At 40.3% G+C, this 57,671-nt stretch carries 50 protein-coding genes, 1 tRNA gene and 3 pseudogenes (1 of these 54 running past the window's edge); 15 read left to right on the forward strand and 39 right to left on the reverse strand.

Translation table 11 applies throughout. From position 1 onward, the window contains the following. Positions 1–153 precede the first annotated feature (153 nt). Complete coding sequence (locus tag O3798_RS02740; protein ID WP_371463110.1) at positions 154–1,035, reverse strand: DMT family transporter; 882 nt, start codon at positions 1,033–1,035, stop codon at positions 154–156. A gap of 164 nt (positions 1,036–1,199) precedes the next feature. On the opposite strand from O3798_RS02740, the gene O3798_RS02745 reads away from it, so the two are divergent. Continuing rightward, a complete protein-coding gene (locus O3798_RS02745) occupies positions 1,200–1,739 on the forward strand; it encodes a TetR/AcrR family transcriptional regulator (RefSeq protein WP_048783802.1) in 540 nt (179 codons plus the stop codon). A 74-nt stretch (positions 1,740–1,813) separates the two neighbouring features. Here O3798_RS02745 and O3798_RS02750 read toward each other — a convergent pair whose 3' ends face one another. The 9 genes and pseudogenes from O3798_RS02750 to coaA form a co-directional block, all read right to left on the reverse strand. Then, positions 1,814–2,950, reverse strand: a complete 1,137-nt coding sequence (locus tag O3798_RS02750; RefSeq protein WP_371463112.1) for an acyl-CoA dehydrogenase family protein — start codon at positions 2,948–2,950, stop codon at positions 1,814–1,816. A 91-nt stretch (positions 2,951–3,041) separates the two neighbouring features. Further along, positions 3,042–3,968 carry a DUF4268 domain-containing protein gene (locus O3798_RS02755; RefSeq protein ID WP_371463114.1) on the reverse strand — a complete coding sequence of 309 codons (927 nt, stop codon included), beginning with the start codon at positions 3,966–3,968 and terminating at the stop codon, positions 3,042–3,044. A gap of 141 nt (positions 3,969–4,109) precedes the next feature. Next, positions 4,110–4,402: pseudogene (locus O3798_RS02760) on the reverse strand (DUF2871 family protein). Between the two features lie 130 nt (positions 4,403–4,532). Continuing rightward, on the reverse strand, positions 4,533–6,740 hold the full coding sequence (locus tag O3798_RS02765; protein ID WP_371463116.1) for an AAA family ATPase: 2,208 nt from the start codon (positions 6,738–6,740) through the stop codon (positions 4,533–4,535). 409 nt (positions 6,741–7,149) lie between these two features. Further along, the gene (gene guaA / locus O3798_RS02770) at positions 7,150–8,703 is read right to left on the reverse strand and encodes a glutamine-hydrolyzing GMP synthase (RefSeq protein WP_371463118.1); all 1,554 of its coding nucleotides are present in this window, start codon (positions 8,701–8,703) and stop codon (positions 7,150–7,152) included. Between the two features lie 335 nt (positions 8,704–9,038). Further along, positions 9,039–11,834: a DNA methyltransferase gene (locus tag O3798_RS02775; RefSeq protein ID WP_371463119.1), complete on the reverse strand. Its 2,796-nt coding sequence runs from the start codon at positions 11,832–11,834 to the stop codon at positions 9,039–9,041. A gap of 196 nt (positions 11,835–12,030) precedes the next feature. Beyond that, a complete protein-coding gene (locus tag O3798_RS02780) occupies positions 12,031–12,894 on the reverse strand; it encodes an MBL fold metallo-hydrolase (RefSeq protein ID WP_371463121.1) in 864 nt (287 codons plus the stop codon). Between the two features lie 39 nt (positions 12,895–12,933). After that, entirely contained in the window at positions 12,934–13,437 is a 504-nt protein-coding gene (locus tag O3798_RS02785; RefSeq protein WP_371463122.1) for an isoprenylcysteine carboxylmethyltransferase family protein, read from the reverse strand. A 417-nt stretch (positions 13,438–13,854) separates the two neighbouring features. After that, positions 13,855–14,778 carry a type I pantothenate kinase gene (gene coaA / locus O3798_RS02790; RefSeq protein ID WP_371463124.1) on the reverse strand — a complete coding sequence of 308 codons (924 nt, stop codon included), beginning with the start codon at positions 14,776–14,778 and terminating at the stop codon, positions 13,855–13,857. Positions 14,779–14,948: 170 nt separating this feature from the next. Between coaA and mvk the strand changes: the two genes are divergently transcribed. From mvk to fni, 4 genes are read left to right on the forward strand one after another with little or no spacing between them, the layout of a single operon-like run. Beyond that, positions 14,949–15,923 carry a mevalonate kinase gene (mvk, locus tag O3798_RS02795; RefSeq protein WP_371463126.1) on the forward strand — a complete coding sequence of 325 codons (975 nt, stop codon included), beginning with the start codon at positions 14,949–14,951 and terminating at the stop codon, positions 15,921–15,923. Then, positions 15,920–16,942 (forward strand): diphosphomevalonate decarboxylase, encoded by a 1,023-nt coding sequence (mvaD, locus tag O3798_RS02800; RefSeq protein WP_371463127.1) that lies wholly within the window; start codon positions 15,920–15,922, stop codon positions 16,940–16,942. The genes mvk and mvaD overlap by 4 nt, the downstream gene beginning before the upstream one ends. Next, entirely contained in the window at positions 16,920–18,029 is a 1,110-nt protein-coding gene (locus O3798_RS02805) for a phosphomevalonate kinase (protein ID WP_371463129.1), read from the forward strand. Before mvaD ends, O3798_RS02805 begins: the two co-directional genes overlap by 23 nt. A gap of 9 nt (positions 18,030–18,038) precedes the next feature. Beyond that, positions 18,039–19,103, forward strand: a complete 1,065-nt coding sequence (gene fni, locus O3798_RS02810) for a type 2 isopentenyl-diphosphate Delta-isomerase (RefSeq protein WP_371463131.1) — start codon at positions 18,039–18,041, stop codon at positions 19,101–19,103. Positions 19,104–19,145: 42 nt separating this feature from the next. On the opposite strand, the gene O3798_RS02815 is transcribed toward fni, so the two are convergent. Then, entirely contained in the window at positions 19,146–19,337 is a 192-nt protein-coding gene (locus O3798_RS02815) for a pyrimidine-nucleoside phosphorylase (RefSeq protein ID WP_371463133.1), read from the reverse strand. Positions 19,338–19,349: 12 nt separating this feature from the next. Beyond that, complete coding sequence (locus O3798_RS02820) at positions 19,350–20,336, reverse strand: YeiH family protein (protein WP_371463135.1); 987 nt, start codon at positions 20,334–20,336, stop codon at positions 19,350–19,352. Positions 20,337–20,438: 102 nt separating this feature from the next. Here O3798_RS02820 and O3798_RS02825 point away from each other — a divergent pair, with 102 nt between their 5' ends. Next, complete coding sequence (locus O3798_RS02825) at positions 20,439–20,792, forward strand: hypothetical protein (RefSeq protein ID WP_371463138.1); 354 nt, start codon at positions 20,439–20,441, stop codon at positions 20,790–20,792. Between the two features lie 50 nt (positions 20,793–20,842). Here the strand turns inward: O3798_RS02825 and rpiA are convergent, their stop codons facing one another. The 5 genes from rpiA to O3798_RS02850 form a co-directional block, all read right to left on the reverse strand. Next, entirely contained in the window at positions 20,843–21,511 is a 669-nt protein-coding gene (gene rpiA, locus O3798_RS02830; RefSeq protein ID WP_048783754.1) for a ribose-5-phosphate isomerase RpiA, read from the reverse strand. A gap of 78 nt (positions 21,512–21,589) precedes the next feature. Beyond that, positions 21,590–24,433, reverse strand: coding sequence for an excinuclease ABC subunit UvrA (gene uvrA / locus O3798_RS02835; protein WP_371463140.1), 2,844 nt, complete (start codon positions 24,431–24,433; stop codon positions 21,590–21,592). A gap of 65 nt (positions 24,434–24,498) precedes the next feature. Further along, a complete protein-coding gene (locus O3798_RS02840) occupies positions 24,499–25,263 on the reverse strand; it encodes an exodeoxyribonuclease III (protein WP_371446020.1) in 765 nt (254 codons plus the stop codon). Positions 25,264–25,358: 95 nt separating this feature from the next. Further along, entirely contained in the window at positions 25,359–26,567 is a 1,209-nt protein-coding gene (locus O3798_RS02845) for a sensor histidine kinase (protein WP_371463142.1), read from the reverse strand. Continuing rightward, positions 26,554–27,246, reverse strand: coding sequence for a response regulator transcription factor (locus tag O3798_RS02850; protein ID WP_048710937.1), 693 nt, complete (start codon positions 27,244–27,246; stop codon positions 26,554–26,556). Before O3798_RS02850 ends, O3798_RS02845 begins: the two co-directional genes overlap by 14 nt. Before the next feature lie 189 nt (positions 27,247–27,435). Here O3798_RS02850 and O3798_RS02855 point away from each other — a divergent pair, with 189 nt between their 5' ends. From O3798_RS02855 to purR, 5 genes and pseudogenes are all read left to right on the forward strand, one after another. After that, positions 27,436–28,260: a biotin/lipoate A/B protein ligase family protein gene (locus O3798_RS02855; RefSeq protein WP_371463144.1), complete on the forward strand. Its 825-nt coding sequence runs from the start codon at positions 27,436–27,438 to the stop codon at positions 28,258–28,260. Positions 28,261–28,388: 128 nt separating this feature from the next. Next, positions 28,389–29,741: an HD domain-containing protein gene (locus tag O3798_RS02860; RefSeq protein ID WP_371463146.1), complete on the forward strand. Its 1,353-nt coding sequence runs from the start codon at positions 28,389–28,391 to the stop codon at positions 29,739–29,741. Between the two features lie 466 nt (positions 29,742–30,207). Next, positions 30,208–31,014, forward strand: a pseudogene (yidA, locus tag O3798_RS02865) (sugar-phosphatase); the annotation flags it as partial. Positions 31,015–31,044: 30 nt separating this feature from the next. Continuing rightward, the gene (locus O3798_RS02870) at positions 31,045–31,377 is read left to right on the forward strand and encodes an ASCH domain-containing protein (protein ID WP_350338409.1); all 333 of its coding nucleotides are present in this window, start codon (positions 31,045–31,047) and stop codon (positions 31,375–31,377) included. Positions 31,378–31,608: 231 nt separating this feature from the next. Further along, on the forward strand, positions 31,609–32,436 hold the full coding sequence (gene purR / locus O3798_RS02875) for a pur operon repressor (RefSeq protein ID WP_371463148.1): 828 nt from the start codon (positions 31,609–31,611) through the stop codon (positions 32,434–32,436). Positions 32,437–32,517: 81 nt separating this feature from the next. Here purR and O3798_RS02880 read toward each other — a convergent pair whose 3' ends face one another. The 5 genes from O3798_RS02880 to O3798_RS02900 all read right to left on the reverse strand — a co-directional run bounded on the left by O3798_RS02880 (position 32,518) and on the right by O3798_RS02900 (position 36,350). Next, positions 32,518–33,456: an AEC family transporter gene (locus tag O3798_RS02880; RefSeq protein WP_371463150.1), complete on the reverse strand. Its 939-nt coding sequence runs from the start codon at positions 33,454–33,456 to the stop codon at positions 32,518–32,520. 29 nt (positions 33,457–33,485) lie between these two features. Further along, the gene (locus O3798_RS02885) at positions 33,486–34,076 is read right to left on the reverse strand and encodes a TetR/AcrR family transcriptional regulator (protein ID WP_371446010.1); all 591 of its coding nucleotides are present in this window, start codon (positions 34,074–34,076) and stop codon (positions 33,486–33,488) included. Next, a complete protein-coding gene (locus O3798_RS02890) occupies positions 34,058–34,774 on the reverse strand; it encodes an MBL fold metallo-hydrolase (protein WP_371463152.1) in 717 nt (238 codons plus the stop codon). The genes O3798_RS02885 and O3798_RS02890 overlap by 19 nt, the downstream gene beginning before the upstream one ends. A 113-nt stretch (positions 34,775–34,887) precedes the next feature. After that, positions 34,888–35,697, reverse strand: coding sequence for a metal ABC transporter permease (locus O3798_RS02895; protein WP_371463154.1), 810 nt, complete (start codon positions 35,695–35,697; stop codon positions 34,888–34,890). Further along, the gene (locus O3798_RS02900) at positions 35,646–36,350 is read right to left on the reverse strand and encodes a metal ABC transporter ATP-binding protein (RefSeq protein WP_371463156.1); all 705 of its coding nucleotides are present in this window, start codon (positions 36,348–36,350) and stop codon (positions 35,646–35,648) included. The genes O3798_RS02895 and O3798_RS02900 overlap by 52 nt, the downstream gene beginning before the upstream one ends. 273 nt (positions 36,351–36,623) lie before the next feature. On the opposite strand from O3798_RS02900, the gene O3798_RS02905 reads away from it, so the two are divergent. Both O3798_RS02905 and O3798_RS02910 read left to right on the forward strand, forming a co-directional pair. After that, on the forward strand, positions 36,624–37,646 hold the full coding sequence (locus O3798_RS02905; protein ID WP_371463158.1) for an SPFH domain-containing protein: 1,023 nt from the start codon (positions 36,624–36,626) through the stop codon (positions 37,644–37,646). Positions 37,647–37,648: 2 nt separating this feature from the next. Beyond that, complete coding sequence (locus O3798_RS02910; protein WP_005608052.1) at positions 37,649–37,852, forward strand: hypothetical protein; 204 nt, start codon at positions 37,649–37,651, stop codon at positions 37,850–37,852. A 296-nt stretch (positions 37,853–38,148) separates the two neighbouring features. Here O3798_RS02910 and O3798_RS02915 read toward each other — a convergent pair whose 3' ends face one another. Genes O3798_RS02915 through O3798_RS02925 form a run of 3 tightly spaced genes read right to left on the reverse strand, consistent with a single transcriptional unit; the run spans position 38,149 to position 41,249 of the window. After that, positions 38,149–39,273 (reverse strand): PIN/TRAM domain-containing protein, encoded by a 1,125-nt coding sequence (locus O3798_RS02915; RefSeq protein ID WP_371463163.1) that lies wholly within the window; start codon positions 39,271–39,273, stop codon positions 38,149–38,151. A 14-nt stretch (positions 39,274–39,287) separates the two neighbouring features. Beyond that, positions 39,288–40,673 carry a DNA repair protein RadA gene (gene radA / locus O3798_RS02920; RefSeq protein ID WP_371463165.1) on the reverse strand — a complete coding sequence of 462 codons (1,386 nt, stop codon included), beginning with the start codon at positions 40,671–40,673 and terminating at the stop codon, positions 39,288–39,290. A 12-nt stretch (positions 40,674–40,685) separates the two neighbouring features. Further along, positions 40,686–41,249, reverse strand: a complete 564-nt coding sequence (locus O3798_RS02925; protein ID WP_371463167.1) for a dUTP diphosphatase — start codon at positions 41,247–41,249, stop codon at positions 40,686–40,688. Between the two features lie 241 nt (positions 41,250–41,490). On the opposite strand from O3798_RS02925, the gene O3798_RS02930 reads away from it, so the two are divergent. After that, entirely contained in the window at positions 41,491–42,594 is a 1,104-nt protein-coding gene (locus tag O3798_RS02930; RefSeq protein WP_371445997.1) for an ABC transporter ATP-binding protein, read from the forward strand. A 67-nt stretch (positions 42,595–42,661) separates the two neighbouring features. Here O3798_RS02930 and O3798_RS02935 read toward each other — a convergent pair whose 3' ends face one another. The 3 genes and pseudogenes from O3798_RS02935 to O3798_RS02945 all read right to left on the reverse strand — a co-directional run. Further along, positions 42,662–43,000 (reverse strand): hypothetical protein, encoded by a 339-nt coding sequence (locus O3798_RS02935; protein WP_371463169.1) that lies wholly within the window; start codon positions 42,998–43,000, stop codon positions 42,662–42,664. A 94-nt stretch (positions 43,001–43,094) separates the two neighbouring features. Next, positions 43,095–43,182, reverse strand: a tRNA-Ser gene (locus tag O3798_RS02940). A gap of 895 nt (positions 43,183–44,077) precedes the next feature. Further along, positions 44,078–44,220, reverse strand: a pseudogene (locus tag O3798_RS02945) (N-acetylmuramoyl-L-alanine amidase); the annotation flags it as partial. A 48-nt stretch (positions 44,221–44,268) separates the two neighbouring features. Between O3798_RS02945 and O3798_RS02950 the strand changes: the two are divergent. Next, positions 44,269–44,589 (forward strand): tyrosine-type recombinase/integrase, encoded by a 321-nt coding sequence (locus tag O3798_RS02950; RefSeq protein ID WP_371463171.1) that lies wholly within the window; start codon positions 44,269–44,271, stop codon positions 44,587–44,589. A 150-nt stretch (positions 44,590–44,739) separates the two neighbouring features. Here O3798_RS02950 and rlmH read toward each other — a convergent pair whose 3' ends face one another. The 11 genes from rlmH to O3798_RS03005 all read right to left on the reverse strand — a co-directional run. Further along, the gene (rlmH, locus tag O3798_RS02955) at positions 44,740–45,219 is read right to left on the reverse strand and encodes a 23S rRNA (pseudouridine(1915)-N(3))-methyltransferase RlmH (protein ID WP_371463173.1); all 480 of its coding nucleotides are present in this window, start codon (positions 45,217–45,219) and stop codon (positions 44,740–44,742) included. 518 nt (positions 45,220–45,737) lie between these two features. Next, entirely contained in the window at positions 45,738–46,949 is a 1,212-nt protein-coding gene (locus tag O3798_RS02960) for a S1C family serine protease (RefSeq protein ID WP_371463175.1), read from the reverse strand. Between the two features lie 107 nt (positions 46,950–47,056). After that, positions 47,057–47,860: an MBL fold metallo-hydrolase gene (locus O3798_RS02965; protein WP_371463177.1), complete on the reverse strand. Its 804-nt coding sequence runs from the start codon at positions 47,858–47,860 to the stop codon at positions 47,057–47,059. Positions 47,861–47,873: 13 nt separating this feature from the next. Beyond that, complete coding sequence (locus O3798_RS02970; RefSeq protein ID WP_371463178.1) at positions 47,874–48,743, reverse strand: two-component system regulatory protein YycI; 870 nt, start codon at positions 48,741–48,743, stop codon at positions 47,874–47,876. Beyond that, entirely contained in the window at positions 48,733–50,091 is a 1,359-nt protein-coding gene (locus O3798_RS02975; RefSeq protein WP_175815046.1) for a two-component system activity regulator YycH, read from the reverse strand. Before O3798_RS02975 ends, O3798_RS02970 begins: the two co-directional genes overlap by 11 nt. Beyond that, positions 50,081–51,937: a cell wall metabolism sensor histidine kinase WalK gene (gene walK / locus O3798_RS02980; RefSeq protein WP_371463180.1), complete on the reverse strand. Its 1,857-nt coding sequence runs from the start codon at positions 51,935–51,937 to the stop codon at positions 50,081–50,083. Before walK ends, O3798_RS02975 begins: the two co-directional genes overlap by 11 nt. An 82-nt stretch (positions 51,938–52,019) precedes the next feature. Further along, positions 52,020–52,736, reverse strand: a complete 717-nt coding sequence (yycF, locus tag O3798_RS02985) for a response regulator YycF (RefSeq protein ID WP_048783710.1) — start codon at positions 52,734–52,736, stop codon at positions 52,020–52,022. A gap of 28 nt (positions 52,737–52,764) precedes the next feature. Continuing rightward, positions 52,765–54,054, reverse strand: coding sequence for an adenylosuccinate synthase (locus O3798_RS02990; RefSeq protein ID WP_285252018.1), 1,290 nt, complete (start codon positions 54,052–54,054; stop codon positions 52,765–52,767). Positions 54,055–54,097: 43 nt separating this feature from the next. Beyond that, on the reverse strand, positions 54,098–55,483 hold the full coding sequence (dnaB, locus tag O3798_RS02995; protein WP_371463183.1) for a replicative DNA helicase: 1,386 nt from the start codon (positions 55,481–55,483) through the stop codon (positions 54,098–54,100). Between the two features lie 197 nt (positions 55,484–55,680). Next, a complete protein-coding gene (gene rplI, locus O3798_RS03000) occupies positions 55,681–56,133 on the reverse strand; it encodes a 50S ribosomal protein L9 (RefSeq protein WP_048710695.1) in 453 nt (150 codons plus the stop codon). A gap of 15 nt (positions 56,134–56,148) precedes the next feature. Then, on the reverse strand, positions 56,149–57,671 hold the 3' portion of the coding sequence (locus O3798_RS03005; RefSeq protein ID WP_371463186.1) for a DHH family phosphoesterase. Its footprint extends 505 nt past the window's final position; the window shows 1,523 of its 2,028 coding nt (coding positions 506–2,028); its start codon lies off the right edge, out of view; the stop codon is at positions 56,149–56,151.

Here is a 57,671-nt window from a genome sequence, read left to right on the forward strand (position 1 = left end):
AAAGACGAGTTCATAAGAACTCGTCATACACTTTATTTATTTTCCTGTCTACTTGACAGGGTGCACTTCACGTAACTTATATGTTACATTTCGGTTGTTCAACCAAAAAAATAAGCTCGCCTGCATCACGCAAGCGAGCTTTTCTACTATATTTTACTCTTCAATACCATCGTGGGAAGAATACCATGCTCCCACTGCCATCAATATTAGTGCAATAAAATAAGTAACTTCTGGCATCTGACCAAAAATTAGAATAGACAGGAAAGATGCAATGAATGGAGAAACAGCATAATAAGCGCTGGTTCTTGCCGCCCCAAGAAGGCGTTGAGCATGGACATAAAAATAAATACTTAGTCCATAAGACACAATTCCTAAAGCCATAACCGCAATGACGCTCCAAAGATTCATCAATCTCTCACCAAGCACTAAACCAATTACGATAGAGCCAATTCCAGAAAATATTCCCTTTAACAAGACAATCTCTAACGGATCACAGGAAGAAAGTTTTCTGGTGCAATTATTTTCCAATCCCCAGAAAACAGCAGCCAATAATACAAATAAAGAACCATAGGAAAACTCTAGACTCGAAAAATCTTCAAAAGACAAGATAACACTAGAAAAGGTTACGAAAAGAATTCCTATCCATAACCGTTTACTGATACGTTCTTTAAAAACTACTAACGCAATCAGCGCAGTCGCAACAATCTCAAAATTATTTAACAAAGAGGCATTCGCAGCAGTTGTTGCGCTTAGCCCTATCAACAAACAGATTGGCGCTGCTATATCTAATAAAATCATAGCAACCGTATACGGCAATTCGGCTTTACTGAGATGAATCTCAGTGGTTTCCGCTTGTCTCACTCTTCTTAAAACTGCAATCAAGCTCATTCCAACACCCGCACCTAAATATAAAAATCCTGCCATTAATGTGGGTGGCATTTCATTTAATAATACTTTTGAAAAAGGAGAACTCACCGCATATAGTACTGCAGCAAGTATCGCCATGATTATCCCCTTCCGCATCTCTTGTTTCATATACTCACCCCTTGAAATCTAATAATAAATACTGTATATTTTGTACACTATCGAACACTTTGTATCGTAATTATATAGAATTATAATTTTTCAAAACAACAGTCATTTTAGTATTTCTGTAAGATAACGAACATTTTTAATAAATTGTACGGAGGATTCTTCCTATGGATCGACGACAACAAAAATCACGAAAAGCTATTTTTGAAGCTTTTAGTCTTCTTTTAGAAAAGAAGCGTTACAGTAAAATTACTGTGCAAGACATTATCGATACCGCCAATGTTGGACGGAGCACTTTTTACGCACACTTCGAGACAAAAGACGAATTATTAAACGCTATTTGCGAAGAGATTTTTGACCATATCTTCGAAAGTCTTCACACTGACGATTCATGCACTTTAAAGGATCGAAACAGCGCATTATCCAGTAAACTCTCTCATCTATTATGGCATCTACGAGAGCAAAAAAATAAGATTAGCGCATTTCTGATTGATGAAAACAGTGAACTCTTTTTAAGATACTTTAAGCAACACTTAACCATTCTTTTTGCTGATTTTTCTAACAGCGCAAATAAATCCATCCCTAAGGCGTTCGTCACTAATCATTATGTGACGAGTTTTGCGGAAACTGTCAAATGGTGGTCGAGTAACGGAATGTCTCTTCCTCCAGAAGTGGTTGTTGAGTATTATATGCAATTAATTCGTTAATCCTTTCGCTATTTCTTTCGACAAAGAAGCTCGCCTGCACCACGCAAGCGAGCTTTTCTACTATATAAATAAAATTATTGAATTGGTCCTAAGAGAATATTTGCCCACGCATCATGTAATGACTCTTGGTCACTTGGTTGGAACAAGCCAGCCAACACATCGCGGTATAAGCGAGATAATTCTGTACGGTTGAAGTATGAACTTCCCCCGCTAGCACGAACGATTTCTTCCACGGCTTTCTTCGATACTTCCACTGAACGGTTCTTAATAGAAGATAAACGAGGCAACCAGATGAAGCTATATTCTGTGCTTGCTTCTAGCGTGTCGCTCAATTCGTTAATTTGTGGTTGAATGCCGTCTAGTATAATCGCCGCTTCCGCAATTCTCCAGCGAATGTTTTTATCGTTGGCATAAGGCGCATCATTGGATACAGAGTGACGTTTCTTCACTGTCTCTACCCCGATTTCTAGCGCACGTTTCCCGATACCAAAGTACGTTGCCGCTAGTAAAATTTCGAAGTACGCGAAAATACCGAATACCACTGGATCAAAGCTTGGTCCAGGAGCCACTTTCGTTAAAATTTGCTCCTCTGCCGCGAAGATGCCTTTTAACTCAACGCTGTTTGATTGCGTCGCACGCATGCCCATTGTATCCCAGTCGTCTTTTACGATAAACGTTTCTTTGTCTGGTGTTAAATACGCGAATACTGAGAGTGGTGACTCGCCTGTATTATCTTGCCCAAATGAAACCAACTTGTCGCAATATTTTCCCATAGATAAGAAGACTTTCTTGCCGTAAAAACGATACGCGCCGCCCTCTTCCGGACGAGCTTCAGAAATCGAACCGAATAACACGCGGTCATTCGAAGGTTCAGAAATCCCAAACGCCAACAACTTGCCTTCTGCAGCATCGCGAAGGATTTGTTCTCCCTTCTTGTTGCCAAAACGAACCATGTGCTTGCCAAGGCCGACAATAATTTGGTGCATGTTCACCCCAAGCGCAGTCCCTGGAGCCGCCATCGCAAGACGCGTTTGTTCTTGCGCAATCTCTTTTAATGAGAGACCGAATCCGCCGTACTCTTTTGGCACGAACGCTTTCAAGTATCCCGCCTCTTTTAGCGCTGCATAGTCTTCCGCAGGCCACACATTCTCTTTGTCATAACGCGGTGCACGCTCATGAATTTCTTGTAATAACTCTTCCGATAAAAACATAAAAAGCCTCCTTAATATCTTATACAACGATAGTATAAAATATTAAGGAGACCGTGGCAAAATTTAAGTTGCCTATCTAATCGATATTATTCTATTTAATGTACTTCTTAAATACTTTTCTCATTTTTATAACTTGATCAAGTACTTCATTCATTAATTCTGGATAATTTTCTTGATTTTCAAAGTCTAACCCATCCATTAGATAACGAATTCTTGAAGCTTTTTTACCGTCTAATCTTTGCCAATCGAATGTTAACCCTGTCTCGTCTTCTATTTGTTCTCGCAAAGCATATAATTGATCAAATAAAGTTTTATCATTCTGAATATAAACCTCAATACCTACTGCTTTTTCTTTTGTGTTTAGAGTTATTGATAAATTAGCTTTAGAACTTCCTAAGCTAACATTATACCAATGATTCGTTGTAGCTTTACATATGTTAATAGGTTTGTCTCTTTCTTTAATAACCTCATTAAACTGAGTCCAGAAGTTCAAGCGTTCTGATTCTATAAATGTTAATTCTCCACTCCTTGAATTTCCTTTTGTTGTTTTTACAAAATCGTTAGGTTTTTCAACAACTTCAAATTTAGGTGCAGGCAATGAATCTCCAATTTTATAAGCATGGATTTCAATTAGGAAAAATGACACATCTTCTGTTGTTTTACTGTTTAGCCACTCGATTGCACTCCGATGTTCTTCGCGAGCTTCCTTAACAATCCAAATAACAACCGTTGCCTCTAGACCTGAAGCATAAGTAATAATTTTCCCTAAATGATCGTGATTTGTCGCTTCTAACTGATTCTCAATAATGATCTTTGCTCCACTAGTTTCATCCTGTGCAACTAGATCACATCTGTATGCACCAACAAAAACTTCTTTTCTAATTTCAGCAAAAGTTACTCCAACTTCATCCCCAAGCATTTCTATGTTTTCTTCTTTTGCTAACCATTCAGAGAAATTATATTGCTCATGCTTCCATAATTCTCTCACATCTACTTCTTTCAACTTTCCAAATTCCAAAGTAATCCCCCTCAAATTGATATAAATTTATACACTTAATAATTAAACCCTTCACACTGAAGTATACCACTTTAAACCAGTTTATACACCCTTTTCTAAAGAAAAAGCCCGCCGTTATCACGACTGACTTTTGTAGGTTCTTTATTTTGCCGATTCATACTGGAAAATCTTAACAACAGTCCAGACAAGGCCGATAGAAAGTGTAATGTGGCCGAGACCGGACATCCCTGCTAGAGCACCATTGCTCACGAGTTGTTGCCCTTCGCTCACGACTTCGTAAATCCCGATAATCGCCATCATGACAATCGAGAAAGTCAATCCTCTATGTAGATATAGATTGGTTTCTTCAACGTAGCAATGCGATCTACATCATATCCTTTTGTTAAAAGATAGAAAATGAGGGGCAACACGAATCCTAGAACTAAAGTATGCACGTATAATTTCCCAAGATGTGTCTCGGCTGTAAAGCCATAGAGCTTCGTGAATTTCCTTCTTTCTCTAAATATATTATTTCTGTTGCAGTGATGCGAATTATTCAAGTTTTTCTACTAAGTAAAGTCTATACTATGCCATCATCATATCATAGTGTGCTTGATGACCCATTTTAACAAAAATTTCCTTAAAAACCACTTTATATCGTTCAGTTGAATCTGTATAACTATCAATATATAAATCATCTGGAATAGAATGCGAACCGTCATTAATCCAACTTATCAGCGAACGGCATATCATCTTATTCTCCAGCGTATCAAAGGAATTAATAATTTCTTCATCAATATCCTTACCTAATATACTAAAATAATTTTCTAGAATTCTTCTCATGATGTTTTGCGCGGTAACTAAAGATGCCGTTGTATTTGTTTTTAATTCTTGCCATAGAAGTTCATAAGAAGTTTTTATAGGATTATGCTTTTCAAATGACCTTACTGACGTTATATTATTGTCTTTACTAATAATCCAATAATTAACATCATTCAATATTTTTGTTCTTCCATCAACAAAGGACGCCTCTTTATGAAAGAAAACATTATGTGTAAGAATAAAAATTTGTTCAACATCTGATTTACCATCACGAATATCTTTAATCAATGATTTTACCATCGAACTTACTATATAAAGAACTGTACTATCTAGACTAGATATTGGATCATCTAAAACTAAAACCTTCTTTGAAGATACTTTAGATGCATCCATTGATCCTTTAGCAAACTGAAGAAAATACAAAAACGATATAAAAGTTTCTTCCCCCTCGCTTAATGTGTTTGTGGCAAGCGTCCCATCCAATCTCTGTATTTGATAAAAATTCTCTTTTGCAGGCGATGGAACAATTTGAAAATTCGTAAAGCCATAAGCATTTAGTGAGCGATTGATTTCATCAACCGTTGGTTGCACACTTGTAATATTCTTTCCTGCTTCAAAAATTTTATTTTTCAACTCTTCTAATTGTTCTTTACAAGAATCAATACCTTTTTGAATTCCTTGCTTTGCTTTTTCAAAAGAATTTAAACTTTTAAGATAACTACTAATTAACGCCTCTTGCTCATCCATTAAAAATTCCCAAACAGCATCAACTAGTTTTTTCTTTTCATCATTATAGTTATCAACTATATTATTATGATTAATAATATTTGTATTGGCATTGGAAATCATAGCTAATAACTCACTTACTATTTCTTGACTTTCCCCGAGTATTATCTTTTTACTGGGTTCTTTTTCTTTCGATAACATTTTTTCCAATGTGATAGCAAACTGCATTTCCAATGTTTCTAACAAAGTATTGTATTTCGAGATATCTAACTCCCCACAACTAACCATAAATTCATTGCTGGCAACACTGCTAAAACTAGAAAACAACGCTTCCGATAAACTTTGATATTTCTCAGTCAAACTTTTTATATGTTGGATATCTCTTTCATATTCGCCACTAAAAAAAGTGTTTAGTTGTTGTTCTAGATCTTCTGTGATTGTTTTTTGCTGGCAGAAAGGACATATGCCGTTCTCACTAATATATGAACGACCTTTATTAACCCAATCTGCATTGTCAAGAGATCTAATAAGTTTGGAAATAGGAACATCTTGATTACCTACCACTATCTTTCCCCAAATTAAATCCTTTTCAATCTTTGTAAGCTCACAAAGCAATTCTTCAACTTCCATATTAACAGTATTATACTTTTCAGGTTTTCTTGAAAACAATGTGTTTGAGAGTCTAATTAACGATTCTCTTGTTTCTCTTGAAGAATGTGTTTTATTATATCTTTTTAAAACTTCATCTCTAAATTTTTCTTTATTACCTCTCAAACCACTAAATGCTTCTTGAAAATCATTTTCATTTTGCTTAAAAATTGTATTCCAGACAGTATCCCTAAAATTATCTTTAAATTGTTTTTCCTCTTCTTTTTTCTTATTTAAACTATTCTCTCTAATTGAGTACTCCTCTTGCTTTTTATCCCGTATCTTTTTCATTTCTTCAAGTTCTTGTATATCTTCAATTGTTGCCTCCCCCAGTGTGAATATCCCATCTATATCCTCTTTAAAATGGCGGTTACGGAAATCTCTATTATAAACAACAACGTCCATACATGTATTATTTCCCCAATTAATCTCACACATAGAATATTTTGGATCTGTTTGATTATACAAAAAGTTACTAATTGTAGATTTGCCACTCCCATTAGGGCCATAAAAAAAATTAATTTTTTGACAATTTTCAATAATAGCACCTTCTAAGGGATATGTAGCACAGCTTTTCATGCTGATTGATTTAATCATATTTCCTCCTCTTTCCATTTCCAAACAACTATTCATATGGACCTGTTTTACAATAAAGATATCAGAAGTTATGGGCACTTAAGTAAATTAAAATTATATCTAAATGTTTGCTAAATAAATTATTTGTTAAATCTCAAAAATTGACTTTAGGAAATTTAGAGTAGTGACATAGTTCTTTTTAAATCCTAAACCTCATACTTTCCAGTCGTATCTTTTAACAAATCCTCATGGCAATTTAAAGTTTGCAGAGGATCTAATTCCATTTCATGATACTTGTCAAACACTTCATATAAATAACTGTAATTGATTTTATTCTCTATACTCTTTTTGAGTGAATCTGTATCCAGTGAAATACTATTCATTCCAGCAATGGTTTCTTCATCTCTAGTATAAAAATTTTAGAACCTCCCTACTCCCACTCAATTGTAGCCGGCGGTTTGCTCGTGATGTCGTAGACGACGCGGTTGACGTGGGCTACTTCGTTGACGATGCGGGCGCTGATGGTTTGCAGCACTTCCCAAGGGATGCGAGCAAAGTCACTCGTCATGCCGTCGATACTCGTTACGGCACGGATTCCGATCGTGTAGTCGTACGTTCTACCGTCTCCCATTACCCCAACGCTGCGGATGCCTGGAAGCACCGTGAAGTATTGCCATACGTCTCGTTCAAGGCCGTTTTTGGCGATTTCTTCGCGTAAGATAGCGTCAGATTCGCGGACGATTTCAAGTTTTTCTTCGGTCACTTCCCCAAGCACGCGGATTCCAAGCCCTGGTCCTGGGAACGGTTGGCGCCATACGATAGAGTCTGGCATGCCAAGCGCCGTTCCAAGTGCGCGCACTTCGTCTTTGAAGAGTGTGTTCAATGGTTCGATCAGTTCGAATTGCATATCCTCTGGAAGTCCCCCTACGTTATGGTGAGACTTAATGGTTTGCGCTGTTTTCGTTCCGGATTCGATGATATCTGTGTAAAGCGTTCCTTGCGCAAGGAAATCCACGTTCGTGAGTTTTGCCGCTTCGTCGTCGAATACGTACACGAACTCATTTCCGATAATCTTCCGTTTTTCTTCAGGGTCGCTTACGCCTTTTAGTTTCGATAGGAAACGTTCCTGCGCGTTCACGCGGATAATATTGAGGCCAAATTTACCAGAGAGGCTCTCCATCACTTGGTCGCCTTCCCCTTTACGAAGCAAGCCGTGGTCTACGAAAATACAGATGAGTTGGTCACCGATTGCTTTTTGCAAGAGAACCCCAACGACACTTGAATCTACCCCGCCAGATAGCCCAAGTAAGACTTTCTTATGACCCACTTTTTCGCGAATTTTCGCAATTTCCATTTCAATAAAGCTGTCCATCGACCAGTCGCCTGTTGCCCCACAAATATCGAATACGAAGTTACGAAGCATGTCGTTTCCGTGAATACTGTGACGCACTTCTGGATGGAACTGTACGCCGTAAATGCGACGTTCTTGATTTTCAAAAGCCGCAAATGGCGTGTGCGCATTCGAAGCCGTCACGCTGAACCCTTCAGGAATCGCAGTAATACGGTCTCCGTGGCTCATGAGTACCTCTTCCTCTTCAGCTAACCCTTTAAAAATGCCTGAAGTCGTGTTAAAGACATCGACTTTCGCAGAACCATATTCACGCGTTGTAGACGATTCTACCTTCCCACCGAACAGATGCGTTGTCAGTTGCATCCCGTAGCAAATCCCAAGCACTGGAATTCCCAATTCAAAAATCGCAGGATCCACGGTAAAAGCATCCTCTGCATAAACGCTATGTGGTCCCCCTGAGAAAATAATCCCTTTTACGTTGCCGTGTGCCTTAATTTCTTCGGCTGTAATATCGTTGTGTAGCAACTCGCTGAACACACCAAATTCACGAATACGGCGCGTAATCAACTGATTGTACTGACTACCGAAGTCGAGCACGATAATCTTTTCTAATGAAGTGGTTTGAGCTGTCATAAGAGGCCTCCTTAGTTTTAGTTCTTTTTCATTGTAACAGAAAAGCACGAAAATTACTTTAAAAAACTGAATTTTTTGTTCGGATTTTTCAGGCCCGTTTTCCGCGTCACACCAAGCTTTCATTCGGATATATAAATTAGTATATAGAGTGTACACTCAATCGATGCAACCTTTACAAACATTATCAAATCAACGTTTCTACATGTTGACATGACGTTCAAAAATTGTGTTTTAATTTTTTGAAATGTAGCATATATGCTACAGTAGCAAATATGCTACATTTTGCTTTTTAACAAAAAACTAGCCAATAGACGTACTACTGGCTAGAGATTGATTTATTTCTTTTCAATTAATTCTTGATACATTTCAAATAGTTTTGCTACTGTTTCACTTTCAGTTAAGAAAGTATCTTTGCCATCTACCTTTTTAATCATTCCATACGCTTTCATAACTGCAATGTCATTCGCTTGATGAGCTTTACGTAATTCAACTGGCATTGTTAATTCATGATATAAATCTGCTAAAGAGCAATCTGGATATAACGCACGTGCATCTAATATCCCTTGTGCCGTATTAGCAATAAATTGTTTCTGTTCCTCTGTAACTGTTGGCCATGGGAAGTTGTTATAAACAATTTTAGCAGAATAACGATAATCTGACTTAAGCCTTCCAGCAACTGTGCGCATCCATGCCATATGGACATTGGATGTTAGAATGCCAAAGTCGTAGAGTGTGGCATCTTCAATAATTGTTGCAGAATTAGTCGGAATAACTTCACCATCTAAAAATCCAATTGGTATATATCTTCTGTTTTCCGACGATGTGCTTGGCACAATAATGTATGAGTCAGGATTCTTTTGTTCTCTAAAAATAGTAGGAGTCTCTGCTAATTTCTGTCTATCTGCTGCACCTGCTAACCTAGCTTGACGGCAGAGCTCGATTCGTTCCATAACAAGAGGCATCGAACGTAACTCCTTAGGTGAAACATCTACTAACCATAGACAATAGCGGTCTTTATTATTAATGAATTCTGCGGCGCCGGTCAATCGTTTAATGTATTTTTTAGCTTTAGGTTCGTGTCTAATGAAATCAGCATATTCTTCTGCTTCAATAATTAGATGTCCACCATCTGCAGGACGATTCCCAGTAGTCATTTTAGTCACTGGACAAATTGGATTGCTAATATTTTCTATAAATACAGTTTTCCCTTGTTTTAAGTAAGGATTTATTTCATCGACTAATTCAATGTTTTCCCCATTAAACAAAAATTTAGTACCATTATTTTCAGTACATGAAAAACCGATAATTACACAATGAACAGCCGCCTTGTCTTTAGCCTCACTGTTCCATTTAAACGTTTGGTGTGCAAAATCAATTTGAATTCCAAATCGTTCATAGAGTGGCCTCCAGACACTGGCTACTTGCTCTCCTTGTGTAATTGAGTTGGTTGATACCAAGGCAGTGCGGATAGATGTATTCTGCATAATCTGGCTCGCCTTAAAATACCAAGCAGAAACAAAATCAATTTTCCCAGCTGTTTTATATGGTTTCCCAGTTTCATCAACATATACACTCAATAAGTCAGCTTTTTGTTTAGGTGATTGAAGTGAATACCCTAAAAATGGTGGGTTACCAATGATATAACTTAATTTATCTTTTGGAATAATTTCCTCCCAATTAAGACTCAATGCATTTCCTTCTACAATATTGCTGTATGACTTGATTGGAAGAAAATCAATATTCGAATATACAATGCTCATTGTTTCTTCCAACATTTGACTTTCTGCAATCCACAATGCAGCATTCGCAACAGATACCGCAAAATCGTTAATCTCAATGCCGTATAACTGACTGATTTTAACTTTTACTAAATCATACCCAACATCAAGAAGTACTGTATCCCCTACATATAATTTAATAGCTTCATTTTCCAATCGTCTAAGTGACAAATAAGTTTCTGTTAAGAAGTTTCCCGAACCACAAGCAGGGTCAAAGAATACCAAGCGAGATAGTTTTTCTTGGAATTGTTGAGCACGATTTTTCAAGGTAGCAGGTTGTTTAATTTGTCTGATTTCATTTAATTCTTCTTTCAATGCATCTAAAAACAACGGATCAATCACTTTATGGATATTTTCAATTGATGTATAGTGCATACCACCGCTACGTCGAGTTTCCGGATTCAATGTAGATTCGAATACCGCTCCAAAAATTGTAGGACTAATCTCCGACCAGTCGAAACTTGAAGAAGCGTGTTCTAAGATTGATTCACGTAATTCATCAGTAAACTGTGGTACCTCAAGGTTATTTTCAGCAAACATTCCACCGTTAACATATGGGAATGCAGATAATTCATCATCTAGATACGGATCACGCTCATCAATTGGTGTATTTAACACATTAAATAAATCCAGCAATCCACGTCTAAAATCACGACTAGAAAAACGTGCTAAATAATCATGGAACATAGTCTTCTTGCCAAACATTCCCGCATCTTCTGCATAAAAGCAGAAAACCAATCGAACAATTAGCTGATTCATCGCATGGAGACTCTCTGGATTATCAGGATTTTTGTACTGTTTTAGAAGTCCTGAATAGATTTCTCTAACAATCTCTCCTGCCTCCATCGAAATGGCCATTTCACGTTCAAGATGCTCATTGGTTGTACCAACTATAAATTCAAGCCTATAAGCTTCTTTTTCTAAATCTTCTAAGCGAATAACAGTAGGTTCTCCATGAGGTTTTTCCATGTCGTATACGTAAAATTCTTTGAAATTGCATGTAATAATCCAACGTGGTTGTTTTGAATAAGGTAAATTTGCTGAATAACGTTTTGCCTGTTGAAAAGGCGTTAAAAACGAACCATCTGATTGCTTAATCGCCTTTGAAAGATTTTTATTTGCTCCTTTTTGTTCAATTAGAACTTTGGTAGCGTCGATATAACCATCCATAAAACTTGTATGGTCCATCATTACAGTATCTTCAAACTTAATATATTCAGAAGGATTTTCAATTCCATATACGGATCGCAATAAATCTAACCAAAACGATTGCGTATCTTGACGTTCGTTCCCTCTATTTCCCCATCTTTCAATGAATGCTTTAGCTTGTTTTTGTTGCTCCTTTAAATTCATTTATCCTACCCCTAATCAATTTTTGAGTTCATTGGTATTATATCAAATACTCATCCTTGAAACCTTACTTTTTTCAATTTAATTTTGATATTCGCAAAACAAATAATTTAAATATTCCCTTATATTTTTAAACTTACTTACAATGTAACAAAAAAACTAGCCAATAGACATGCTACTGGCTAGAAATTGTATTCATTTAACATTTTTCAAGAATTACCGTTCTTGCTTTGTCCTCGGTATCGCCACTTTCATCAAACCCATCATACGGAGCTTTCGGATCTTGCACTTTCGGTTTGCGCCTCAAGGCATTGCAGATTTCATCCACATGACGAAATGCAAACTCAAAATCATCTGTCCATCCGGTATGACCTGTAATGATTTTTAGCGAAAGATTTCTCTTTCTGAGCTTTTCTTCTAGTCGTTTCAACGATACACTTTGTAATTTTCTATCTTCTGCGAGCGTGTTTAAAAACGCATAACCACCGTCTGCACCAAACCAAATCGTGTCTCCAGTAAACAAATACCCATCATCGATTAAATACACTAAATGTCCCCACGTATGACCAGGCACAAGGAAGGCTTCGATTTTAATATCGTGAATATAGAAAATCTCCCCATCTTCTATCAATGTTTTGTCATTTTCGATATGCACTTGTGGAAGTTTATACAGTCCCCAATACACTTTGCGACGAACTCGGCCTTCCAAATACTCATTCTCCACACGGCCTACATAAATCTTTGCCGTTTTAAATAACTCCTGGCTATCCACTTCAATCGCTCCAACGTGATCCGTATCCTGGTGCGTAATAATAATCTCCTTGATACTTTCCGGTCGAATATCGAGCCACCGCATTTTTTCGGAAAGCCTGTCATAGTTATACCCTGCATCAATCATAATCGTGTAACCGTCTTTAGTGTAAAAGTAAATATTGGCCACATATTCTCGGATACAACTCACTCTTTCGTCGATATGCCCCGTGTTTAGTGGTTTGAAAATTTCCTTTCCTCTAAACATAAACGACATGAACTTTTGTTGCTTTAAAGAATCCTTTTTCGCCATCGCTATCACCTTGATTCTTTTGTCTTGGCGATTCTAAAATCAAATTTTCTTGAGCGGAATCCATCGATTCACTCTCGCGCAATAGTCCTTATAGGCTTCACCGTGTAGTTCGTAGAGCCATTTTTCCTCGGTATTTCGAATCACAACGGTTAATATCACCCACTGAATTGGAATAAGAATCAGCAACCACACATTATGCATGGTTAGGATACTCCCAATGCCGCAGAGCCACCACGAAAAGTAAATCGGATTGCGTGTGCGCGCATAAATTCCAGACGTCTTGAGTTCATTGTTTTGGATGCTCGTATCAATATCTGACTTCACCACGCTAAGCCACCAGATTCTCGTCGCAACGAACATTAAGATGAATCCAATTAAATCAAACAAATCTTTGAATCCACCCTTTAATAGTCCACTCTGGAGCACTGACTGACGCAACATCCATCCAGTCAAATTCATCGCCATTATACAAACCACGAGATACGGCCCAACACCATAAGTCGGCAATTTTTGATGTTTATCTTGATCACTTTTTAAGTACATGTCCTCACCTCATTGTTAAAGAAACCATACTACAAGCTACAATTTTTCACCTACATTTTACCACTACTATTCCGCGTTTTAAACAGGATTTTGAGCTTTTAAAAATTAAATTTTTAGAGCCGTCGTAGATGTATTCTTTCTTACGATTCCCCGTACTCTTACTAAGAATCCCGTACCGCTTCACCTACAAAAACAGTGCACACATAATTTTGTACAAAAAATAAATCGATTACGAAAAAACGAGCGGATTTTATAATCGCAGTAATGGGGGATAGCAACCAATGTGAATTACTGACTCTAGGGTGTAACCCGTAGAGTCAGTTTGAAGCTTGGTAGAGATTGAGACGTAGGCTCAATCCGGTGCCCCATTACAGCGACTATAAACAAATCCGCAAGGATTTTGAGTAATCGATGTACCTAATATTTCTTTATTTGCACAAAATCTATATGATGTCCCACTGTTTTATGTAGGATGAAGTCGGCGCGGGTTTTCGTTGGTAAGATGTATTCCTTAAGGTTCTTCAGGTTAGTCTTCTGCCACACATCTTTCGCCATCGCAATCGCATCCGCACGATTCCCAATCGCATATTGATAGTAATAGTTATCCGGCTGTGTTTTCGCACGGTCCATCAATAATTCGAAACGCTCCAAGTACCATTGCTCAATCAGCGTAGCGTCGGCATCCACGAAAATCGACCAGTCGAAGAAATCACTCACGTAAATTTCACGATTTGGCGGTAGTTGCAACACATTAATCCCCTCAACAATCAAGATGTCAGGCGACTCAATCGTCTGCACTTCCCCGGGCACAATATCGTAAATCTCATGCGAATATACCGGCGCATCCACGCTTGGATTTCCCGTCTTCACTTCGAGTAAGAAATGAACGAGAGCTTCCATATCATAACTTTCCGGGAACCCCTTGCGATCTAAAATACCGCGGTTAATCAACTCTTGCGTCGGTAATAAGAATCCGTCCGTTGTCATTAGGAACACGCGCTTATCCGGATAGCGTTGTTGCAGCATCGTTTGCATCAAGCGGGCAGTCGTACTCTTCCCAACGGCCACACTCCCTGACACCCCGATAATAAACGGCACTGTCTTCTTCGTTTGATGAAGAAATTGTTGTTCCTCTGTGCGTAATTCAATATGTTTTTTAAAGTACAAATCGAAATAATCGAGCATTGGCACATACACTTCTTGCACGTCCTGTAGGGAAATGCGGTCGTTTAATGAAGTTAAGTGCGCAAGTTCTTCTCTCGTCATTGTGAATGGATGTGCGCCTTCGTACTGGCTCCAATCACTTCTTTGAATTTTGTAATACGTCTCGTTTTCTTTCAACGGATTCGTCTCCTTCAGCTACTGAGTCCTATTCTTGAATTGTACCATAAGTTGAACACGGTTTCTATTTCTTATAAATTTAAGTTTTTCCCATGAAATCGCCGTGTTTGTTTACGTAAGGGCGTGGATTTAGTAGAATGAAAAGTGAATATAAGGAAAGGATTTGTCGTATGAAACCACAAACAGGAACAGGACTGGCAAACGGGAAGATTATTCTTGCCGGTGAACATGCCGTTGTGTACCACGAACCAGCGATTGCTTTGCCGATTGACGCGGTTTACGTGAAGGCGGATATCGTCTCTGCAAAAGAGGGCCAAACGATTCAATGTGCACTTTATACAGGTGTCGTAAACGAGATGCCTACTTCAATGGCAGGGCTACAATTTGCGATTCGCGAAGCGTTCAAAGTAGCCTCTGAAAAAGAAGTGACGGCTCATACTTTTACGCTCTCGATTGAGTCAACGATTCCTGCAGAACGTGGAATGGGCTCGAGCGCTGCAGTCAGCGTTGCAGTGGTGCGTGCTATTTTTGATTTCTGTGATGCGACACTTCCTGAAGAAACTTTATGGGACATCGTTCAGGGAGCTGAAACGATTTCGCATGGAAATCCAAGCGGCGTCGATACGGCGACAACGAGCGGGACGCGTCCTGTATTTTTCCAAAAAGAACAAGAACTACAAACGCTCCACCTCGATATGCCAGCGTACCTCGTGATTGCCGATTCGGGTGTTACTGGGAATACGAAGCAAGCGGTGCAGCATGTGAGTACCTTGCAAGCACGCATCATCGACCCTACTACACAGGAAACGGGTTCGGATGCGGTCCAATCGATTGGCGCTATCGTCAATGAAACGAAAGCGGCCATCGAAAAACAAGACCCACAAAAACTAGGGCAACTGATGAGCGAAAACCATGAACGCCTCCAACAACTTGGCGTATCGCATGACGTCATCGATACACTCGTCGATACGGCCCATCACAACAACGCACTTGGGGCAAAAGTCACAGGCGGTGGCCTCGGCGGATGTATGATTGCCCTCGTCGAAACCGAGGAAGATGCCCTTCATTTACAAGAACAATTCATGAAACAAGGAGCGCAGGCGGTCTGGATTCAGTCGCTGGCGAAAAAGGAGAATACCAAATGACATCGAACATTGGAATCACGCGTGCGCATACGAATATCGCACTGATTAAATATTGGGGAAAGGAAAATAAGGAGCTCTTCATTCCGATGAATAGTAGCCTTTCTTTGACCCTCGAAGCCTTTTATACCGATACAAAAGTTGAACTCACAGACGCCTTAACTGAAGACGAGTTCTATCTTAACGGGGTGAAACAAGACGAAGCGGCGACGGCTAAGATCACGCGCTTCTTAGACTTGTTCCGCGCTGAAACTGGGGATACGCGTCGTGCTCGTGTTGAGAGTTTGAACTTCGTACCAACAGCAGCCGGCCTTGCGAGCTCTGCTTCCGCCTTTGCGGCACTAGCAGGCGCGATGAACGAGGCGACAGGCCTTCGTATGCCTGCTCAACAATTATCGACTTACGCGCGTCGTGGAAGCGGCAGTGCTACTCGTAGTCTCTTTGGCGGATTTGTCGAATGGAACAAGGGCGACTCCAACGAGAACAGCATGGCCATCCCTGTCGACGATGCGAATTTTGACATCGGAATGATTATTATCGTCGTGAGCGCGGCCGAGAAGAAAATTTCGAGTCGTGCCGGCATGGAATTAACCGTTTCGACTTCACCATTTTACGAAGGTTGGGTCACTTCAGCGGCGACCGATTTAGCCGACATCAAAGAGGCCATCAAGGACCGCGACATTCATCGTATCGGCTCTATTGCAGAATTTAACGGCATGAAAATGCACGCTACGATGCTAGCAAGTAACCCTCCATTCTGTTATTTCGAACCGGAGAGTATTATCGCCCAACAAACGATTCGCACAATTCGAGAAGAACGAGGCATTCCAGCCTACTTCACGATGGATGCTGGACCAAACGTCAAAGTGATTTGCAAGGCAAGTGATATTCCAGCGATTATGGAAGAGCTTGGCAAAGTATTCCCGAGTGAAAAACTCATCCCTACGCTTCCAGGAGAAGGCATTCGCACATTGACGGAAGACGAATGGAACGCTTCTTGTGCGGCTTTCGAAGGGAAGTGAGCGCGTGACGATTACTTCAAAAGCTCCCGGTAAACTCTTTATGGCCGGAGAATATGCGGTTGTCGAACCCGGACACGGCGCCATTGTTGCAGCAGTGTCGCGCTACTTAACCGTCACCATCGACGAAGCTACTAGTGTAGGAACTTTAACGTCTACGCAAAATCCAGACGTCATTGTGGAATGGACGCGCGAAGGAGAACTGTTCTGCGCAAAGGAAGACCATCCCTATAGACTAGTTGAAGAAGCGATTCTGGTCGCAGAGCAATATGTTCGTGAATGCGGCACAGCAACGAACGCACTCTACTCGCTAGCAATTACGAGTGAACTCGATGACGCCAAGCGTGGCATTAAATACGGACTCGGTTCCAGCGGTGCCGTTGTAGTCGCAACGATTCAAGCCGTTCTTGATTTTTACAAGACTCCGCGCACGCCTCTACTCGTCTATAAGCTGAGTGTTTTAACGAATCTCCGCTTATCCCAACGTGGATCCTTTGGAGATATCGCCGCCTCTTCTTTTAGAGGAATGGTGTATTACACAAGCCCAGACCGAGGCGAATTACTCGAACAATTACAAAACAAATCAATTAAAGAAATTTGCGATTCCGACTGGAAAGACCTCACGATTGAGCGCCTTCCAGAAATCCCAAACTTCACCCTATTAGTAGGATGGACAGGACAAGTCGCTATCACAGATTCACTGATTCAAGCCACCGAGAAGAAACGGAAAGTCGAAACCGATAGCGCATTTTACAAGGAATTTCTAGGAAAGAGTCACGCCATCGTTCAAGGACTACAAACAGCTTGGAACAAACAAGATATCCCAGCCTTAAAAGAAGGCATCCGTGCTAACCGTGCATTGCTAAATGAATTTGCACGAGTGATACAACTAGAAATTGAAACCCCTGCACTCCGAGCACTCTGCGCCCTCGCAGAACAAAATGGCGCCTGCGCAAAAACGTCTGGCGCTGGTGGTGGCGACTGTGGCATTTGCTTTACACAAAACGAACAACAACGACAACAAATCGAAAACCAATGGGCCAAGGCTCAAATTCAAGTGCTTCCGCTTTCTATCGCTGAAGCCTGGTAAAGGAGATTAATGATGGATTTATTTCAACAACAAATGAATCGAAAGGACGAGCATGTAGGTCATGCGAACCAGCAATACCGTGCAACGAGTGCTCCCGAGTTCGTGGAAACGCGCTTCGTGCATCATCCCTTCACGACCGTTGATGTGGCGGATGTAACATTACAAACGAAACTTGCTGGCCTCACCTTCGATGTTCCCTTTTTCATCAACGCCATCACGGGTGGAAGTCCGCTAACGACTGCGTTAAACCAGCGCTTAGCCATCTTGGCTCGTGAAACAGGTATGGCAATGGCGACTGGTTCGATGAGTATCGCGATGAAGTTTCCTGAAAGTGCGGAAAGCTTCAAGGTGATTCGCCAGGAAAATCCAAACGGTATTCTCTTCGCGAATCTTGGTGCGCATTACGACGCCGAAGCTGCTAAACGTGCCGTCGAACTCATCGAAGCCAACGCGATTCAAATTCACGTCAACCGTGCACAAGAACTCGTGATGCCAGAAGGCGACCGCATCTTTAGCAATTGGCTTAAAAACATCGAAGCCATCGTTAAAACAAGTTCCGTTCCAGTCATCGTAAAGGAAGTCGGATTCGGATTTAGCCGTGAAGCCATCGCGCAACTAGAGAGTATTGGTGTAGCTGCCATCGATATTAGCGGTACTGGCGGTACGAATTTCGCCAAAATCGAAAACGGCCGTCGCAAGGAAGATAAACTTGATTTCCTAGAAGACTGGGGCCAAACGACCTTGACGTCGCTCATGGAAGCCCAAGGAAGCCGCACCCCAATCATCGCTTCTGGCGGTGTGAAGACGCCAATGGACATGGCTAAATGCTTCGCTCTGGGAGCCAGCCTTGTCGGATTGTCTGGTGAAATGTTGCATCTCGTACGTAAAGACGACTCTCTTCCAGACGCCATTCATACGGTTCAAACATGGAAAGAGCAACTGACATCGATCTTAACGCTTGTCGGTGCAGATAGTATTTCTAGTCTCCAACAAGCTCCTATCGTGGTCGCACCAAGCCTCCAAAACTGGTGTGATGCCCGCGGGATTGATTGGAAACATCTTGCACAACGTTAAAAGCAAAAAGAGCTTAGGCAATGCCTAAGCTCTTTTCTATTTCTATGGGAAAAATAAGTAATGGATAATGCGCAGTACGTAGAAGAAAATCCCCACGATGAGTAAAATAACCATCACGACATGCACATACGGCCCTACTGGTGTATTCACGAAAGCTTGTAGCGCTGGAATTTTCGTATATAAGATAAAGTACAAGGCACTAATCCAAAACCCGAGTCCCAATAATCTTTTCATACGGCGTCCTTTCTATAAAACGAAGTACTGCATGATTAAGCTAGTGACAGTCACCATAAACCAAGTAGCTAAACCGGTTAAGATTGGTTTTGCCCCTGCTTCTTTGAATTGTTGGAAGGATACTTGCATACCGATACCTGCTAATGCCATCGCCATCAACCAGTTAGATGCTAATTTTGCATACGGTACAAGGGAATTTGGGAATAATCCCACACTTGTAATGATGGAAGCGACCATGAACCAAATGATAAACATTGGCACGATATTCTTCCATTGAACGCTTTGTCCTTCTTGTTTCATGCGACGTGCTTCGACAAATGATAATACGAGACAAGCTGGAACAATCATCAACGCACGAGTAAGTTTCACGATTGTCGCGATTTCTAACGCTTCTGCACTGTAACTTGCGCCGGCTGCAACCACGCTTGATGTATCGTTAATCGCTGTCCCTGCGAAAAGTCCGAATTGCGACGCGTCCATGCCCATCATATGTCCTAAGAATGGGAATAGGAATACCGCGATGACGTTGAATAGGAAAATGGTTGAAATTGACAACGCGACTTCATCATCTTCTGCTCTAATAATCGGTGAAGCTGCCGCAATCGCAGATCCCCCGCAAATCGCAGTCCCGAAACCAACAAGAATCTTCAGTGGACGAGACAATTTGAAGAAATTTCCTACAAGTAGCGCTGTTAGAAACGCAATCGAGATGGTCACAATCGTCACTGGGAACGATGATGCACCTGTTTGGCTCACCTGCGCAAACGACATTGTAAATCCTAGTGCGATAATGGAGTAATGTAATAATTTTTTCGCTGAATAATTGATCCCCGGTCTAAAATCACTTGGGATTTTCCAAAATTGGTTCAAGACCATCCCTAAAATAATAGCAAATACCGCACTCCCAATGACTGGGAATAGCTTATCGAGCATCACTGAGACAACCGCTATAGCAAATGTACACAACAATCCTTTTCTTTTTTCCATGAATGATGACATTTTATCAGATCCTTTCAATACTAAATCTTTACTAGTATAGCACACTCCGCCTTGATTTTCTTACACAAATTGAAAAAGTGCATCATCTTTCTAAAATAAACCGTGTGCAATTCGACACGGTTAACTCCAATCAAAAACCGCTTTTACGATTCGTGGAGAAATTTCCTTAAAAATGGTACAATCACGGCAAAAGCATCCAAAGAAATTCAAGACGCTTATGCTGTTGTTGATTTCTATAATTTAGATTCGGAGGAAATGAAGATGGCGGAACAAATGGAAAAATACGAAGAAGTCTATTGGAAAACAATCGAATATGCCAAAGAGACCGCTAGAGAAGCTGGACTTAAAGAAGGTCAAGTTTTGGCATTTCTTAAAATGAATCTTCCTATCACAGAAATCATGAAACACACCGGATTATCTGAAGAAGAGATTCAAAAAATTAAAAATACACTATAACAAAAACCGCTTAGAATCACATATCCATGCTGAATCTAAGCGGTTAATTTTTAGAATTGTTTTACGACAACCCCATCAGGAGTTCCAACAAGCACGATATCCGTCATGTTTGTGAAGAGCCCTTGCTCTACCACGCCTGTCATGCCTTTGATTTTTTCTCCAAATGCGATTGGGTCTTTAATTGGATAAACATCCAAGTCAATAATGTAGTTTTTGCTATCGGTTAAGTAACGTTCTCCGTCACGTTCGCGGAATGTTGGCTTGTATCCTAGCGCTTCAAAACGTTTGAATAATTGTTCTGACCCATAAGGTACCACTTCCACTGGTAATGGGAAACGACCTAAGTAGTCGACCATTTTTGATTCGTCTACAATCCAGATAACACTTTTTGATTGTTCGGCAACGATTTTTTCGAATAATAATGCACCGCCGCCACCTTTGATTCCTGAAAAATCTGGAGCAATTTCGTCTGCGCCGTCAATCGTTACGTCGATATAATCCACTTCATCCACACTCTTCAACGGAATCCCAAGCGCTTCTGCTTGTTTCTTCGTTGCTAAAGAAGTCGTTACTCCCACGATTTCAAGACCTTCTTCTTTCACGCGGCGACCGATTTCTTCTACAAAATAGTAGGCTGTTGAACCCGTTCCTAGACCAACCGTCATTCCACTTTCTACATATTCTGCGGCTTTCTTGCCGACTAATTCTTTCATGTTCATTCAAGTTTCCCCCTGAGAAATGATCTATGTTGAGTATAGCATAACTACTTTCTTCAAACTATCTCTTCTCGTAAATTTCTACTTCTTTTTATGCGATTCGGCTGCTTCTAAGGCGCGTTTTAAATAACGACCCGTATGGCTATTTTTATCTTTCGCCACTTCTTCAGGCGTCCCTGTCGCAATGACAAGTCCACCACCGCTACCGCCTTCTGGACCCATATCAATGATATAGTCAGCGGTCTTAATCACATCTAAATTATGTTCGATGACAAGCACGGTATTCCCTGCTTCAACTAAACGATTCAACACTTCAAGTAGGCGTGCGATATCGTCTGTATGCAAGCCAGTTGTTGGTTCATCAAGCACGTAGAAGGTATTGCCTGTTGAGACACGTTGGAGTTCGCTGGCTAACTTCATCCGTTGCGCTTCTCCTCCAGAGAGCGTTGTGGCAGATTGGCCAAGGGTGACGTAGCCGAGTCCAACATCCTTAATCGTTTGTAATTTACGTTTGATTTTTGGTACGGCTTGGAAAAATTCCACCGCTTCTTCGACCGTTAATTCAAGAATATCCGCGATACTCTTTCCTTTGTATTTCACTTCAAGCGTTTCAGAGTTATAACGTGTTCCATGGCACACTTCACACGGCACATATACGTCTGGCAGGAAGTGCATCTCTATTTTCAGAATGCCGTCCCCTTTACAAGATTCGCATCGTCCACCCTTCACGTTGAAACTGAAGCGCCCCTTTTTGTATCCACGGATTTTTGCTTCATTTGTTGTCGCAAATAAATCACGAATATCGTCAAATACACCCGTATACGTCGCTGGATTGCTTCGTGGTGTTCTTCCGATTGGGCTTTGATCGATATCGATGATCTTATCGAGGCTCTCAAATCCAGAAATGCTCTTGAACTTCCCTGGTTTTTCCTTCGTACGCGTAATCTCACGCGCTAAAGCTTTCTTCAATACGCTATTGACAAGCGAGCTCTTCCCAGAACCCGATACCCCTGTCACGGCTACAAAACGTCCGAGCGGCACATCCACATCAATGCCACGTAAATTGTTTTCCGCAGCGCCTTCTAAATGGATCCAGCCTTTATCTTCTGTGCGGCGTTCGCTTGGGACTGGGATGTATTTCTTCCCAGCTAAGTATTGTCCTGTCAGTGATTTCGCATTCTTCTCCACTTCTTTTGGAGTCCCTGCTGCGATAATCTCACCACCGAATTCACCCGCACCTGGACCAATATCAATCAAGTAGTCCGCAGCACGCATCGTGTCTTCGTCATGTTCTACGACAATTAAGGTATTTCCAAGGTCACGCATACTCTTCAATGACTCGATTAAGCGGTCATTGTCGCGTTGGTGAAGTCCAATCGATGGCTCGTCTAAAATATAGAGCACGCCAGATAGATTTGACCCGATTTGCGTCGCTAAACGAATTCGTTGTGCTTCTCCCCCTGATAACGTTCCAGCAGCACGACTCAATGTTAAATATTGCAACCCAACATTGCGTAAGAATTTCAAACGAGAGCTTACTTCTTTTAAAATTGGAGCTGCGATTTGCTCATCAGTTTCGGATAAGTTTAAGTCTTTGAAGAAATCAATCTCATCATCTACAGAGAGTGTCAACACTTCACTAATGTTTTTGCCTCCGACTTTGACAGACAACGCCTGTTCATTTAAACGGAATCCATGACACTTCTTACATTCTGATTCGTTCATATATTGGCGCATTTGTTCACGCGTAAAATCGCTATTCGTTTCACGGTAACGGCGCTCTACGTTGACGGCTACTCCTTCAAAAGGAATTTCCACGTCACGAACGCCACCAAATTCATTTTCATAATGGAACTTAAAGGTCGCGTCTCCCGACCCGTATAACACCATATTCTTCTGCGACTGCGTCAATTTCTCGAATGGAATATTCATCGGAATCTTGAACTGTTTACAAAATTGTTCCAGCATCGTTGGATAATAGTTCGAACTAATTGGATTCCAAGGAACAAGCGCTCCTTCTTCCAGCGTTAAATTCTTATCAGGAACGATTAAATCTAAGTCGACTTCAAGCTTCGACCCTAAACCATCACACTCCGGACACGCTCCAAACGGCGCATTGAATGAAAAGAGACGTGGCTCTAATTCGCCCACCGTAAATCCACAAATCGGACATGAATGGTGTTCGCTGAAGAGATGTTCTTCTCCACCAATCACATCGACAATCGCATAGCCTTCCGCTAAACGAAGAGCCGCTTCAATCGAATCGAATAGACGGGAACGACTCTTATCGCTCACAACGATACGGTCCACGACGATTTCAATATTATGTTTCTTGTTCTTTTCGAGATTGAATTCTTCAGTTACTTCATGCATCTCGCCATCCACGCGCACACGCACATAGCCGTCTTTTTGAATTTTCTCGAAAACTTTCTTATGCTCGCCTTTCTTCTGAACGACAACCGGTGCCAACACTTGAATCTTTGTCTTCTCTGGCATCGCCATGACGCGGTTTACCATTTGTTCCAAGGACTGGCTTTCAATCGGCGTGCCGTCATTTGGACAGATAGGTTTCCCCACACGCGCATATAATAAACGCAAATAGTCGTTAATCTCTGTCACCGTTCCGACCGTTGAGCGCGGATTGCGGGACGTTGTTTTTTGGTCGATGGCAATCGCTGGACTCAAGCCGTCGATACTATCCACGTCTGGTTTGTCCATTTGCCCTAAAAATTGACGTGCGTATGCAGATAGACTCTCTACATAACGACGTTGACCTTCTGCGTATAATGTATCAAACGCAAGCGAGCTCTTCCCTGACCCTGATAAGCCTGTAATCACGACAAACTGGTCCCGAGGAATGCTTACATCAATATTTTTTAAATTATGAGATCGTGCGCCATGCACGACAATATGGTCTTTTGCCATTTCTATACCTCTTTTTTAATCGATACCTCTATTGTATCAGACTTTCTGCACGCGAACAAATGTTCTTACAGTTTCACTTCGATTTCCACTGGACAGTGGTCGCTTCCTGTGACATCGCTACGAATATCGACTTCTTTTAGAAGCGGTGCGAGTGCTTCGGATACGACAAAATAGTCAATTCTCCATCCGATATTTCGTGCACGAGCGCCACCCATGTAGCTCCACCAGCTATACGCCCCTACGGTATCAGGATGTAAGTAGCGGAACGCATCCACTAAGCCGTTTGCGACAACTTGGTCGAATTTCGCACGTTCTTCTTTAGTGAATCCGGCGTTATTCACATTTGTCTTTGGATTCGCTAAGTCGATTTCCTTATGCGCCACGTTCAAGTCGCCACAGAAAATCACGGGTTTTGTCTCTTCTAGCTTCTTGATGTATGCGAGGAAATCATCTTCCCATACTTGGCGATACGCTAGACGTGATAAGTCGCGTTTCGCATTTGGCGTATAGACCGTCACTAAGTAAAATTTCTCGAATTCGGCTGTAATCACACGTCCCTCTTGGTCATGTTCTTCAATGCCGATGCCATATGTTACCGACAGTGGTTTTACTTTGGTGAAGATGGCCGTTCCAGAATAGCCTTTTTTCACCGCCGAGTTGAAATACACATCATACTCGCTAAACTCCATTCCAAGTTCCACTTGTTCTTGTTGCGCCTTTGTTTCTTGTAGGCATAAAATATCTGGATTACTTTCTAATACGTACTCTTGTAGAGCCCCTTTATTTAATACAGAACGAATTCCGTTCACATTCCACGTTGCTAATTTCATTGTTTTCCCTCCATTATGTCCCTTCCATAGTATCAACTCTAGAGCCTTTTTGCGAATAAAAATAACCAGCAGAAAGCATTTCTGCCTCCTTCTGGTTATTTGAGTTTTTCTTTAAATTGTTTGAGTGAACCTTGATTTTCTTCTGGCAAGCAAACATAGAAGCTTGTTTGACCATTTTCAGATTCAGCATACATCATACCACCATGCGACTTTACAATGTTCTCGGCAATCGCCAGACCAAGTCCAGTTCCGCCTGTTTCTTTTGAACGGGATGCTTCTGCACGGTAGAAACGTGCAAAGAGTTGTTCCAACACTTCTTTCGAAATTGGATCTCCGGCGTTTCGAACGGCAATTGTCACGACTCCATCATTTCTTAAGACTTCCATCGTGATGACAGAATCTTCGTGGCCGTATTTAATCGCATTCGATAAGAGATTATTAATCACGCGCACCATTTTCTCGGCATCGAGTTCAAGCACGACATCGCGGTTATTCGGCAAGACTTCAATCGCCATCTTGCGTTTTTGCGCCTCGAGCTCGAAGTCCGCTGCTACTTGCTCTAAGAAATTCACGATTGGAATATCATTGAGTCTAAGCGGTGCCCCGTTCGGACGCGTCGTCGTATATTCAAATAAGTCGTCCACGAGTAATTTCATCTGTTCCGCCTTCGAATACGCGATTTCCGCATAGCGTTTCGCATCGGCGCTCTCGACATTTGGCTGATTTACAATCAATCCGAGATACCCGATAATCGACGTCAATGGTGTACGAATATCATGCGATACATTGGTAATCAATTCGTCCTTCGACTTCTCAATCGCACGTTCATCCTCTAACGCGTTTACGGTCGAATCCACCAAGCGGTTAATCGAGTTCACGACTTGTCCCATGTCTCCTGAGAGTCTGAACGGAATTCGTCTGTCATACTGTCCGTCCGCAATCAAATGCAATTCCTCCAAAATATGGTTTAACTGCATTTGTTGGTATCTTCGCATCAAGCGCCAGTAAGTAAATGCCACTGCAAAAACGACCGATGTAATCGTGAAGATGTTTTTATAGAACACAATTTGATCACGCTCGATATGCCATACTTCACGAGCAGAGAACTCCACTGAGATGAAGCCTGGCTCATTAATGAGTTGGCTGACCATCACGAGAATTCCTAAGTATAAAAGGAATACGATACAGAGCGTCACAATTCCTTCTAGTACGAGTTCGCTGATTTCCTTTGGCGTGAGCGTCAAGAGTGTCGGTTCATTTTTAACTTTTCGAAGGTGAAGAACTTTTTTATTATTTGTCTTCAATCTTGTAGCCTACTCCCCATACTGTTTCAATGACTTTTTCTCCGCCAGTTGCTTCGGCAATCTTGTCGCGAAGGTGGCTTACGTGTACCATTACCGTTTTTGTTGAAACGATACTTTCTTGTTGCCATACCGTTTCGAAGATTTCATCTGCACTAAATACGCGGTTTGGATGGCTTGCAAGCAAGTATAGAATTCCGAATTCTAATACGGTTAATTGAATTTCAGTGCCATCTGTTGTTGTGACTTGGTGAGATTCTTTCTTAATTGTTAAAGGTCCGATTGTAATTTCTTCGTTAGCTGGGCCTTCTTGTGTAATCGTTGAGCGACGTAATAATGATTTCACACGCGCGATAACTTCAAGTGGGTTAAATGGTTTTGTAACGTAGTCGTCGGCACCATTTGTTAAGCCTTGAATTTTATCGATATCTGTTGATTTCGCGCTTAATAATAGAATTGGCAATTGTGCATTTTCTTTACGCACTTCATGCACCACTGAGATTCCGTCTAAGCGAGGCATCATAATGTCCAAGATAATCATGTCGATATCTGGATACATTTTTAATTTTTCAAGGGCTTGTTTCCCGTCATAGGCTTTTACAATTTCATAATTTTCGTTTTTTAAGTAAATCGTCAATAATTCAACGATTTCGCGATCATCATCTACTACTAAAATTTTCATGAGCATTCCCTCTTTTCATTCTTTTTCTACCTTATCGTATTAAAAATATTACTTTTTTGCTAGTAATTTTTACGATTCTTGATGTTTACTTAATAAATTCCTAAGAAATGGCTTAAAAACGGCCTCTAACACGACCATCCCGCGAACTTTTGTTATAATGAAACACGAAGAACTCTAAAGGAGAATCGTATGACTCAATCACCTATTCAGCAGCAAACCATTCAATTGGTTGCCACACAAATTCCAAAAACTGAAAAACTAGAAGAAATGCTAACGCCATTTGCACTCGATGAGACGCTGATTCGTCATCTGACAAAGGAAGAAGACGGTCCATTCGTTCACTTCTGGACGCTTGAAGATATCGTGATTCTTGGGATGACCGATACGAAGGTGCCTTATCTCGAACAAGGGCTTGAAAGACTGCATGCTCATGGTTTTACGCCTGTTGTACGCCAAGCAGGTGGCCTTGCCGTTGTGAGTAACGAAGGTATCTTAAACATCAGCCTGCTTTTTAAAAATAAACAAATGCCGACGATTAACGAAGCCTACGAATGGATGCAACAACTCATCCAGTCGACTTTCCCAGAAGCGAAGGCCCTTGGTGGAATCGAAGCTTTTGAAGTGGCAGACTCCTACTGTCCAGGAGACTATGACTTAAGCATTCAAAAGCGTAAAATTGCCGGGATTGCACAACGCCGTTTGAAAGATGTTGTCTGTGTTTCGATTTACCTCAGCGTATACGGTGACCAAAACCGTCGTGGCCGTGTTGTTCGTGATTTCTATGACCACGCACTTCAAGGGGAAGAAACGAAATGGCATTTCCCAGAAGTCAACGCCGATAGCATGTGGAATATTAGTGACGCGCTTGGAATCGACCTCACGATTGAAGACGTTCAAGTCCGCGTATTGCAGGCTTTAACGAAACTTGGATGCACGCTGGAAGAGAACGAAACAGACTTTATTCACACTCCAGATTTCCAAAAAGCACTCGAGCGTTTTGTGAAACGACAATAATCCGTTAAAAAACGCGGTATAAAAGCATTCTAAACGGTTACCCCTCTTGCTTTTCTACCGAAAATAGCATAAACTGAAAGTGCTTATGAGTATTATTCACAATCTAACCGAAAGAAGGCGTCAAACGCATGACTGAAGCATTTAAACGTGAAAAAGTATTTCGTGACCCAGTACACGATTATATCCACGTGCAACATCCAATTATTCTTGAATTAATTAATAGTCGTGAAATGCAACGTCTCCGCAGAATCAAACAAACCGGAGCGTCTATGTATACTTTCCACACAGCGGAACATTCACGATTCTCTCACTCTCTTGGGGTATATGAAATCGCCCGTCGTATTTGCGACAACTTTGCGCGTAACTACGCAACACAAGAAGAAGGCGACGGACTATGGGACGACAGCAATCGCCTTGTCGTGCTCTGCGCTGCCCTCTTGCATGATATCGGGCACGGGCCATACTCTCATACTTTCGAGAAAATCTTTGATACAAACCATGAACAAATCACGATTGACATCATCTTATCTGAGGAAACAGAAGTGAACCAAATTTTACGTAAAGTCTCTTCTACTTTCCCGCAAGAAGTGGCCAGCGTGATTCAAAAAACTCATCCAAACCCTCAAGTAGTGCAATTGATTTCAAGCCAAATCGATGCGGACCGTATGGACTACTTGCTTCGTGACGCTTATTTCACAGGGGTGAACTACGGAACGTTCGACCTTACACGTATCCTTCGTGTGATTCGTCCGTATAAAGGCGGCATTGCATTTACGTATTCTGGAATGCACGCGGTGGAAGACTACATCGTGAGCCGTTATCAAATGTACATGCAAGTGTATTTCCACCCAGTTTCTCGTGGGATGGAAGTCGTGTTAAATCACTTATTAAAACGCGCGGCAGCTTGCTACAACTCAGAATCGAATCCATTAAGACACTCTGCAACGTTCTTGAAACCTTTCTTCGAAGGAACATGGACATTGGAAGACTACTTACGTCTCGATGATGGCGTGTTAAACACATACTTCTCTCACTGGTTACTAGAAGAAGATGCCATCTTGAGCGACTTGTCAGATCGTTTCATCAACCGTCGTCCGTTTAAATCAGTGCCATTTAACCGCACAAATGATGGCGCTCAAATCGAACGCATGAAACAAATCGTAGAAGAAGTTGGGTTCGATCCAGAATACTACACTGCCATTAACAACAGTTTCGACTTACCATACGATTTCTATCGTCCAGATTCGATTAAACCAAGAACGCAAATCGAGCTTGTAGAACGCAATGGTAATATGGTTGAGTTGTCTCAAGTAAGTTCGATTGTAGATGCAATTTCCGGAAAAGTACGTGGTGACGAACGCCTTTACTTCCCTCGCGAAATGGTCAGCGGCGAAATGCAAAACGGCCTCTTCATGGACGACTATGCAGAGTTTCAAAATATCGCTGCACAATTGGACGTATTTTCGAATCAAATGAAATAACAGGATGTGAGGAAAAGCGTTTAGAGGCGATGACGGTTCGCAGGTTAGCCGCAAGGGACTTGGTACAAGTCGTGCGGACTAACCTCGAAAGGCTTGAGCCTCTGCTTTTCCGAACTCAACTACACAGGATACGAGGGCGAACGCTCAGGACTGAATCACTGGACCGAAACGACAGAAGGAACGTGTAACGTTCTGCGTACGTTTTGGGAAGTGGACGTCAGTCCTGTGAGCCCGAGTTCAACTACACAGGATGTGAGCATCATCTACCAATTACTTTTTATAAATAAAAAACACAATATACCTTATAAGGTATATTGTGTTTTCCATATTTTACGGAGCTCTCCGAAAGATTTCCGTAATGGTTAATTAAGCATTGTATTTTTGCTCAGATTCTTATTTAAAAGACGTCCAATTATCCAGCTCAAAACACTACTTAACGCTATTCAACAATTTTCAAGGAGGAACTATGGCTATCAAATTAATCGCCATCGATATCGACGGCACACTTATCAATTCAAAACGCGAAATCACACCACGAGTAAAGGCTGCTTTAAACGCTGCAAGCGCACAAGGAGTCTATGTGGTTCTTTGTACAGGACGCCCATATCCTGGTGTAGAAGGATTGCTTCAAGAACTTGACTTAGTAAACGACCATGACTATGTCGTGACTTACAATGGAACTTTGGTACAACAAACGGGTTCGAAAAAAGCACTCGTGCGTTTCTCAATGACACATGATGATTTAGAGCGCGTGAACAACTACGCTACAAAATACAATGTGCACTATCACGCCATCGACGAAGAAGCGATTTACGTTCCAACAGAAACAGTCGGCAAATACTCGATTCATGAAAGTGAACTTGTAGGAATGCCAATCGTGCACCAATTATACAAAGACATTCCAACGGACAAAGAATTCGTCAAAATCATGTTTGTGGATGAACCTGAAGTGCTAGAAGAATTAATTCCAAATCTTTCTGACGACTTCAAGAGCCGTTACAACATCTTCCGTAGCGCAGGTTTCTACCTCGAAGTGATTCACCCTGAAGCGAGCAAAGGAAAAGCCGTGCATCATCTAGCCGATAAACTTGGCCTTACACGCGATGAAGTGATGTGTCTTGGCGACCACGAGAACGACCGTGACATGATTGAATACGCGGGTCTTGGCGTCGCGATGGGAAATGCGATTGATTCGATCAAAGAAATCGCCAACTTCGTGACAACAACCAACGATGAAGATGGCGTTGCTGTGGCCGTTGAAAAATTCGTACTAAAACAAGGAGAACTAGTCATGCTACATGAGATGACTCTTTTCCCAAAACCGTATGCTTCCATTGCGTCCGGTCAAAAAACGATTGAACTTCGTCTTTACGATGAGAAGCGTCAATCGATTCAAATTGGTAATCACATTCGATTTACCAATACCGAAGATGCTTCGCAAACGACACTGTGCGAAGTGGTTCAATTACATGTCTTTAAAGACTTTAGAGAACTGTATGAAAAACTCCCGCTACTACAATGTGGGTATACTTCAGAAGACGTGGAGAACGCACATCCCGATGACATGTTGACTTACTATTCGAAGGAAAAACAAGCACAATACGGTGTTGTTGGCATCGAACTCAAACGTATATAACAAAACGAGCCTCATTAGGCTCGTTTTTCTTTATCTTTCTCAGGAAATTTAACGTAGATTTCCTGAAAGAAGACTAATTTTTAGCTTTTCTTAATAAAATTAGGAACATTCTTTTGATTTTCAAGGTTTTATTTGCTGTTTTCCCGAATATTACAGGTTTAAAAAGTTGTAATTTCCGTACTTTTGTGTATACTATAATAGTGTCTTAAACAAAAAAAGGAGGACGAGGCAATGAAATTAAAAAGAAGTGAACGTTTAATCGATATGACACAACGTCTATTAGATAACCCACATACGTTAATCTCATTAACAACATTTACAGCGTTGTATCAGTCCGCAAAATCTTCTATAAGTGAGGATATTGCTATTATCAAGAAGACTTTTGAAAAGCAAGGTGTAGGGATTATTCGCACAGTGCCGGGTGCTGCAGGGGGCGTGATTTTTGTTCCGAAAATCAAACGCGAACAAGCATTGGCTGCTGCGGAAAAACTAAAAGAGCAAATGAACGATGCAAGTCGCTTGTTGCCAGGGGGATATATTTACCTTTCTGATTTACTTGCAAAACCAGATGTATTACATGATCTAGGGAAAATGATTGCATCTGCTTACGAAGATAAGAAAATTGATGCAGTTATGACTGTTGCAACAAAAGGGGTGCCAATCGCACAAACCGTTGCGAACTACTTAAACGTACCATTCGTCATCGTGCGCCGTGATTCAAAAATTACGGAAGGTTCTACAGTAAGTATTAACTACGTTTCAGGTTCTTCTTCTCGCGTTGAGAAAATGGAATTATCAAAACGTACATTAGCAAGCGGATCAAACGTATTAATCGTCGACGACTTCTTGAAAGCCGGCGGTACAATCAACGGTATGCGTAGCCTTATTCAAGAGTTTGATTCAACAACAGCAGGTGCGGTTGTGTTCTGTGAATCTGGGGTTTCAAACCACAACGTAACAGACTACTCTTCAATCATCAAGATTACAGAGATTGATACTGAAGCACAAACAATCAAAGCAGAACTAGGAAACTTCTTTGATACACATGAATTTTTATAAGATAAAATGAAATAAAGCGAAGAGCCAAATTGGTTCTTCGCTTTTTGTATGCATGAAAAATTATCATATATGATAATTTCGCTAAATGAAAAATAAGAATAGGGACCACAATGGCAATACCGCTAAGTAGGCAATGGTTGTCATTGTCACCACATTCGTCGCAAAATCAACATCTCCTTTAGCTTCTGCCGCTAAAATCGGCATAATCACCAGTGTTGGAATAGTGGATTGAATAATAAAGGTTTCTTTTAATAAGGTGTTATCCGCTCCTCCAGCAAGTAACACTAGTACCATTAATATTGGAAAAATAATAAAGCGGCCTGCTAGAGCAAGTACGGTGTCGCGGTCGATGCGCAACGTTCCAAGACCACTTTGCTGAAGGTTGATCCCGATATACATGAGCGACAATGGCGTCACTAAACTTCCTACTATATTAATGGAATTTTGTGCAAATGATGGAACTGGAATTCCAAGCGCCACAACTGCTAAAGCCACTAGAAACGCAATGAGCGGTGGTGAACAGAGACTCTTCCACTCGATTCCTTTATTTTTGGTTCCATCAGGACGGTCAATCGCTACGACATAAGTCCCTACGGTGAAAATCGACAATGTATTAATCACGTAGTAAACCAAAAAATACGGCATCGCTTCTTCTCCAAAAAGAGAGAGGTTCAGCGGCAATCCCATAAAGACGGTGTTCGCATTCACGAATGTATTGAGCATCACCCCGCGTCTTCCAACCGGAACTTTGAACAAAACTACAGCGCCCCATGCCACGATGTACCCTAGAATCACCGTAATCAACGAATATAGACTCGCTCCAAAGAAGCTCACGAGTTGTTCTTTTGTTATAAATTTTAATACTGAAACAAAGATGGACGCTGGCAAAGCAATCTTCAAAATCAAATCCGCAATGCTCTTACTGAATCCTTCTTGAAACCATCCCTTGGCCTGCAAGAGATAGCCGAGCGCGATGACCGCTAGAATCGTCACCATACTCGATAACGCCTGTATAATCACATGCTTATCCTCCAAAAATAGTTATTTTCTTACAGATTCTTTCGATCCAATAATGTGAAAGTTAAGTAATCTGTAACAATTGTCTGCAGTCTTTCGTTATATCCACAATCCCCAGAAGCGTAGTTAATCACCATTCCTTGTAAAAACAAATAGGTTCCTCGGACAATATTGAATAATTTTTCTTCACTAATTGAGTGAGGTAATACTGCTTCAATTAAAGATTTTAGTATGTTGAAACTCTTCATTCTTAACTGATTAATTGGTTTTGTGAATTCGGGTAAATCAACTTCTTCCCCTTCAACAATAAATAGAAGCTGATTAGAACTCGCATATTGAAATCCAAAGCGAATAAAATGATGGCAAACTCCTAATAATCTATCCTCTACACTCTCGTTCGATTGATAGATTTCTAAAGAAGTTTGATATAACTTTTCTAGCGGGGCACTGGCAACTTCAAACAGAATTTCATCCTTATTTTTGAAATAAAGATAAATGGTTGTATGAGAGCATCCTGCACGTTTGGCAATTTCTCGAATCCCAACCTCCTGAAAAGATTTTTCTGCAAAAAGACTACTTGCAGCTTCTAAGATTCTATCCCTTGTTAACTGTTCTGAAACCATTCACTTTTCTCCATTTCTTGAAATGCATTCTTCACTTCTCCACCATGAGCAACAGAAAGTATAGCTTGGCTATATTCTTTCAATACTGAATGAGCTGTTTCTAAAGCTTTCAGCATATCTGCTGTATATTCTTTCATTGGTGCATTCAACACTCCCACTCTGTTCGTCGTCAGAAGATCTCCTCCAATTAATAGATTATCCTCTGCATGATAATAACAGGTATGTCCCGGCGAATGCCCTGGTGAATGAATTGCTTTGAGCCCTGCTTGTTCTAACAACTCATTTGACTCGGGAGTTCCTAGTTCAATGAAATCCTGCTTTTTAAAAGTTATTGGCTCTAGCTTTTCTCGACCAGGATATGGTTTTTCTCCTGAGACAAAAGGGATTTCTCTGCTGTCGATAACAATAGGAAGATTTGGTAATAGTGTTTTTAATCTTGGAATTCCCCCAATATGGTCAGAATGCCCATGCGTTAAAATTACTCCAGAAACTCTTTCCTTATCATAAAAATTACGAACAACATACTCTGCCATTCGGGGTAATAATTTAGCTAAACCACTATCAATTAAGAAGTATTGGTTATTCTTTTCAACAACCCAAATACTAACAATGAATATCCCAATATCAAACTCGAATTTTTCAATATGTGGACTAATTCTCTTTCTCTTTGAAATTAAACGATATATCAATTGATTCATTTCAACACCTCAACTGTCAATACTAACCACTGGTTACCACGTAATATAAACCCTTTTTTCACTCAAGTCAAGAAATAAAAAAAGCCTACCAAATAAATGGTAAGCTTTGTTCATTATGCTTTTTTACGGAAGGCACTCACGATAAATGAGATAAATAAAATCACAAGGAACACACATGTAATCGCGGCTCCCGGAGGTGCTTCGTAAATATAGGAAGCGGAAAGTCCTGCAAAGAAACCAATCAGACTGATGATAATTCCGCCGATTATAACGCCATTAAACTTACTGCTCACTCGAAGTGCAATCGATGCTGGCAATACAATAACGGCTGACACTAGAAGTGACCCTGCGATTGGCATCATCACTGCAATCACAACCCCTGTGATAATCGTAAAGAGGTTTGTCATCAAGCGGACGGGTAATCCTGCTGTCATCGCTGTATCTTCATCAAACGACAATACATACAGTGGTTTACGGAAAATCACGTATAACGTAACGACGACAACTGCTAGTAGAATCATAATCCACATTTGCTCATTTGTAATCGTCACGATTGAACCGAATAAGAACTGGTCAACACTGAGTGTCGAGCGACCTTTTTGCATATTCATCAGGATAAGGGCAATCGCCATTCCTCCCGACATTAGAATTGCAACGGTAATCTCAGAATAGCCTCTAAAATATTTTCCAATCGCTTCGATGAAAACTGCTGCGATAATTACCACAATTAGCGTTGTGAGTGTTGGATTCATCCCCAAAAGAAATCCTAGCGCCACCCCAACAAGGGATACGTGCGATAAGGTGTCGGCCATCAGCGACTGTCTTCTAAGAATTAAGAACAATCCAAGAATCGGCGTGATAAAAGCCATCGCTATTCCTGAGATGAATGCTCTTTGCATGAAACCATAGAAAAACATCTCCATGGAGAATCCTCCTTTCGTTGCAGATGGATATGTTTATCCACGTATTGTTCAAGCGCTTCTTCCTCATGAGTGACCATTAAAATGGCTTTCCCGTGATGAGCGCAAGCGTGGTGTAATAGATGATAGAATCGTTCTCTAGAAGCCTTATCCATACCGGCAGTTGGTTCATCGAGGACGAATAAATCTGGGTCTGTCGCAAAAATTCGTGCTAAACAGATGCGTTGTTTTTGTCCTCCTGATAAATCTCCGATACGTTTATTGCGTTGCTCCCACATTCCTACGGATTTAAGAGAGCGTTCGATATGTTCATGATCTTCTGCATTTAATTTTTTGAACCAGCGCCCTTGTTGGTAACGACCTGACGCCACAAGTTCATACACATTTGATGGGAACCCTACATTAAAAGAAGAAATCTGTTGCGGAGCGTATCCAATCGATAACTTCTCGCCATTGCTATTTTTCTTTGCGATAGTGGCTTTCCCACTCTTTGGTGTTAAGAGTCCTAAAATATTTTTTACTAAAGTAGACTTAGCTGCTCCGTTTTCCCCAGTCAAAATCACAAACTGACCCGGTTCCACTGTAAAGCTAATATCTTCAAGTACTGTCTCTTGTTCATATGAGAAAGAAAGATGTTCTACTGAAATATAACTCATACCTTTCTCCTTTCTAAATCGTAGTGATTCTTTTTTATACAATGGATAGAATAGCATATTGAGTGCACTCCGTCAATGTTTCGGGCTTTGGAAGCATCATCTGGAAACAAGGCGGACTATCGATTGTAACGTTCATTTTACTACTTGTTTTATAGTTGAAATACCATCTCTAAGAATTATTAGGGAATTTTACCAATAATTCTTTTTTTATATTGCTTTTCGGATTTCAGAGTGATATCATTTAGATATCAAATAGACAAAGGAGTCTTTTTTATGAACGAAAAAATTTTAAAAACAAAATCTAACGGTTTTGCTGCGTTGTTTAGCATTTTACTTCTACTCATCCTTTCAGTTGTGGGCTTTATTTCCTCAATTGTGTTGATAACAAATGAAGGCCTACAAGTAGTTTGTATTATCCTCAGCATTCTAGTATTTATCAGCAGTCTTATCCTTTTTGGAGGACTAAAAGTTGTTAAACCTCAAGAAGCGATTGTTTTGACGCTCTTTGGTGAGTACACAGGAAGTATTAAAGAACCTGGCTTCTATTTTGTAAATCCATTTAGCGTGTCTGTAAACCCTGCTGCCAAAACAAAATTAGGCCAAAGCGGTGACGTCGACCGTCAAAGTACTCCTGTTACTATTAGCACTACAGGCGGCGTTGAAGCGAACTTGAATGCCTTAAAAAATCAAATTTCTCTAAAAATTATGACGTTAAACAACTCTCGTCAAAAGATTAACGATTGCCTAGGGAACCCTGTTGAAATCGGAATCGCTGTTACTTGGAGAGTGGTCGATACGGCTAAAGCAGTCTTCAACGTAGATAACTACAAAGAATACTTATCGCTTCAATGTGATAGCGCGCTTCGTAATATTGTGCGTATTTATCCATATGATGTGGCTCCAAACGTTGATACAACTGGGGATGGTATTGCCGATGAAGGTAGCTTACGTGGTTCAAGTGAAGTCGTTGCAAAACGTATTCGCGATGAAATCCAAGCACGTGTTGAAAATGCAGGTCTTGAAATCATCGAAGCACGTATCACTTACCTTGCTTACGCTCCAGAAATCGCTGCAGTAATGCTTCAACGTCAACAAGCTTCTGCAATTATTGACGCTAGAAAGATGATCGTAGACGGTGCTGTTGGAATGGTTGAAATGGCGCTAGAACGCTTAAATGAAGGAGAACTCGTAGAACTGGATGAAGAACGTAAAGCTGCGATGGTCTCTAACTTACTCGTTGTTCTTTGCGGCAATCATGATGCTCAACCAATCGTTAATACAGGAAGCTTGTACTAACGATGGCTGATTTAAAGAAAAAACAAATTCCATTACGACTGTCATCTAAATTATATGCTGCTATCGCATCATGGGCAGAAGATGATTTTAGATCAGTCAATGGACAAATCGAATATTTATTAACGGAATGTGTGAAACAACGTAAGAAAGATGGTAAATACGTCTCTGAAACCATTGACGAACCATTTGAAATCGACATTGAATAACAAAAAGGATGGACGAAATTCGTCTATCCTCTTTATTTTCTCTTCAAACTACCAGCAATCGTTGCTTTCCCGCAACCAAAAGAAAATTAAATTTAAGCACCATGATTACGCAGAATCATGAGGATTTTATAATAACAGTAACGTGTTTCGCAAAAAAGACGAATTAAAGGGAGTTCGGAATTCATTCCGTACTCCCTTTTTGAGTTTTTTAGGCGAGAGACTCTAGGCTCGAGCCGGTGCAACGTTACCGTTATTATAAACAAATCCGCAAGGATTCGAAGTAATCTTTTTGCACTTTATTGTTTAATTTTCTTTTGGCTATGCAGTGGTTTAGCGAAAATCATACGACCTGCTGCAGTTTGAAGGGCGCTCGTTACGACCACTTCAATCTCTTGATTCATATAATATTGTCCATCTTCCACGACAATCATCGTACCGTCATCCAAGTACGCAACCCCTTGTTGGCGCTCCGTTCCCGATTTAACCACTGTCGTCTTCAAGGTTTCCCCTGGAATCACAACTGGCTTGATGGCTTGCGCTAACGCATTAATATTAAAGACTGGCACATTTTGGAACTCGCTGACTTTATTTAAGTTAAAGTCGTTCGTGATAATAATGCCATCAATCGCCTTTGCCAAGCGAATTAACTTGCGGTCTACTTCATTAATATCGTCATAGTCTCCATCGTAAATTTCTACTTTAATATTCTCTTCTTTTTGAAGAGCGTTTAAAATATCTAATCCACGGCGCCCTCTCACACGCTTCAAGCTATCGGCGCTATCGGCGATATATTGTAATTCATTCAGTACAAATACTGGAATCACGAGGATCCCTTCGATAAAACCTGTTTTAGCGATATCGTAAATTCGTCCATCAATAATGACGCTTGTATCAAGCAGTTTGTATTTTCTGAAGTTATCTCCTGCTTTACGTTCAAGCACTGGAGAATCCTCCGTTTTCTTTCTTGTCCCCGTAAAAGCTTTTAAAATATCTTCACGACGCGTCGTTCCGACATAAAAGCCAAGGTACCCAAAGATAATACTTAAGGCGATTGGTAAAGCTTGCGTAATTGCTGGAATTTGTAAGTTTGTAAATGGCAATCCAACGAGCCATGCGACTAAGAGCCCAATCAGTGCACCAATCATTCCAAAGAGTAAATAGCTCACAGAAAGTTGGCTAACGAGTTTTTCAAGTCTACGAATACCCTTTAAAATCGGATCCGTCACGAATAGGGAAATAAAGAATAAAATAATAGCACCTAACAAAATATTCGTAACTTGCGATGTTAACCATTCATTCGCAATGTTGAATGCTTGCCATAGACTTGGAAAGTACGTTGCACCTAAAGACCCTCCAAGCAATACGAAAATCAGTTGCAATAACTTTCTTCCGTATGCTCGAAATTTTTTAGGTTGTTCCATAACCGTTCTCCTTTCTAATTTTCTTTTCCGAAGGCTTTGTAAATAGCTTCTTTGACAGAAGATACTCCAACGACTTCGATATTTTTTGGAAGTTCCCATCCATCTAAATTATTTTTTGGAATAAAGACACGCTTGAATCCGAGCTTTTCAGCTTCGCGAACACGGTCATAGACACGATTCACTTTACGAATTTCACCAGTCAAGCCGATTTCTCCGATAAAGCAATCACCCATCTGCGTTTCTTTTTCCTTGTAACTTGAAACAATACTCATCGCAATCGCTAAGTCGACTGCGGGTTCATTGAGTTTCAAACCACCTGTTGATTTAAAGTAAGCATCTTGGTTTTGTAATAGAAGTCCTGCACGTTTCTCAAGCACCGCCATCAAGAGCGCTACACGATTATAGTCCAGACCGCTTGTCGTACGGCGTGCATTTCCAAAGGCCGTTGGTGACAATAAACATTGCACCTCGGTTAAAATTGGCCTTGTTCCTTCAAGAGATACGACGATTGCCGAACCTGTTGCGCCAGCCAGACGTTCTTCTAAAAAGACTTCGGAAGGATTCGTTACTTCGTTCAGCCCTTCTTGATGCATTTCGAAAACGCCAATCTCGTTGGTGGATCCAAAACGGTTTTTCACGGAACGAAGCACGCGGAAGCTATGATGTTTATCCCCTTCGAAATAAAGAACAGTATCCACCATATGTTCCAACATACGTGGCCCTGCTAATGCTCCTTCTTTTGTCACGTGACCTACGATAAAGATGGCAATCTGATTGAGCTTTGCAAGTCGCATCAATGTAGCTGTCGCCTCACGAACATGAGACACACTTCCTGCAACCCCATTTGCTTGCGGATGTGTCATCGTTTGAATCGAGTCGATAATGACATAGTCTGGTTTCAATGCTTCCACTTGCGCAACGATATCTTCTAGGTTTGTTTCAGCGTAAATATAAAATCCGTCTGCTTGCATCCCGAGACGCTCCGCACGCATTTTAATTTGAGACGCACTTTCTTCTCCCGAGACATAGAGAACCGTTCCTTGTGTTTGTTGTAATTCACTAGACACTTGTAATAATAAGGTAGATTTTCCAATCCCAGGGTCCCCACCAATTAATACTAGAGAACCTGGAACCACGCCACCCCCGAGCACACGGTCGAGTTCGCTAATGGAGGTCTTCACACGATTCACGCGCTCATAAGAAACTTGATCTAATCGCATTGGTTTTGTCTTATGTGCTTCTTCTGAATGTTGCACTAAGGAAGGACGTTTAGCATTGCTCGTCGTTTCCTTGAACTCTTCCATCGTAGACCAGTTCCCGCAGTTTGGGCATTTCCCTAAATATTTTGGTGAATTATATCCACACTCTCTACATACAAAACTTGTGGCTGCTTTTGCCATTTTGGCTCCTTTCTAACGAACGCCAGAAGAACCAAAGCCGCCTGTACGTTCATTCATATCGTTTTCTTCATCCGCATCCGCTTTTAAGAACGGTAGGAAGATTCCTTGGCCGATACGATCGCCTTTTTTAATTTCTTTATCGAATAATCCGAAGTTTAATAATTGGAAGTAAATATGCCCTTCATTGTCAGGGTTGTTGTAGTAGTCGCTATCCACGATTCCCACACCGTTTGGTAAGACAAGGAAGTGTTTCAATGGGTTACTTGAGCGGTTCGCCAATTGTAAGTACTCATCTTCTTGCATATAAGACTTGATTCCCGTTGGAACAAGAACCGGTTTTAAGACTTTTTGCTCTTTCGCAAGTTCCGCTTCCACTGTTTCTTTATCCGTTGTATAAATCCATTGTTTTAATTGAGTGGCTGCAAATTTGAAAAGCATTTTCCAAATGCTTGGTAATACGATATCTTCGGCAGCTTCGAAGTCATACCCTGCTGAATGTTTTGTCGAACGTTTTGGAACTGTGATTCCTTTTCCTTCATAAGCAGATACGATTTCAAATCCACGTTTTCTTTCCATTTCATCACCTTTTTCATGTAAGTTTCTAACCCCTATCATAACATTGTTTGGCACGTGTTGCATCCTTCTCAATACTTTTTTACTTCTTTATTATAAGTTACGTCCAAATTTTAAAAATAAGGGATACTTTTTGGGCAAAGTGCACAATTTTTACAGTCGTTTTTGTGCAACCTTCCCCTATCTCTTTTCCTCAAAAAAACGTAAACTGTTACTGTAAAACAAATTATAGGGGGAAATCCTAATGGTAGAAATGCAATTAAATCATATTCACAAAAAATATGACAACGCGGAAAACTATTCCGTAACAGACTTTAACTTACACATCAAAGACCGCGAGTTCATCGTATTCGTAGGTCCTTCAGGATGCGGTAAATCAACAACTCTTCGTATGATCGCTGGTCTTGAAGATATTTCTGAAGGGGAATTAAAAATTGGCGACGTTGTAATGAACGACGTGGCTCCAAAAGATCGTGATATCGCGATGGTATTCCAAAACTATGCCCTATATCCTCACATGAGCGTATATGACAACATGGCATTCGGTTTGAAATTACGTAAATACGACAAAGCTGAAATTGACAAACGTGTTAAAAACGCAGCAGAAATCTTAGGCTTAGCTCAATACTTAGAACGTAAACCAGCAGCTTTATCTGGTGGTCAACGTCAACGTGTGGCTTTAGGACGTGCGATCGTTCGTGATGCGAAAGTATTCTTAATGGACGAACCTCTTTCTAACTTAGATGCTAAATTACGTGTTGCGATGCGTGCTGAAATTGCGAAATTACACCGTCGTTTAGAAACAACAACAATTTACGTAACTCACGACCAAACAGAAGCGATGACAATGGCTGACCGTATCGTAATCATGAAAGATGGTTTCGTACAACAAATCGGTTCACCACAAGAAGTGTACAACACTCCTAACAACGTATTCGTAGCTGGATTCATCGGATCACCAGCAATGAACTTCTTCAATGTAACATTGAAAGATGGCGTGATTTCAAATGGTAAAGGTTTATCATTACAATTACCTGAAGCAAAGAGAAAACTTCTTGAAGACAAAGGTTACAATGGAAAAGAATTAATCTTCGGTATCCGTCCAGAAGATATCGAAAGTTCTCAAATCGCTATCGATACTTACCCATCATCTTCAGTGAAAGCAGAAGTTGTCGTATCAGAATTACTTGGTGCAGAAACAATGCTTTACACTCGTGTTGACGATACTGAATTCGTATCTAAAGTGGATGCTCGTGACTTCCACAACCCAGGCGAAACAGTTGAATTAGCATTCGACTTAAACAAATCTCACTTCTTCGATAAAGAAACTGAGGAAGTTATTCGCTAAGAATAAACTATAGAAACTACAAAAGCTGACAGCTCGAATGAGCCGTCAGCTTTTTTCATTTATCTATTTATTCGTCTACTTCTTGAAGCTCACATTCAAAACGATATTCAAAGAACTTCTCGATAACGGCTTTGAGTTCATCATTACTTAGCTTTTTAATAATCGCATCGAAATCAATCGCTTCTAGTTCTTCCTCAGTCAGCTTTTGATAAGGTGGTAAATCAGAATACTTTCTTAACTCATCATAAACAATGAAATCCCCATCGATAAACGATTCGATAAGCCCACGTTTTTGAAGAAGGTAAAACAACGCTTGATAACTATCTCCAGTAAAACTATAGACTGTTTTATCCGAATAAATACCACAGCAGTGTGTTTGATTGAGATTTAATTTTACTTTTGTCATCCTAGTTTAGCCTCCATTACTCTATAAAAACCTATCTAAATAAGAAGCTACGGGACAAAACTTACCGTAACTTTGATATAGCCACAAAAAGATAAGGAGAAGAGGAGATTTGAACTCCCGCGCCGCTTTCACGACCTATCGCATTTCGAGTGCGACCCCTTCAGCCTCTTGGGTACTTCTCCATGGTTCTAGTATAGTACGGAGATATTCTTCAATCAATCACTTTTTCAAGAAAAAATTTCAAATTCAAAAATTGACATTCAATACTCGTTTTCATTATACTAAGCGTACATTAGAGGTGCGATTTATCGCAGGCTCTACAGATGATATTTTTCAGAGATGTTTTACCGGCTCTGCAAAGGACACCTAAATAGGTGTCCTTTCTTATTTTAAAATATCGCACTACCAACCCTAGTTGATAATCTCCATTATTAAGACATGAATATAAAGTCAAAAGGATCGTCAAAAAGCAGGAGTTACTTCTCCTGCTTTTGTAATTTTTCGGCATATTCAGTTAACGCGCATCCTGTTTTAATGGTTAAATTTTCTATCTTACGTTCGCCACTAACCAATCGACTTAAAACAGATAATGTAACGCCTGTATCTTTATTAATTCTATATTGAGTTGCATTATTTAACAGCCATTCTCTCAGTGTCTACTTTCATATTATCACCTACTTAAATATAAACCACATGATTACTCCTATGAAAATTAGCCATCCGATAAATGCTTTCCAGTCAAATTTATGTTTTGTTATTTTAAAGTTTACTTTCATTTTTACATACTCTATGATACAATTTTGGTAAAGGAGTGAGGCTATTCGCCCCACTCGATTTCCCACTCAATTGTGAAGATTACTAAGTTTAGTTTGAAGGTTAGTTTTGTTTTCTCCCTTTTGAGTGGCTTTTTCTTTACCATATTTCGTCTCATATTTTTCTCCTTTCATAATTGTTAAGGGCATCTCCTTTACAATTAATGTTATATCACTTTAGTGTAATATATCAACAGATTTTAAAAAATATTTTTGAAGAAAATGCAAAAAAAGCCTATCTAATGATTTAGATAGGCTTTATAAATTATTTAACTGTAATCAATCCTTCTGGCTCGACTGTGAAGTCTGGCTTCTCTGCCATAGTTCCGTCTTCGCTGTTATAGTACCATTCGTTATTGATTTTTTCCAACCAGTAGCCATTACACCATCGGCATCTAACCAATACCATGCTGAACCACACTCGTTTGAAGATAAATATATATCACAAAGAACGGAATGCGTACAATACGGATAAATGGAAGCCTAGAGCGATTGCTTAAGGAGTGGGAAGAATTATCCGGAAATGAAACGTATGTATTTCAGAACCGCAATAACTCGTTCTATTCATCCAATACAGCCGTTTACTGGTTAAATCAGATACTAGAAGGTACTAACTTCCCTAGAATCACTCCTCACGGTTTCAGACACACTCACGCGTCGTTATTAGCAGAAGCAGGAGCAGACTTAAAAGACATCCAGGATAGATTGATGTCGTTAGAAGGTCAAAAGGATAGTCAATCACTAAAAACGGAAAACAAAAAAACCACCGACTCGTAGCCGGTGGAAAAAAGGATTAGAAATATTTATTTGGGAGGATAAATATTCTCTTTGGGAATAATTAGAGTATAGAGGTACATTATGAAAATAGTATGAAAATACAATTTTCATTTTGCATTTTCTTTTCACTTTTTCTATGAGTATCTTTACTTATTTATGATAAGCGTGCCCTGCATTAATACGGAATGCGCGGTAAATTTGTTCGGTTAATACAAGTCTCATGAGTTGATGGGGTAAAGTAATACGCCCAAATGAGATTTTACGGTCGGCACGTTTTTTCACGGCCGGGCTTAACCCAAGAGATCCACCAATCACAAAGACCATTGAGCTCTTCCCGTGCAACGCAAAGCTATCCATTTCTTTAGCTAATTGTTCAGAACTCACTAAGTCCCCTTCGATTGCCATGGCCACGACAACGTCCCCATCTTTAATTTTAGCAAGGATGCGTTCTCCCTCTTTTTCGAGCACTTGTTCCATTTCTTTGTCGCTTAAATTTTCAGGCGCCTTTTCGTCTGGCACTTCTATTACTTGGAACTTACAGTAGCTGCCTAAGCGTTTCGCGTATTCATCGATTCCTTGTTTTAAATATTTTTCTTTCAGTTTTCCTACACTCACAATGGTAATATTCATTTGATCCCCTCATTTCACAAATTATCTTACCTTTTTTTGACAAAAATTGCTTGTTTTATCCCTTTTTCCACAGTTATCCACAAAGTTATCCACATGTACACATGTTCGCCCCTAAATTTTGGGCTTTTTTTATGAAAAACACTAGATATAGATTCAAAATTTTTATTTGTTATCTAATTGTTATATTTCCAACCGGTGTAAAAATACCAGTTATCCACAGTTATCCACACCGGGTTTGTGTATATAGAATCCTTGTTATATCAACGTTTTAAGTAACTGACTCCAAAAGTTATCCACAATAAAATTTTATCATGTGAATAACTTTTTTCAATAAAATCCTATAATTAAGCCCTTTTTAGCCTATCCATTTTCAACACCGATTTCCCACTTCACAGACTTGACAAGCCGTTAATGCCACAGTTTTCCACAGACTTATCCACATTTTTGTGGATAACCTTGTGGAAATACACAAAAAAAGTCGAATAGCACTTCGCTATCCGACTCCTTATTCGTTATTGTTATAAACTTGGACTGTTCGTTTCTGTTAAAGAAATCGTTGTTGTTTGTTTTTGTCCATTTCTATAGTATGTTACTTCAAGCTTATCGCCAACTTTATGGCTGTAAAGAACTTTACGTAAGTTTTGAATTCCTTGAATTTTTTGTCCATCCATTTCAACAATGACATCGTAAGCTTGTAGTCCCGCAGCTTTTGCACTACCTTTCGCCATGACTTCTGCAATAACGACTCCGTTCTTCACATCTCGTGGTAAATTCAATTGCTCGATTACTCGTTCATTCACACTTGATAAGTTTACCATTGAAATTCCAAGAGCTGGACGTGTAATTTTCCCGTCCGTTTCGAGTTGCTTAATAATCGAAACAACTTCGTTACTTGGAATTGCAAATCCCATCCCTTCAACAGACGACTTAGAAATCTTCATTGAGTTGATTCCGATGACTTGGCCAGCGCTATTAATTAACGCACCACCTGAGTTCCCTGGGTTAATCGCTGCATCTGTTTGAATGGCCGTTACGACCCAGTCTTCTTGTCCATCGCCATCAACGTCTGTGGCAACAGCACGGTTAGTTGCTGACACGATTCCTTGCGTTACACTTGTTGCGAATTCACTTCCAAGAGGAGAACCAATCGCAATCGCGGTTTGTCCAACTTCAACATCATCAGAATTTGCAAATTCAGCGACAGTTGAAACATTTGTATTGGCAATACGAATCACCGCTAAGTCTGTCCATTGGTCACTACCAACAAGCTCAGCTTTTTCACGTGTCCCGTCTGCTAAAAGAACTTCTAATTCTTGTGATTTCGCAATAACGTGATAGTTCGTCACGATATAGGCATATCCACCCTCATTTTTATAAATGACCCCACTACCTTCAGACGCAGTAGCTAATTCTCCTCCGGTTTGTTGTGTGCCGTATAAGTTATTTCTTGAAGTTGATTGTTTGTTAATCACTGAAACAACCGCGTTCTTCACTTCAGCAACCACTTTTGTGATTTCTGTTCCACCTTTTGTGGCTGTGGATGTTTTTGTTGTTTCCACTTGTGTTTGTGAGGGTTGTGTAGCAGGTGTTGTTGCTTGGTTTGCTGGATTCGTTACAGCCATAATTCCAACTCCTCCGGCAACAGCGACTGCTCCTCCCAATAATCCGCCGATAAAGCCATTTTTAAAAGCTTTCGATGATTTTTTTCTTTGTAATTGTTCTTGTGACATCTGCTCACTCCTCTCGTTTGTAAATATACAATAGTTTTTTCATATGAAATTTATATGAAATAAAGCTTATAGAGTACTTAAAAAACTCTTTCGAACTTGCTAAATTTTTAAACGGTAAATAATTTTGTGGGTTCATACGGATCCGTATGATAGAGCTCGAACGCCTGATGAACGCCTTTATCATGCGTTTGGAAGATACTTTCGGCTGTTTGATAGGCGATTTCCTTCATGTTATTATCTTGACTTAAGTGTCCTAGATAAATTCGTTTCGTGCGGTCACCCATCATTTCACACATCGCAAGCGCGCCATCATCATTCGATAAATGACCCTTGTCGCTTAAGATACGTTGTTTCAAATGCCAAGCGTAAGGTCCCATTCGAAGCATTTCTAAATCATGATTGCTTTCGATGAGATACGCATCTGCATTTTTCAACAAACCTCTTAGCTTATCACTCACATAACCCGTGTCTGTCAGCATCACGAACTGCTTGCCTTCGTGTTGGAAACTATAAAATTGAGGAGCTGCCGCATCATGCGATACGGCAAAACTCATGACATCTAAGTCTCCAAACGTGAGCGTGTCTCCGGTATTGAAGATTTCCTGTTGTTCGAGAGCGACTTTCCCAATCTTTCCAGCCATGGCTTGCCATGTTTTTTCATTGGCATAGATTGGAATCCCGTATTTACGAGCCAGAACCCCAATTCCTTTAATATGGTCAGAATGTTCATGGGTGACGAGAATGGCATCCACATCCGAAATGGAGCGATCAATCTTCTCCATTTGCGCAGTAATGGCTTTACCAGTGAGTCCACAGTCCACTAATATTTTTTGTTTTGGCGTTTCGATGTAAGTAGCATTCCCCGAGCTACCACTCGCGAGTAAACTCACTTTCAAACCTTGTTCTTGCATGTTTATTCCCTTCTTATTGTTGTTGTAGACTTTGCGTTGTTGTTGTGTTATTTGTTGTTGTACGCTGCGTTTGCGTATTCGTTGTTTCTAGCGTTTCATTCGCTAGAACCGTTCCATGAATTGCATCCACACGCCGAGCGATTAATTGTCCGTCAGCTTGGCGTATTTCAATATACCACGCAGGTGAGTAAATTGAAAAATCTTTTAGTACAAGCGATTGATAATACGATAATTTTACCGATTGAACGGTTGCCTTCGACGAAATTCGTCCGGCTAAGTAAAGAATCTCAACCGCCCTTTGAGCTGTAATCAATTCACGCTCTTTCCCAAGTACTTGCACACTTCCCGCATAAGTCTGTTCATAGCTTACGACTTGGTCATTGGCATTTACTGTAAAGATAATTTGACTCGAGCCATCCATAATCGTTAACTTATCTGCTTTTTGTGTATAAATTACTTTGCGGGTTGTTGGATTATAAGATGACCATGTGTATTGGTCTCCAAAAGCCACTTGATTATTTTCAACGATTTTTGTTAAATCCGCAAAGCTATCTGCAGATACAGATCCGCTTAAGTCTAATTGGATTGGTGTCACAAATTGCCCGTTAATAATATTTTTTTCTAGCGTTACGACTTGATTTGGTAAACTAGACAATTTTCCATCTGTAGATTCCGGTGTTACTTGAATAATCGGAACGGACTCTACTGTCGCATTTAGCGTTGGTAATGTAATTCCGTCTAACTTCATTTGGTCAATGACGTTAATACTTGTATTCAACGGATTTTTCACATCAGATCTTTTTTGCCATACTAATCCGAATAAGAATAAATCAAGGATAAAGAAGCAGACGATGAGGACGACTGCACTTCTCTTAAAATCCATCTGCGTCACCTCCCGTTGTTTGCGGTCCGTTCGCTGGTTCTGTCTGATGCTTCTCTGCTTTTAATTCAGCAAGCGTCTTCCAGGTTCCATTCTTTTTGATGTACCACGTTGGCGTAAATTCAACGATTTGAACACTCTCGCTACTAATCGTCCATGAATAGCCGATTCGAATATCTTCAATCTCATTCATGACGAAGCCTTCGTTCAACATTTCAGTGACGATCGTCTTCCCACCAACAACCGTTACCTTCTTACTTTTCGTTGGTAAAGGTGTTTGTGCGATTAGCGATGAAGTTCTCATTTTTTCGATGCCATTCGTGTTGGCTTTTATTTGCGTAAATCCTTCTTTTCCGCTCGATAAAATTGGATACGAATCGACATAGCGGACAAAATCAACAATATTATTATTTAAATCCACTGAGAATAGACTCACACCTAATTGCCAACCTCCAAGACGTTTCATCTGATTGAAAGTTTGCGTTAAGTTATTCGTATAGAGTAGCGTTTCTTCTCCTGAACGGTTCTCAAAGAAAGTAACTACATTCGTTGTACGGTCCAATTTCAATTGCGACAAGTTATCATTGTACACAACTGTCTTTCCGTCTCCACGCGTACGAATTTCTGATTGGTTAGTAAATAATTGAGTAATGTAGAAACTCATCGGGATTTGTTCGATTAAGTAGGCCGATTGTTCAACATTCAAATTATCTTGTTCGACAAAGAATTGTTTTGTCTTTCCACGATAAGATTCGACTTCATAGAAGTCACTATCCGCATATAATGCTTCGAGTTCTGTTTTGAGACTCTCATCAATTTTTGCACTGTAGAGTTGTTTATTCTCGTCGTTAATGAAGTACGCTGTATGAGGATCGTCCGTACGAATCACAATGCGTGAGAAACGATCATTGCTTAAGTCCTCATTATTTGCATCGAAGTAGCGACTCAAAATCCCAAACGAATGTAATCCATCAAATAGAATTTCAATGCGCGCTTCACGCAAGACAAGATTTTCATAAGTAGTCTCATCCATCGTTTCCAGACGCGTTAAATTCGTAAATCGTTTATTTAAATGACTGTTCACTTCTCTCATAATTGAAGCGCTACTTGTCATTTCGTATTTATTTTTATTCGTTAACACTAAACGAGTGGGTCTGAAGACATCCTCCATCGAATAGGTTGCACGAACTTGTACACCTGTATCTTGTTGTGTTGCAACTTTATTATTATTTTGCTTTTGATTCGTAAAGAAATCAACCGGACGTACTACGATGAGATACGTAAACACAAAGCTAATGGCCATTAAAACAAGGAGTGTCGTTAGCATTGCACGATAACGTTTAAAATTCATCCCATTCACCGTCCTCTTCAAATGGAACATATGGTAGAGAAACAAAGAATGTAGATCCTTTATTTTCAATACTGTTCACCCAAATTTTTCCACCGTGTAATTGAACGACTTCTTTCGCAATAGCCAGTCCAAGACCACTACCACCCATTGCTCTTGAGCGAGCCTTATCTACACGATAGAATCGGTCGAATAAGTGTGGAATATCCTTACGAGGAATTCCCAACCCTTCGTCACTTACACTCACGATTAAATCCGTATGAGTTTCCATTAAACGAACGATAATACGACCCCCGTCTGGAGAATATTTAATCGCATTATTGATAATATTATCCAACACTTGCGTCATCTTATCTTGGTCAATTTCAACCCATAAATCTCGTTGTGTGATATCCGTTAAAATACGGTAATTCTTTTCACGATATTGGTCACTTGAAAGCACCATATCGAAACGGTTGGCAATATGTTTCACCAACTCGTTCATATTCACGAACTCCTTATCGAGTTCAAGACGGTTTTGGTCCATACGCGATAAGTTGAGTAAGTCCGTAATCATACGCATCATACGGTCTGTTTCAGTTTCGATAACATGTAAGAATTCTGGCGCAATTTCTTTATTTTCCCATGCCCCATCCACTAACGCTTCTGTATAACTCTTAATACTTGTTAGTGGAGTACGTAATTCGTGGGAAACGTTCGATACGAAATTACGACGTTCGCGGTCGATTTTCTCTTGTTCGGTAACGTCTGTTAATACGCAGACAAGACCGCTAATAAATCCAGATTCACGTTGAATCACTGAGAACTCACATTGCACGATGGTATCTTCGCCATCTTCTTCAAACGTAATCATACGTTCTTCTTGAGACTCAAGTAAATCCCTGAAAGTAACAGTACGGTCGAGTCTTAATACATCTAATAATGGTGTCCCGACAATTCGTTCGCTACGTAAGTTTAAAATATCTAACGCTGCCGCATTGATAATTACAATACGTCCACGACGGTCGGTCGCAATTACCCCGTCACTCATATGACGTAGGACACTATCCAACCTTTGCCGTTCCGCTTCGGTCCCTTCTTGCGCTTCTTTAATCTTCACAGAGAGGTCGTTAATGGCTTGCCCTAATTGACCAAGCTCGTCATCTCCGTAAATCATCACTTCACCCGTATAGTTTCCTTCAGCAATCTGTTCCGTTTGTTGCTTCATCTCTGCGATTGGACGCGTAATCCCTTGTGAAATCATCACGGTAATCACGATAGCCAAAATAATGACAAAGATAGAAGAACTAATAAAGATAACCCCGATATCTTTGACTTGCGTATAACGCGATTCGAAATTCGATGTTACTGAAATAATCCCAACCGGATTCCCTGAAGCAGTATTCACTGGGTCAATCGGTGAAACGTATTTCCAATAACGCGTTTCGCCTTCCGTGAAGTTATAACTTTGCACGGTATTCGACACAACGACTTGTTGAACGTCCGCTTCTGTTGAACGTGTTCCAACCACAGACTGCTGCGTTTGGTTCGTTGTTCCCAAAATATATCCTTGCATGTCCATGATGCGAATTTCGACAATACTATTCCCTGTTGGGTAATCTTGTAATAATTGCGAAATTTCAGACATCTTCGCTTCATCGGTCGCATCTTTTGCCAAAATCGGCTGCACGTTATTCTTCAAGAACCCTACTTGCAGTTGGATTTGTTCCTGGAAGTTAGACACCATTTGCGACTCTAATTGTGTTAAGAAGTTCGCAACAATGAGTTGCAGCGAAATAACTAAGAGCAAGATGAACAGCATCGGAATCTTAAATTGAATGGAACGAAAGAATCGTTTCATTTTCTTCATGAGTCATTTTCCCCTCTACTTTTTAGAAAAATACGCTTTTCTTGCCGGTAGTTCAGGTGGCAAGGAAAAGCGCATTTCAATCTTAAGCTTCTTTTTCTTGATCTGGGGTCTTAATATAGTAACCTACCCCACGACGAGTCATAATCCATGTTGGGTGACTCGGTGTATCTTCGATTTTTTCACGTAAGCGACGTACCGTAACGTCCACTGTACGCACATCTCCGAAGTAATCATATCCCCACACCGTTTGCAATAGGTGCTCACGTGTGATTACTTGCCCGATATGTTTTGCTAAGTAGTGAAGTAATTCGAACTCACGGTGCGTTAATTCGATTTCTTCGCCACGTTTTGAAACCACATAAGCATCTTCATGGATAATGAGTGAGCCTAATACGATTTCGTTAGCTGTTTTTTCTTCTTCTGCTTCCGCTGGAGCTAATTGTTGACGACGTAAGTTTGCTTTCACACGTGCGATTAACTCACGGTTTGAGAAAGGTTTTGTCACATAGTCATCGGCTCCAAGTTCAAGACCTAAAACTTTATCGATTTCAGAATCTTTGGCTGTCACCATGATAATTGGGACATTGCTTGTTTTACGGATTTCACGGCATACTTCTAAGCCATCAATTTTCGGTAACATTAAGTCTAAAATAACTAAATCTGGATTTTTTTCGTTGAAAGCCACCAGACCCTCTTCACCGTCAAAGGCTGTGATTACTTCAAAGCCCTCTTTTGTAAGACTAAACTTGACGATGTCTGAAATTGGCTTCTCATCATCTACAACTAGGATTTTTTTCATATAAATCCTCCTTTACTCTATTACTTTTTTATGCCCAAACACTTTCTAAAATGTTGGTTTGTTCTCTATCTGGTCCTACACTGAATGTAGAAATTCGTACGCCGACTAATTCTGAAATACGACGAACATAGTTGCGCGCATTTTCAGGAAGCTCTTCGAGTGAACGGCAACTTGTAATGTCTTCGTTCCAACCTGGTAATTCTTCATACACAGGTTCGCATTGTCCTAGTTCTACTAGGCTTGCTGGGTAGTGAGAAATTTCTTCTCCATTTGGTTTACGGTAAGCTACACAGATTTTAACTGTTTCTAAACCTGTTAAAACATCGATACTGTTTAAGCTTAAGTTTGTAATACCTGATACACGTTTCGAGTGACGCATTACAACGCTATCGAACCAACCAACACGTCTTGGACGTCCAGTTGTTGTACCGTATTCACGTCCGACTTCACGAATACGTGAGCCGATTTCATCGAATAATTCTGTTGGGAAAGGTCCATCCCCTACACGAGAAGTGTACGCTTTACATACCCCAACGACTTTATTAATTTTTGAAGGTCCAACACCGCTACCAATCGTTACCCCACCAGCAACTGGGTTTGAAGATGTTACGAATGGATAAGTACCTTGGTCGATATCCAACATAACCCCTTGTGCCCCTTCGAATAATACGCGTTTTCCTTGGTCTAATGCATCGTTTAAAATCACTGAAGTGTCGCAAACGTATTGTTTCATTTGTTGACCATATTCGTAGTACTCTTCGAAAATGTCATCAAACTCAATTGGTTCTGCATCGTACATTTTAGTAAAGAGACGATTCTTTTCAGCTAAGTTGATTCTTAGACGTTCCGCAAATACTTCACGGTCTAGTAAGTCCGCCACACGAATCCCAACACGCGCTGCTTTATCCATGTAGCAAGGTCCAATCCCTTTATTCGTTGTCCCAATTTTGTTGTCGCCTTTCGCTTCTTCTTGTAATTGGTCTAAGCGAATGTGGTATGGCAAGATGACATGCGCGCGGTCTGAAATACGTAAGTTATCAGTAGTCACATTTCTTTCGTGTAAATACGCAAGTTCTGTGATTAGAGATTTTGGATTCAATACAACCCCATTTCCGATCACGCTGATTTTCTCTGGTGAAAAAATTCCTGATGGAATTAAGTGAAGTTTATAAGTCACTCCATTGAATTGAATCGTATGTCCTGCATTGTCTCCCCCTTGATAGCGGGCAATGACTTCTGCGTTCTCACTGAGGAAGTCTGTAATTTTTCCTTTACCTTCGTCTCCCCATTGTGTTCCTACTACTACTACTGATGACATTTGACGCACCTCTTCTTTGTATTATTCATTTAAATGTCTGTTATTAGGCCACTGGAGCGTTTTGCTCGACTCCGTCTGGCACAAGATTTGTAAATTTATTAAATTCTTTCATGAAGTTCAATTCAACCGTTCCACGAGGACCGCTACGGTTTTTCTCGATAATCACTTCAATGGTACTATTTGGCTCCACCTCTGGAACATGTCCGTTCTCATCTGGCTCTTGACGATAGTAATCATCACGATATAAGAATGCTACAATATCGGCATCTTGCTCGATAGATCCAGATTCACGAATATCTGACATGATTGGTCGTTTATCTTGACGTTGTTCCACACCACGCGATAATTGCGAAAGTGCGATAACAGGAACTTTTAATTCCTTCGCTAATTTCTTCAAGTTACGAGAGATTTCAGAAACCTCTTGTTGACGACTCTCTTTTCCGTTTCCTTCAATCAACTGCAAGTAGTCGATGACGACTAGCCCAAGATTATTACGCTCTTGTTTTAGACGACGACATTTTGCACGGATTTCAGCAACACGAATCCCTGGAGTATCATCAATAAAAATTGGTGCTTCAGATAATGCTCCGGTTGCCACAAAATATTGTGTATATTCTTCAGGCGTTAATTTACCTGTTTTCAAATGCCCTGCGTTAATGCTCGCATGAGAACAGATAATACGCTCTACAAGGGACTCAGCCCCCATTTCAAGACTGAAGATAGCTACCGTTTCGTTCAAGTTCACGGCAACGTTCTTTGCAATATTCAATACAAAGGCCGTTTTACCAACAGATGGACGAGCCGCTAAGATGATTAACTCATCCGCATGTAACCCTGACGTCATTCTGTCTAAGCCGATATATCCTGTTGCAATCCCTGTCACTTCACCATTGTTTTTCGCACGCTCTTCTAAGCTTTCATAAGCGGTACGAAGAACCGAGCTGATTGGAATAAAACCAGCCTTATTCCGTCCTTCCGATACTGAAAGAATATCTTTCTCAGCAGTATCCAAGACGTTGGCAATTGGTTCATCCTCTTGGTAAGCCGTTTTTACAATATTTGTCGAAGTTTTAATTAATTTACGGCGAGTAGATTTTTCTAAAACAATTTGCGTATAGTACTCTACGTTGGCTGCAGTTGGCACTTTATCAAGAAGCTCGATTAGCGTAACTTCTCCACCAATATTCTCCATTTGATTCTTTTGTCTTAAAATCTCTGAAACGGTGATTGCGTCAATATCGATATTGTTTTGATTTAATTCAATCATTGCCGCAAAAATTAATTGATGAGAAACACGATAGAAATCTTCCGGTGTCAAAAATTCCATAACCGAAATAATCGAGTCACTAGCAAGAAGAATAGACCCTAAAACGGCTTCTTCTGCCTCAATATTTTGTGGTGGAACTAAATTTGGATATAGTTCTTCCATTCAAACACCCTTTCTACTAAAAATAACCATAAAAATACAGTTTCATTGTATCATAAAACGCTGTAATAAAACAGAAGAGTGAGTCTTTTCGAGCATGAAAACTTCTATGTTCATTTATAACTTTGTGAATTGTATCACATATTTAAAACCAAAAGAAAAAGGATTCTCCACAACGGGAAAATCCTTAGTATTTCTTATTATTGAGCAACGATATTCACAGTCATAATTGCTGTTACATCGTGGTGTAATTTAACAGGAACACGAGTGTATCCTAATGCACGAATTGGTGCTGCTAATTCGAATTTGCGACGATCCAATTCAACATTGAATTTCTTGTTGAATTCTTCTGCGATTTGCTTCGCTGGGATTGCTCCGAATAGACGGCCATCTTCCCCTGCTTTTGCTTTAATCGTTACAACTGTATCTTCGCGTTCTAAGAACTCTTTCATTTCTTTGGCTTTTGCTAATAATTCAGCGTTGTGTTTTTCTTCAGCTTTCTTTTGTCCTGATAAAGTTGCTAAGTTTGCGGCATTTGCTTCTTTAGCTAAACCATTTTTGATTAGGAAGTTTTGTGCGTATCCATCTGCAACGTTTTTAACGTCACCTTTTTTACCTTTACCTTTTACATCTTTCAAGAAAATTACTTTCATGTTTCTTCCTCCTAATTATAAGTTAATTTCACTACCAATTTCTTCAATCACTTGAATTAATTGGCGGATTGCTTCTTCAATCGTGATATCGGATAACTGAGTTGCAGCATTTGATAAATGTCCGCCACCACCCATTTTCTCCATCACACGTTGTACGTTTTTGTTTCCTAAACTACGGGCACTAATCCCAACACGACCGTCATTACGTTTTGTAACCACAAATGAAGCATCGATGTTTTCCATCGACAACATCATATCAGCCGTTTGTGCAGCCACGACTGTCGGATATACGGTATTTTCTTCACCGTGAACAATTCCGACATTGTTAGGAAGCATTTCGAGCGAGTTCAGTAGATGCGAACGCATTAAGTACGTATCTACATTTTCTTTTAATAAGCGTTGGATCAGAATTGTATCCGCACCAACGGATTTCAGGTAGCTAGCCGTATCAAAGGTACGAGACCCTGTACGAAGCGTGAAATTACGCGTATCTACAATGATACCAGCAAGCAGGGTTGTTGCTTCGATTGGCTGAAGTTTCTCAGCATCTTCTGATTGATATTCTAGCAATTCTGTAATCAATTCACCGACAGATGAAGCATACGGTTCAATATAAACCAAGTCAGGATTTTCAGGGAATTCCTCTCCACGGCGGTGATGGTCGATAATCACTAGTTTATTGGCCTTTTTAACAATCGATGGAGCCGCGCATAGGGAAGGCTTGCTTACATCGACAATAATAACGAGTGTATTTTCAGTCATTAACGCTTCTGCCATCTCCGGATTTACGATAGCAGAGTAGAGACGTTCATTATCTTTGATCACTTCCATCAATTTCTTGATATCATGCGAATATTGCTCTGGATTTGTCACAATCCATGAGGTTTTACCGTGCATTTTAGCGATTCTTCGAATACCTAAACATCCACCAATACAGTCCATATCTGGATATTGATGTCCCATCACCATTACTTGATCTGCTTCAGCAATAAGGTTTTCTAAGGCTTGAGAAACCATACGAGAACGCACTCTTGTACGTTTTTCTAACGGGTTGCTCTTACCACCGTAGAAGCGTGTTTCTTCGTTTTTAGAACGGACAACGACTTGGTCACCACCTCGTCCTAAGGCTAAATCAAGGTTATCTTGCGCAAATTTAGCAATTGCACCATAATCCATCTCTTCATGAGTATCATCCGCATATGAGAACCCCATACTTACGGTTAGTGGGGTATTTTGTTGAGCAGTTGTCTCACGTACACGGTCAATAATCTCAAATTTTGTTTTTTCAAGACTTGAAAGGATCTTTTTATCTAAAAATGCGACAAATCGATCTGAGCTAACACGTTTTAAGTAGATATTATTATGGTTTGCCCAGCTAGTAAGTTGATTTGTCACGAAGTTATTCAAGTTAGACTTCTTACGGTCACTGAGTGATTGTGATACTTCTGCAAAGTTATCAACGAAAATTTGCCCGAATACAGGTCTTTCGTCTAGATAAGTCTCTTTAATCAACGCATATTCCGTAATATCCATCATAT

This window comes from Granulicatella sp. 20925_1_45, from assembly GCF_041433555.1.
Classification (GTDB): Bacteria; Bacillota; Bacilli; order Lactobacillales; family Aerococcaceae; genus Granulicatella.

Excerpts from the sequence above, each read along its gene's own strand:
- O3798_RS02785 (WP_371463122.1), bottom strand. The coding sequence starts at position 13,437 with ATGTACTTAAAAAGTGATCAAGATAAACATCAAAAATTGCCGACTTAT.
- O3798_RS02900 (WP_371463156.1), bottom strand. The coding sequence starts at position 36,350 with ATGAGTTATATTTCAGTAGAACATCTTTCTTTCTCATATGAACAAGAG.
- uvrA (WP_371463140.1), bottom strand. The coding sequence starts at position 24,433 with ATGGCAAAAGACCATATTGTCGTGCATGGCGCACGATCTCATAATTTA.
- O3798_RS02895 (WP_371463154.1), bottom strand. The coding sequence starts at position 35,697 with ATGGAGATGTTTTTCTATGGTTTCATGCAAAGAGCATTCATCTCAGGA.
- O3798_RS02975 (WP_175815046.1), bottom strand. The coding sequence starts at position 50,091 with ATGAATTTTAAACGTTATCGTGCAATGCTAACGACACTCCTTGTTTTA.
- walK (WP_371463180.1), bottom strand. The coding sequence starts at position 51,937 with ATGAAGAAAATGAAACGATTCTTTCGTTCCATTCAATTTAAGATTCCG.
- O3798_RS02855 (WP_371463144.1), top strand. The coding sequence starts at position 27,436 with ATGACTCAATCACCTATTCAGCAGCAAACCATTCAATTGGTTGCCACA.
- mvk (WP_371463126.1), top strand. The coding sequence starts at position 14,949 with ATGAAACCACAAACAGGAACAGGACTGGCAAACGGGAAGATTATTCTT.
- O3798_RS02935 (WP_371463169.1), bottom strand. The coding sequence starts at position 43,000 with ATGACAAAAGTAAAATTAAATCTCAATCAAACACACTGCTGTGGTATT.
- O3798_RS02950 (WP_371463171.1), top strand. The coding sequence starts at position 44,269 with ATGCGTACAATACGGATAAATGGAAGCCTAGAGCGATTGCTTAAGGAG.
- O3798_RS02820 (WP_371463135.1), bottom strand. The coding sequence starts at position 20,336 with ATGTCATCATTCATGGAAAAAAGAAAAGGATTGTTGTGTACATTTGCT.
- O3798_RS02750 (WP_371463112.1), bottom strand. The coding sequence starts at position 2,950 with ATGTTTTTATCGGAAGAGTTATTACAAGAAATTCATGAGCGTGCACCG.
- O3798_RS02970 (WP_371463178.1), bottom strand. The coding sequence starts at position 48,743 with ATGGATTTTAAGAGAAGTGCAGTCGTCCTCATCGTCTGCTTCTTTATC.
- O3798_RS02960 (WP_371463175.1), bottom strand. The coding sequence starts at position 46,949 with ATGTCACAAGAACAATTACAAAGAAAAAAATCATCGAAAGCTTTTAAA.
- O3798_RS02930 (WP_371445997.1), top strand. The coding sequence starts at position 41,491 with ATGGTAGAAATGCAATTAAATCATATTCACAAAAAATATGACAACGCG.
- O3798_RS02815 (WP_371463133.1), bottom strand. The coding sequence starts at position 19,337 with ATGAAAAGATTATTGGGACTCGGGTTTTGGATTAGTGCCTTGTACTTT.
- O3798_RS02915 (WP_371463163.1), bottom strand. The coding sequence starts at position 39,273 with ATGGAACAACCTAAAAAATTTCGAGCATACGGAAGAAAGTTATTGCAA.
- O3798_RS02885 (WP_371446010.1), bottom strand. The coding sequence starts at position 34,076 with ATGGTTTCAGAACAGTTAACAAGGGATAGAATCTTAGAAGCTGCAAGT.
- O3798_RS02990 (WP_285252018.1), bottom strand. The coding sequence starts at position 54,054 with ATGTCATCAGTAGTAGTAGTAGGAACACAATGGGGAGACGAAGGTAAA.
- guaA (WP_371463118.1), bottom strand. The coding sequence starts at position 8,703 with ATGACAGCTCAAACCACTTCATTAGAAAAGATTATCGTGCTCGACTTC.
- O3798_RS02850 (WP_048710937.1), bottom strand. The coding sequence starts at position 27,246 with ATGAAAATTTTAGTAGTAGATGATGATCGCGAAATCGTTGAATTATTG.
- O3798_RS02910 (WP_005608052.1), top strand. The coding sequence starts at position 37,649 with ATGGCTGATTTAAAGAAAAAACAAATTCCATTACGACTGTCATCTAAA.
- O3798_RS02780 (WP_371463121.1), bottom strand. The coding sequence starts at position 12,894 with ATGGCGAAAAAGGATTCTTTAAAGCAACAAAAGTTCATGTCGTTTATG.
- rplI (WP_048710695.1), bottom strand. The coding sequence starts at position 56,133 with ATGAAAGTAATTTTCTTGAAAGATGTAAAAGGTAAAGGTAAAAAAGGT.
- purR (WP_371463148.1), top strand. The coding sequence starts at position 31,609 with ATGAAATTAAAAAGAAGTGAACGTTTAATCGATATGACACAACGTCTA.
- O3798_RS02840 (WP_371446020.1), bottom strand. The coding sequence starts at position 25,263 with ATGAAATTAGCAACGTGGAATGTGAACGGAATTCGTTCTGTATTAAAT.
- O3798_RS02925 (WP_371463167.1), bottom strand. The coding sequence starts at position 41,249 with ATGGAAAGAAAACGTGGATTTGAAATCGTATCTGCTTATGAAGGAAAA.
- mvaD (WP_371463127.1), top strand. The coding sequence starts at position 15,920 with ATGACATCGAACATTGGAATCACGCGTGCGCATACGAATATCGCACTG.
- O3798_RS02775 (WP_371463119.1), bottom strand. The coding sequence starts at position 11,834 with ATGAATTTAAAGGAGCAACAAAAACAAGCTAAAGCATTCATTGAAAGA.
- rpiA (WP_048783754.1), bottom strand. The coding sequence starts at position 21,511 with ATGAACATGAAAGAATTAGTCGGCAAGAAAGCCGCAGAATATGTAGAA.
- radA (WP_371463165.1), bottom strand. The coding sequence starts at position 40,673 with ATGGCAAAAGCAGCCACAAGTTTTGTATGTAGAGAGTGTGGATATAAT.
- rlmH (WP_371463173.1), bottom strand. The coding sequence starts at position 45,219 with ATGAATATTACCATTGTGAGTGTAGGAAAACTGAAAGAAAAATATTTA.
- yycF (WP_048783710.1), bottom strand. The coding sequence starts at position 52,736 with ATGAAAAAAATCCTAGTTGTAGATGATGAGAAGCCAATTTCAGACATC.
- O3798_RS02965 (WP_371463177.1), bottom strand. The coding sequence starts at position 47,860 with ATGCAAGAACAAGGTTTGAAAGTGAGTTTACTCGCGAGTGGTAGCTCG.
- fni (WP_371463131.1), top strand. The coding sequence starts at position 18,039 with ATGATGGATTTATTTCAACAACAAATGAATCGAAAGGACGAGCATGTA.
- O3798_RS02860 (WP_371463146.1), top strand. The coding sequence starts at position 28,389 with ATGACTGAAGCATTTAAACGTGAAAAAGTATTTCGTGACCCAGTACAC.
- dnaB (WP_371463183.1), bottom strand. The coding sequence starts at position 55,483 with ATGGAAGAACTATATCCAAATTTAGTTCCACCACAAAATATTGAGGCA.
- O3798_RS02905 (WP_371463158.1), top strand. The coding sequence starts at position 36,624 with ATGAACGAAAAAATTTTAAAAACAAAATCTAACGGTTTTGCTGCGTTG.
- O3798_RS02765 (WP_371463116.1), bottom strand. The coding sequence starts at position 6,740 with ATGATTAAATCAATCAGCATGAAAAGCTGTGCTACATATCCCTTAGAA.
- O3798_RS02745 (WP_048783802.1), top strand. The coding sequence starts at position 1,200 with ATGGATCGACGACAACAAAAATCACGAAAAGCTATTTTTGAAGCTTTT.
- O3798_RS02890 (WP_371463152.1), bottom strand. The coding sequence starts at position 34,774 with ATGAATCAATTGATATATCGTTTAATTTCAAAGAGAAAGAGAATTAGT.
- O3798_RS02870 (WP_350338409.1), top strand. The coding sequence starts at position 31,045 with ATGACTCTTTTCCCAAAACCGTATGCTTCCATTGCGTCCGGTCAAAAA.
- O3798_RS02740 (WP_371463110.1), bottom strand. The coding sequence starts at position 1,035 with ATGAAACAAGAGATGCGGAAGGGGATAATCATGGCGATACTTGCTGCA.